General features: G+C 62.6%; 57 protein-coding genes (2 of these 57 running past the window's edge). 33 read left to right on the top strand and 24 right to left on the bottom strand.

Translation table 11 applies throughout. From position 1 onward, the window contains the following. Positions 1-230 carry the end of a gamma carbonic anhydrase family protein gene (locus RYH74_RS02760; RefSeq protein ID WP_003261048.1) on the top strand. The gene continues 319 nt to the left of window position 1, outside the view, so the window shows 230 of its 549 coding nt (coding positions 320-549); its start codon lies off the left edge, out of view; its stop codon occupies positions 228-230. 120 nt (positions 231-350) lie between these two features. Then, positions 351-1,001, top strand: a complete 651-nt coding sequence (locus tag RYH74_RS02755) for an HAD family hydrolase (RefSeq protein ID WP_075046850.1) — start codon at positions 351-353, stop codon at positions 999-1,001. 132 nt (positions 1,002-1,133) lie between these two features. On the opposite strand, the gene RYH74_RS02750 is transcribed toward RYH74_RS02755, so the two are convergent. Next, positions 1,134-2,207: an aminopeptidase gene (locus tag RYH74_RS02750; protein ID WP_317408927.1), complete on the bottom strand. Its 1,074-nt coding sequence runs from the start codon at positions 2,205-2,207 to the stop codon at positions 1,134-1,136. A gap of 85 nt (positions 2,208-2,292) precedes the next feature. On the opposite strand from RYH74_RS02750, the gene RYH74_RS02745 reads away from it, so the two are divergent. Beyond that, positions 2,293-2,706, top strand: a complete 414-nt coding sequence (locus tag RYH74_RS02745; RefSeq protein ID WP_015268455.1) for a hypothetical protein — start codon at positions 2,293-2,295, stop codon at positions 2,704-2,706. Positions 2,707-2,761: 55 nt separating this feature from the next. Further along, positions 2,762-3,175: a hypothetical protein gene (locus RYH74_RS02740; protein WP_013970286.1), complete on the top strand. Its 414-nt coding sequence runs from the start codon at positions 2,762-2,764 to the stop codon at positions 3,173-3,175. 96 nt (positions 3,176-3,271) lie between these two features. On the opposite strand, the gene RYH74_RS02735 is transcribed toward RYH74_RS02740, so the two are convergent. Together RYH74_RS02735 and RYH74_RS02730 are read right to left on the bottom strand one after the other, a co-directional pair. After that, on the bottom strand, positions 3,272-3,505 hold the full coding sequence (locus RYH74_RS02735) for a DUF1161 domain-containing protein (RefSeq protein WP_003261043.1): 234 nt from the start codon (positions 3,503-3,505) through the stop codon (positions 3,272-3,274). A gap of 73 nt (positions 3,506-3,578) precedes the next feature. After that, complete coding sequence (locus tag RYH74_RS02730) at positions 3,579-4,004, bottom strand: OsmC family protein (RefSeq protein WP_075046848.1); 426 nt, start codon at positions 4,002-4,004, stop codon at positions 3,579-3,581. Positions 4,005-4,156: 152 nt separating this feature from the next. On the opposite strand from RYH74_RS02730, the gene RYH74_RS02725 reads away from it, so the two are divergent. Next, positions 4,157-5,161: an LLM class flavin-dependent oxidoreductase gene (locus RYH74_RS02725; protein ID WP_075046847.1), complete on the top strand. Its 1,005-nt coding sequence runs from the start codon at positions 4,157-4,159 to the stop codon at positions 5,159-5,161. Between the two features lie 98 nt (positions 5,162-5,259). Here RYH74_RS02725 and RYH74_RS02720 read toward each other — a convergent pair whose 3' ends face one another. Both RYH74_RS02720 and RYH74_RS02715 read right to left on the bottom strand, forming a co-directional pair. After that, positions 5,260-5,481: a DUF1161 domain-containing protein gene (locus tag RYH74_RS02720; RefSeq protein ID WP_075046846.1), complete on the bottom strand. Its 222-nt coding sequence runs from the start codon at positions 5,479-5,481 to the stop codon at positions 5,260-5,262. Positions 5,482-5,582: 101 nt separating this feature from the next. After that, positions 5,583-5,798, bottom strand: a complete 216-nt coding sequence (locus tag RYH74_RS02715) for a dodecin (RefSeq protein ID WP_013970282.1) — start codon at positions 5,796-5,798, stop codon at positions 5,583-5,585. Positions 5,799-5,948: 150 nt separating this feature from the next. On the opposite strand from RYH74_RS02715, the gene RYH74_RS02710 reads away from it, so the two are divergent. Continuing rightward, complete coding sequence (locus tag RYH74_RS02710; protein ID WP_003261039.1) at positions 5,949-6,272, top strand: YqjD family protein; 324 nt, start codon at positions 5,949-5,951, stop codon at positions 6,270-6,272. On the opposite strand, the gene RYH74_RS02705 is transcribed toward RYH74_RS02710, so the two are convergent. After that, on the bottom strand, positions 6,269-7,165 hold the full coding sequence (locus tag RYH74_RS02705; protein ID WP_317408926.1) for a LysR family transcriptional regulator: 897 nt from the start codon (positions 7,163-7,165) through the stop codon (positions 6,269-6,271). The genes RYH74_RS02710 and RYH74_RS02705 overlap by 4 nt on opposite strands. Before the next feature lie 110 nt (positions 7,166-7,275). Here RYH74_RS02705 and trpB point away from each other — a divergent pair, with 110 nt between their 5' ends. Together trpB and trpA are read left to right on the top strand one after the other, a co-directional pair. Continuing rightward, complete coding sequence (trpB, locus tag RYH74_RS02700) at positions 7,276-8,493, top strand: tryptophan synthase subunit beta (protein WP_015268451.1); 1,218 nt, start codon at positions 7,276-7,278, stop codon at positions 8,491-8,493. After that, positions 8,490-9,299 (top strand): tryptophan synthase subunit alpha, encoded by an 810-nt coding sequence (gene trpA / locus RYH74_RS02695; RefSeq protein WP_015268450.1) that lies wholly within the window; start codon positions 8,490-8,492, stop codon positions 9,297-9,299. Before trpB ends, trpA begins: the two co-directional genes overlap by 4 nt. Positions 9,300-9,419: 120 nt before the next feature. On the opposite strand, the gene RYH74_RS02690 is transcribed toward trpA, so the two are convergent. Next, on the bottom strand, positions 9,420-9,752 hold the full coding sequence (locus tag RYH74_RS02690; RefSeq protein ID WP_084785313.1) for a DOPA 4,5-dioxygenase family protein: 333 nt from the start codon (positions 9,750-9,752) through the stop codon (positions 9,420-9,422). A gap of 52 nt (positions 9,753-9,804) precedes the next feature. Between RYH74_RS02690 and RYH74_RS02685 the strand changes: the two genes are divergently transcribed. Then, positions 9,805-10,422 (top strand): NAD(P)-dependent oxidoreductase, encoded by a 618-nt coding sequence (locus RYH74_RS02685; RefSeq protein ID WP_317408925.1) that lies wholly within the window; start codon positions 9,805-9,807, stop codon positions 10,420-10,422. A gap of 132 nt (positions 10,423-10,554) precedes the next feature. Here the strand turns inward: RYH74_RS02685 and RYH74_RS02680 are convergent, their stop codons facing one another. Beyond that, a complete protein-coding gene (locus RYH74_RS02680; RefSeq protein ID WP_085664219.1) occupies positions 10,555-11,454 on the bottom strand; it encodes a choline sulfate utilization transcriptional regulator in 900 nt (299 codons plus the stop codon). 108 nt (positions 11,455-11,562) lie between these two features. On the opposite strand from RYH74_RS02680, the gene betC reads away from it, so the two are divergent. From betC to RYH74_RS02665, 3 genes are all read left to right on the top strand, one after another. Next, positions 11,563-13,080 (top strand): choline-sulfatase, encoded by a 1,518-nt coding sequence (betC, locus tag RYH74_RS02675; RefSeq protein ID WP_075046841.1) that lies wholly within the window; start codon positions 11,563-11,565, stop codon positions 13,078-13,080. 14 nt (positions 13,081-13,094) lie between these two features. Then, entirely contained in the window at positions 13,095-14,024 is a 930-nt protein-coding gene (choX, locus tag RYH74_RS02670) for a choline ABC transporter substrate-binding protein (protein ID WP_075046840.1), read from the top strand. Between the two features lie 129 nt (positions 14,025-14,153). Continuing rightward, positions 14,154-15,719 carry a SulP family inorganic anion transporter gene (locus tag RYH74_RS02665; RefSeq protein ID WP_317408924.1) on the top strand — a complete coding sequence of 522 codons (1,566 nt, stop codon included), beginning with the start codon at positions 14,154-14,156 and terminating at the stop codon, positions 15,717-15,719. Positions 15,720-15,857: 138 nt separating this feature from the next. Here RYH74_RS02665 and aroE read toward each other — a convergent pair whose 3' ends face one another. Together aroE and hemF are read right to left on the bottom strand one after the other, a co-directional pair. After that, positions 15,858-16,682, bottom strand: coding sequence for a shikimate dehydrogenase (gene aroE / locus RYH74_RS02660; protein ID WP_085616047.1), 825 nt, complete (start codon positions 16,680-16,682; stop codon positions 15,858-15,860). Positions 16,683-16,707: 25 nt separating this feature from the next. Then, positions 16,708-17,619 carry an oxygen-dependent coproporphyrinogen oxidase gene (gene hemF / locus RYH74_RS02655; RefSeq protein ID WP_019098072.1) on the bottom strand — a complete coding sequence of 304 codons (912 nt, stop codon included), beginning with the start codon at positions 17,617-17,619 and terminating at the stop codon, positions 16,708-16,710. Between the two features lie 133 nt (positions 17,620-17,752). Between hemF and RYH74_RS02650 the strand changes: the two genes are divergently transcribed. Then, positions 17,753-18,730, top strand: coding sequence for an NADPH:quinone reductase (locus RYH74_RS02650; protein ID WP_274078979.1), 978 nt, complete (start codon positions 17,753-17,755; stop codon positions 18,728-18,730). Between the two features lie 395 nt (positions 18,731-19,125). Here RYH74_RS02650 and RYH74_RS02645 read toward each other — a convergent pair whose 3' ends face one another. From RYH74_RS02645 to dprA, 3 genes are all read right to left on the bottom strand, one after another. After that, positions 19,126-19,437 (bottom strand): hypothetical protein, encoded by a 312-nt coding sequence (locus RYH74_RS02645; protein WP_317408923.1) that lies wholly within the window; start codon positions 19,435-19,437, stop codon positions 19,126-19,128. 448 nt (positions 19,438-19,885) lie between these two features. After that, positions 19,886-20,443, bottom strand: a complete 558-nt coding sequence (locus RYH74_RS02640; RefSeq protein WP_025337188.1) for an L-threonylcarbamoyladenylate synthase — start codon at positions 20,441-20,443, stop codon at positions 19,886-19,888. Positions 20,444-20,485: 42 nt separating this feature from the next. Then, positions 20,486-21,583, bottom strand: coding sequence for a DNA-processing protein DprA (gene dprA / locus RYH74_RS02635; protein WP_317408922.1), 1,098 nt, complete (start codon positions 21,581-21,583; stop codon positions 20,486-20,488). Between the two features lie 207 nt (positions 21,584-21,790). Here dprA and def point away from each other — a divergent pair, with 207 nt between their 5' ends. The 5 genes from def to RYH74_RS02610 are packed head-to-tail and all read left to right on the top strand — an operon-like array spanning position 21,791 to position 26,320. Beyond that, entirely contained in the window at positions 21,791-22,297 is a 507-nt protein-coding gene (def, locus tag RYH74_RS02630) for a peptide deformylase (protein ID WP_003260000.1), read from the top strand. A 60-nt stretch (positions 22,298-22,357) separates the two neighbouring features. Continuing rightward, on the top strand, positions 22,358-23,290 hold the full coding sequence (gene fmt, locus RYH74_RS02625) for a methionyl-tRNA formyltransferase (RefSeq protein ID WP_317408921.1): 933 nt from the start codon (positions 22,358-22,360) through the stop codon (positions 23,288-23,290). After that, positions 23,287-24,597 (top strand): 16S rRNA (cytosine(967)-C(5))-methyltransferase RsmB, encoded by a 1,311-nt coding sequence (gene rsmB, locus RYH74_RS02620; RefSeq protein ID WP_317408920.1) that lies wholly within the window; start codon positions 23,287-23,289, stop codon positions 24,595-24,597. Before fmt ends, rsmB begins: the two co-directional genes overlap by 4 nt. 23 nt (positions 24,598-24,620) lie before the next feature. Then, entirely contained in the window at positions 24,621-25,994 is a 1,374-nt protein-coding gene (gene trkA, locus RYH74_RS02615; RefSeq protein WP_013970264.1) for a Trk system potassium transporter TrkA, read from the top strand. Positions 25,995-26,005: 11 nt separating this feature from the next. Continuing rightward, on the top strand, positions 26,006-26,320 hold the full coding sequence (locus RYH74_RS02610; protein WP_061550195.1) for a tetratricopeptide repeat protein: 315 nt from the start codon (positions 26,006-26,008) through the stop codon (positions 26,318-26,320). A gap of 97 nt (positions 26,321-26,417) precedes the next feature. Here the strand turns inward: RYH74_RS02610 and RYH74_RS02605 are convergent, their stop codons facing one another. Together RYH74_RS02605 and RYH74_RS02600 are read right to left on the bottom strand one after the other, a co-directional pair. Continuing rightward, positions 26,418-27,305 carry a lysophospholipid acyltransferase gene (locus RYH74_RS02605; RefSeq protein WP_003260003.1) on the bottom strand — a complete coding sequence of 296 codons (888 nt, stop codon included), beginning with the start codon at positions 27,303-27,305 and terminating at the stop codon, positions 26,418-26,420. Positions 27,306-27,346: 41 nt separating this feature from the next. Further along, positions 27,347-27,898, bottom strand: a complete 552-nt coding sequence (locus RYH74_RS02600; protein WP_003260004.1) for a DNA-3-methyladenine glycosylase I — start codon at positions 27,896-27,898, stop codon at positions 27,347-27,349. 83 nt (positions 27,899-27,981) lie between these two features. Between RYH74_RS02600 and glyQ the strand changes: the two genes are divergently transcribed. The 4 genes from glyQ to RYH74_RS02580 are packed head-to-tail and all read left to right on the top strand — an operon-like array spanning position 27,982 to position 32,340. Then, positions 27,982-28,929, top strand: a complete 948-nt coding sequence (gene glyQ / locus RYH74_RS02595; RefSeq protein WP_025337182.1) for a glycine--tRNA ligase subunit alpha — start codon at positions 27,982-27,984, stop codon at positions 28,927-28,929. Next, entirely contained in the window at positions 28,926-30,977 is a 2,052-nt protein-coding gene (gene glyS, locus RYH74_RS02590; RefSeq protein ID WP_085588885.1) for a glycine--tRNA ligase subunit beta, read from the top strand. Before glyQ ends, glyS begins: the two co-directional genes overlap by 4 nt. Before the next feature lie 3 nt (positions 30,978-30,980). Next, on the top strand, positions 30,981-31,508 hold the full coding sequence (gmhB, locus tag RYH74_RS02585) for a D-glycero-beta-D-manno-heptose 1,7-bisphosphate 7-phosphatase (RefSeq protein ID WP_025337180.1): 528 nt from the start codon (positions 30,981-30,983) through the stop codon (positions 31,506-31,508). A gap of 46 nt (positions 31,509-31,554) precedes the next feature. Next, entirely contained in the window at positions 31,555-32,340 is a 786-nt protein-coding gene (locus tag RYH74_RS02580) for a lysophospholipid acyltransferase family protein (RefSeq protein ID WP_025337179.1), read from the top strand. A 362-nt stretch (positions 32,341-32,702) separates the two neighbouring features. Here RYH74_RS02580 and RYH74_RS02575 read toward each other — a convergent pair whose 3' ends face one another. Both RYH74_RS02575 and RYH74_RS02570 read right to left on the bottom strand, forming a co-directional pair. After that, positions 32,703-34,322: an MFS transporter gene (locus RYH74_RS02575; protein ID WP_025337178.1), complete on the bottom strand. Its 1,620-nt coding sequence runs from the start codon at positions 34,320-34,322 to the stop codon at positions 32,703-32,705. A 98-nt stretch (positions 34,323-34,420) separates the two neighbouring features. Then, positions 34,421-36,067 (bottom strand): GMC family oxidoreductase, encoded by a 1,647-nt coding sequence (locus tag RYH74_RS02570; RefSeq protein WP_075046830.1) that lies wholly within the window; start codon positions 36,065-36,067, stop codon positions 34,421-34,423. Positions 36,068-36,288: 221 nt separating this feature from the next. Between RYH74_RS02570 and RYH74_RS02565 the strand changes: the two genes are divergently transcribed. Next, positions 36,289-37,176 carry a LysR family transcriptional regulator gene (locus tag RYH74_RS02565; RefSeq protein ID WP_013970255.1) on the top strand — a complete coding sequence of 296 codons (888 nt, stop codon included), beginning with the start codon at positions 36,289-36,291 and terminating at the stop codon, positions 37,174-37,176. Here RYH74_RS02565 and RYH74_RS02560 read toward each other — a convergent pair. Genes RYH74_RS02560 through RYH74_RS02550 form a run of 3 tightly spaced genes read right to left on the bottom strand, consistent with a single transcriptional unit; the run spans position 37,165 to position 40,175 of the window. Then, on the bottom strand, positions 37,165-37,983 hold the full coding sequence (locus RYH74_RS02560; protein WP_013970254.1) for a sulfite exporter TauE/SafE family protein: 819 nt from the start codon (positions 37,981-37,983) through the stop codon (positions 37,165-37,167). The genes RYH74_RS02565 and RYH74_RS02560 overlap by 12 nt on opposite strands. Next, positions 37,980-39,251 carry an FAD/NAD(P)-binding oxidoreductase gene (locus RYH74_RS02555; protein ID WP_317408919.1) on the bottom strand — a complete coding sequence of 424 codons (1,272 nt, stop codon included), beginning with the start codon at positions 39,249-39,251 and terminating at the stop codon, positions 37,980-37,982. The genes RYH74_RS02560 and RYH74_RS02555 overlap by 4 nt, the downstream gene beginning before the upstream one ends. Before the next feature lie 39 nt (positions 39,252-39,290). Next, positions 39,291-40,175, bottom strand: a complete 885-nt coding sequence (locus RYH74_RS02550; RefSeq protein ID WP_317408918.1) for an MBL fold metallo-hydrolase — start codon at positions 40,173-40,175, stop codon at positions 39,291-39,293. Between the two features lie 222 nt (positions 40,176-40,397). On the opposite strand from RYH74_RS02550, the gene RYH74_RS02545 reads away from it, so the two are divergent. Then, positions 40,398-41,690 carry a sigma-54 interaction domain-containing protein gene (locus tag RYH74_RS02545; protein ID WP_317408917.1) on the top strand — a complete coding sequence of 431 codons (1,293 nt, stop codon included), beginning with the start codon at positions 40,398-40,400 and terminating at the stop codon, positions 41,688-41,690. Between the two features lie 242 nt (positions 41,691-41,932). Then, the gene (locus RYH74_RS02540) at positions 41,933-42,340 is read left to right on the top strand and encodes an RcnB family protein (protein WP_015268427.1); all 408 of its coding nucleotides are present in this window, start codon (positions 41,933-41,935) and stop codon (positions 42,338-42,340) included. 63 nt (positions 42,341-42,403) lie between these two features. Here RYH74_RS02540 and gyrB read toward each other — a convergent pair whose 3' ends face one another. The 4 genes from gyrB to dnaA are packed head-to-tail and all read right to left on the bottom strand — an operon-like array spanning position 42,404 to position 48,628. Then, positions 42,404-44,824 carry a DNA topoisomerase (ATP-hydrolyzing) subunit B gene (gene gyrB, locus RYH74_RS02535; protein ID WP_013970249.1) on the bottom strand — a complete coding sequence of 807 codons (2,421 nt, stop codon included), beginning with the start codon at positions 44,822-44,824 and terminating at the stop codon, positions 42,404-42,406. Between the two features lie 4 nt (positions 44,825-44,828). Further along, the gene (gene recF / locus RYH74_RS02530; protein WP_003260018.1) at positions 44,829-45,932 is read right to left on the bottom strand and encodes a DNA replication/repair protein RecF; all 1,104 of its coding nucleotides are present in this window, start codon (positions 45,930-45,932) and stop codon (positions 44,829-44,831) included. A gap of 13 nt (positions 45,933-45,945) precedes the next feature. Beyond that, a complete protein-coding gene (gene dnaN, locus RYH74_RS02525) occupies positions 45,946-47,049 on the bottom strand; it encodes a DNA polymerase III subunit beta (protein WP_003260019.1) in 1,104 nt (367 codons plus the stop codon). A 40-nt stretch (positions 47,050-47,089) separates the two neighbouring features. Further along, positions 47,090-48,628: a chromosomal replication initiator protein DnaA gene (gene dnaA / locus RYH74_RS02520; RefSeq protein ID WP_317408915.1), complete on the bottom strand. Its 1,539-nt coding sequence runs from the start codon at positions 48,626-48,628 to the stop codon at positions 47,090-47,092. A gap of 168 nt (positions 48,629-48,796) precedes the next feature. On the opposite strand from dnaA, the gene RYH74_RS02515 reads away from it, so the two are divergent. The 8 genes from RYH74_RS02515 to rsmG form a co-directional block, all read left to right on the top strand. Then, positions 48,797-49,138, top strand: a complete 342-nt coding sequence (locus RYH74_RS02515; RefSeq protein ID WP_317408914.1) for a hypothetical protein — start codon at positions 48,797-48,799, stop codon at positions 49,136-49,138. A gap of 85 nt (positions 49,139-49,223) precedes the next feature. Continuing rightward, entirely contained in the window at positions 49,224-49,358 is a 135-nt protein-coding gene (gene rpmH / locus RYH74_RS02510; protein ID WP_003253163.1) for a 50S ribosomal protein L34, read from the top strand. A gap of 13 nt (positions 49,359-49,371) precedes the next feature. Next, a complete protein-coding gene (gene rnpA, locus RYH74_RS02505; RefSeq protein ID WP_075046824.1) occupies positions 49,372-49,776 on the top strand; it encodes a ribonuclease P protein component in 405 nt (134 codons plus the stop codon). After that, on the top strand, positions 49,769-50,014 hold the full coding sequence (yidD, locus tag RYH74_RS02500) for a membrane protein insertion efficiency factor YidD (RefSeq protein WP_075046823.1): 246 nt from the start codon (positions 49,769-49,771) through the stop codon (positions 50,012-50,014). Before rnpA ends, yidD begins: the two co-directional genes overlap by 8 nt. 2 nt (positions 50,015-50,016) lie before the next feature. Continuing rightward, positions 50,017-51,699 carry a membrane protein insertase YidC gene (yidC, locus tag RYH74_RS02495; RefSeq protein WP_025341164.1) on the top strand — a complete coding sequence of 561 codons (1,683 nt, stop codon included), beginning with the start codon at positions 50,017-50,019 and terminating at the stop codon, positions 51,697-51,699. An 88-nt stretch (positions 51,700-51,787) separates the two neighbouring features. Then, on the top strand, positions 51,788-53,158 hold the full coding sequence (gene mnmE / locus RYH74_RS02490; protein WP_317408912.1) for a tRNA uridine-5-carboxymethylaminomethyl(34) synthesis GTPase MnmE: 1,371 nt from the start codon (positions 51,788-51,790) through the stop codon (positions 53,156-53,158). 569 nt (positions 53,159-53,727) lie between these two features. Continuing rightward, a complete protein-coding gene (gene mnmG, locus RYH74_RS02485; protein ID WP_075047067.1) occupies positions 53,728-55,620 on the top strand; it encodes a tRNA uridine-5-carboxymethylaminomethyl(34) synthesis enzyme MnmG in 1,893 nt (630 codons plus the stop codon). Continuing rightward, positions 55,617-56,027: the 5' portion of a 16S rRNA (guanine(527)-N(7))-methyltransferase RsmG gene (rsmG, locus tag RYH74_RS02480; protein WP_013970242.1), read on the top strand. It continues 240 nt past the right edge of the window; only the first 411 of its 651 coding nucleotides appear in the window; it begins with the start codon at positions 55,617-55,619; its stop codon lies beyond the right edge, outside the window. The genes mnmG and rsmG overlap by 4 nt, the downstream gene beginning before the upstream one ends.

Below are 56,027 nucleotides of genomic sequence, written 5' to 3'. Positions count from 1 at the left end.
GCAGCACCATCATGGACGGCGCCATCGTCGAGGACGAAGTGATCATCGGCGCCGGCAGCCTGGTACCGCCGGGCAAGCGCCTGGTCAGTGGCTACCTGTACATGGGCAGCCCGGTGAAGCAGGCCAGACTGCTGAACGACCAAGAACACGCATTTTTCGCCTACAGCGCCAGTAACTACGTGAAGCTCAAGGACCAGCACTTGGCCGAAGGCTACGATCAACCTGAATGACCGCATTCGCGGGTAAACCCGCTCCCACAGGTACGGCGCCGGCCTCAGGCCCTGTGATATCCCTGTGGGAGCGGGTTTACCCGCGAAGAAGGCCACGCAGCACTCAAGTGGAACCCGCAAATGCACCAGCAAAACATCCTCTTCGACCTCGACGGCACCCTGACCGACCCGCGCCAGGGCATCACCCGCTCGATCCAGTATGCCCTGGCCAAACTGGGCATCGACGAGCCGGACCTCACCCGTCTCGAGCACTTCATCGGCCCACCCCTGCTGCAGGCCTTCATGCAGTTCTACAGCTTCGACGAAGCCAAGGCCTGGGATGCGGTGAACTTCTATCGGGAACGCTTCAGCGTCACCGGCCTTTACGAAAACCTGGTGTTCGAAGGTGTGCCGGAGCTGCTCGAAGCACTCAACGGCCAGGGTCGCACGCTGTACATCGCCACCTCCAAGCCGTGGAAGTTCGCCCGTGAAATCGCCCGGCACTTCGCCTTCGACCACCACTTCAAGGTGATCTATGGCAGTGAACTGGATGGCACACGCACCAACAAGGTCGAGCTGATTCGCCACCTGCTTGATGAGGAAGGGCTGGACCCGGCGCAGACGCTGATGATCGGCGACCGCAAGCATGACCTGATCGGTGCGCGCAGCAATGGCTTGCAGGCGGTGGCGGTGGGGTACGGGTTTGGTAGCCTGGAAGAACTGATGGCGGAAGAGCCGGCCTACCACTTTGCTACCTTGGCCGAGATGCATCAGGCATTTCTTAAGGCTTGATGGCCATTGGGGCTGCTTTGCAGCCCATCGCCGGCAAGCCAGCTCCCACAGGGGTAGCACATGGCTTGAGGTCAATGCGGTCGAGGTGGGAGCTGGCTTGCCGGCGATGGGCCGCAAGGCGGCCCCAAAATCTCACCGGCTAACCATCAACCGCCGTAAGGCTGCCTTCCTCTCATCGATCGGCAACCGCCCCAATTGCTCGACCCGGTGATAAAAACGCTGCCAATCCCCGTCAACCTCACCGAACACCGCCGCAAACGCCGGTACCCATTGGTCATACAGCCCGAACGGCAGCAACTTGGCATTGCTCATCGGCCCATACATCCAGGCGTCATAGCGCTTGTCACCACCCCACTGGGCATCACGCACCTGCCGGTATTCCCGCCTAAGCCGCTCGAACTCCGCCTGCTTGGCCGCCCGCTTCTGCGCATCATCCAGAGGCCCGGCATAAATCGCCTGCAACCGCTCGCGGCTGGCAAGCACCAACCGTACGAATTGCTCACGCTGCTGCCCCTGCTCCCCGCCAGAGGCAGCCAGGCCCCGCGCCACGCGCCATTGCCGCGTGCCTTCCTGCTCGACGAATGACGCAAACGACTCGTTGAACTCGGTGTCGTCCTGCACATAGAAGCGCTGGTGGGCCAGCTCATGGAAGATCAGCGTGGCCAGGCGCTCGTCGCTCCAACCCACCATCGACGACAGGATCGGGTCGTCGAACCAGCCCAGGGTCGAATAGGCCTCCACGCCGCCCACATACACATCCATGCCGTCCTGGCGCATCAACGCCGCCGCCCCACGCGCCGCGCCTTGCTGGTAATAGCCGCGATAGGCCACACACCCTGCGATCGGGAAGCAGTGCGTCACTGGCTGCAACGACAGCTCGGGGGTGGCGAACACATTCCATACCACGTAGGGCCGGCCAAGGTCGGCATACACCCGGTAGCTGCGGTTGTCCGGCAGCTTCAGCTGCTGGCTGGCAAATGCCCGCGCCTGCTTGGCGTGCTCCAGGCGCGCGCGCAATTGCGCTGAAGTGGCCGGGTTGGCCACTACCTGATCCACCGGCTGCCGTGCGCGTAGCAGTTGCCACTGGCCCTCGGCCAACTGCCCATAGTAGGCGGCGCTGCTGCAACCGTTCAGCAGGAGCACCGCCAGCAGGGGAACCAAACGGGTGAAAACAAGGTCGAGTGGCCCAGGGCCTGAGCGCTGCATAAGAATAAGTCGAAGCATCCGGGACTGTCTGACTCGCTCAAGGCCGATTCACTCCAAGACTATCTCGCCAAGGGGGAGTTTCGCCATGCGTGCACTGTTGGTCACCGGCTCACTGTTGCTGATATCCGCCTGTTCGACCTTGCCAGACCCGGACCCGAACCAGGCCTGGATCGACCTCACGCCCTACGACAACACCTCGCTGCACGCCGTGCAGGTAGATGAACGCGACTGGGCCGACAGCCGTTACTTCGAAGTACAGCCCGGCAGCCACGAGCTGACCGTGCGCTACCAGTTTCCGGTTACCCCCAGCAATATCGGCCCGGTCGAGGAGCCGTTGTGGCGGGATTGCCAGGTCAAGCTGACCTTCAAGGATTTCAGTGCCGGCCAGCGCTACCAGCTGCAGGCTGGCAGCATCGGTTTCCGCCCCTGGATCAAACTCTACGACCATCAGCAAAAACTGGTTGGCCAGGGCTTGCCTGCAGGCTGCCAGCGCACCTGAAACGCACAAACGGCGCTATGCTTGTAACCTATGAATCGCAAGTGGGAGTCTTGCCATGCGCCAGCCCATGATGCTGATCGCCCTCAGTGCACTGGGGGCTTGCGCCAGCCCCTTGCCGCCCGTCGACCCCAAGCAGGCCTGGGTCGACCTGTACACCATGACTCCCGGCAGGGTAATCATGGCCGACCGCCTCGACGGCAAGCGCCTGGAGGATGGCCGTTACTTCCAGGTGACGCCAGGCAAGCACGAACTGGTAGTGCGCTTCGATTACGAGATATATGGGGGCGGCCTCATGACCCAGCCCAGGGACCGTACCTGCTACCTGACCGTGCGCTTTGACAACTTCAAGGCCGGTGAACGCTATCGCCTGGAGGCACGGGCGCCGGTGATGGAACCGCAGGTGCTGCTGTATGACGGCAGCCGCAAGGTGGTGGTGAACGAGCCCAGCGAGGTGTTCTGCATTCCTTGACCTGGGGCTGCATTGCTCCTACAGGAGATACGCGATCCCTGTAGGAGCGGCCTTGTGTCGCGATGGGGCCGCAAAGCGGCCCCCAAAATCCTGAACCTACCGATCATTCTTCTGATAAATGATCTTCTTGGTCCCACCATCGCAGGTCCCGACGACCATGTTCTGGTCCTTGACCTCGCTGTTGGGCACGATCTCCAGGGTATAGGACGAAACACCCTGGGCCTGGATCTTGGCCTCGATCTCGGCTTTGAGCTCCTCGCACGGCTTGACCGCCGCCAGCGCAGATGTGGCGACCAGGGAAGCCAACACGGTGATTGCTACGCGAATCATGAAACGGCTCCTGAAAGGGCAGCGTGCTGCCGACGCTGTTTAGACTACAACAAACCGCCCTCATTGCACTGCTTCAACCCACCAGCGCCGCATCCAGGCTGATCTTCGCGTTCAGCACCTTGGACACCGGGCAACCGGCCTTGGCCTTGTCGGCGATCTGCAAGAACTGCGCTTCACTCGCCCCAGGCACCTTGGCCCTGAGCACCAGATGCACCGACGTAATGGCAAAGCCATCAGCTTGCTTGTCGAGTGTCACTTCGGCAGCGGTGTCGATCCTGTCCGGGGTGAACCCCGCTTCGCCCAGCATCATCGACAGTGCCATCGAGAAGCAGCCGGCGTGCGCCGCCCCGATCAGCTCCTCCGGGTTGGTCCCGGGCGAGCCCTCGAAACGGGTGTTGAAGCCGTAGGGGTTCTGCTTGAGCGCGCCGCTTTCGGTAGAAAGCAGGCCTTTGCCGTCCTTCAGGCCACCTTGCCAGATCGCCGATGCTGTCTTTTTCATGATGCCTCCTGGTCTCGGGTTACATGCTTATGGCTTCAGAGGTCAGCCGCCTACGGCAAGTTCAGAGCAATCGCACGGCAAGCATTGAATCCGTCGAATGTGCCCATACAGAGTTGAAAAGGCCTGTGGCCAAATACCTTTGCGGAGGCTCCATGACGCAGCTGCGTGACCTGAAGATTTCCACCCTCGACCTGGTGCCAGTACGCGCCGACGCCGGCCCGGCGCAGTCGCTGCGCAACTCGCTGGACCTGGCGCAGCACGTCGAGCGCTTTGGCTACAACCGCTTCTGGGTAGCCGAGCACCACAACATGGACGGCATCGCCAGTTCGGCGACTTCGGTGCTGATCGGCTATCTGGCGGGGGGTACCTCGAGCATTCGCGTGGGCTCTGGCGGGGTCATGCTGCCCAACCATGCGCCGCTGGTGATCGCCGAGCAGTTCGGCACCCTGGCCAGCCTGTACCCGGGGCGCATCGACCTGGGGTTGGGCCGCGCGCCGGGTTCCGACCAGATGACCGCCTACGCCCTGCGCCGCGACCGAGCCGGCGGCCCGGATGACTTCCCGGACGATGTCGAGGAACTGTCACGCTACCTCGGCCCGCGTACCGATGATCAAAAAGTGATCGCCGTACCAGGGCACGACACCGACGTACCGATGTGGCTGCTCGGCTCCAGCCTGTTCAGCGCTCAACTGGCCGGCATGCGCGGCATGCCCTACGCCTTCGCCTCGCACTTTGCGCCGCGCTACATGCACGAGGCGATCCGCGTGTACCGCAACCACTTCAAGCCCTCGACCACATTGGACAAGCCGTATGTGATGCTGGGCATCCCCATGGTGGTGGCGGAAACCGACGAAAAGGCCGAGTACCTGGCCACGTCGGTGTACCAGCGCATCCTCGCGCTGATTCGCGGGCAGAGCCTGATGCAGAAGCCGCCGGTGGAAAGCATGGACGGGCTGTGGCTACCCCATGAGCAGGATGCGGTGGGCAGCTTCCTCGGCCTGGCGATGATCGGCAGCCCGCAGAAGGTGCGTGCCAAGGTGGAAGTGCTGCTGGAGCAGACCGGGGCGGATGAGCTGATCTTCACCTGTGATTTGTATGAGCATGCGGACCGGATTCGGTCCTATGAACTGATGGCGCAGGCTCTCAAGACCGCGTGATCTTCTTCGCGGGCTTGCCCGCCCCCACAGGTACAGCGTCGCTCTCAGGCCTGTGATATCCCTGTGGGAGCGGGCGAGCCCGCGAAGAAGCCAGCACATTAGCCGCGCCGGTACACAATCTCCTTGGTACCAGCCTCGCAGCTGCCAATCACCTTGCCGGCCGGGTCGCCCTTGCCGACGATCTCCAGCTTGTAGCCGGTAACACCCTTGGCATCCAGCTTGGCCGCAATCTCTGCCTTGAGCTCCTCGCACGGCTTGCCCGCCGCCAGCGCACCACCGGCCAGGGTCATCAGGCCCAGCGCCAGAATCAGTTTGTTCATCACTCGCTTTCCTTGTGCAGATGAAATCAGAAAGGGCGCGCGCCAAGGCGCCCCCTCCCTAAATACCCCATCATGCCGGGCTCATCCAGCCCGGCAGTGTTTCAGCTATTGGCGATACGGAAGCCGACCTTCAGCGTGACCTGGAAGTGCGCCGCCTTGTTGTCACGGATATGGCCACGGGTATCTATCACTTCGAACCACTCCAGGTGCTTGATGCTCTTGCCGGCTTCGGCCAGGGCATTGTTGATCGCCTCTTCGATGCTGGTGGTCGAAGACCCCACCAGTTCGATCTTCTTGTAGGTGTGATGATCGGTCATGAGCGCTCTCCTCGGATGATGGTGAGATTGAGCCTAGCAGCGCAGGCCTGGTTTACCTGCGAGCGGTCACCATTGGCGAAAGTTCGATCGCACTTTCCTGCGGGCCCAAGGTCGCAATCCTTACAGTCCATACTGCAAAGGAGAGTCAACATGCACCGCAATTCGCTGCGTAGAACGTCCCTGGAAAGCATGGAAGCGGAGATCGAGAGCCTTCTGAAAAGCCTGGAAAACCTCAAGCATGATGCGTCGGAGGAGTCCCAGAAATCGGTGAAGGCAATCCGCAGCAACGCCGAGAGTGCCCTGCGTCATTCGCGCCACCTGTTGAGCGATGCCTACGAGGAAGTGAAACACCGCACCCGCCAGACCGGCATCGCCACCCGCGACTATGCCCAGGAACACCCGTACACCACCGCCGGCGTCGCCATTGGCGCGCTAGGCCTGCTGGCGGCGTACCTGATGTGCAAACGCAACTAAGCGCCCTGTCGCGCCAGTTCTGCCCTTAGCCACTGCGCTAACTGCTCGGCGCGCCCGTCCGCGGCGCGCCTGGGCACCCACAGCGCCAATGCTGCAGGGGTAGGTGAAAAGCCCCACGGCGCATTCAAACGGCCCGCCCGCAGGTCATCAGCGACCAGCGGCTGCGGCGCAATCGCCACACCCAACCCGGCCACCGCAGCTTCCAGCAGGTAATACAGGTGCTCGAAAGCCTGGCCATAGTGCAGGGTCGCCGGCTCCAGCCCCTGTTCCAGCGCCCAGGTCGGCCAAGCCTGCGGGCGCGAGGTGGTGTGCAGCAAGGCTTCGCCCAGCAAAGCCTTGGCCGGCGCGCCCTGCAAGCGCTCGAAACCGGCGAAATGCGGGCTGAGCACCGGCCCGATGCGCTCCTCGGCCAGCACATGCACCTGCATGTCCGCCGGCCATGGCGGCTCGGCATACACCAGCAGCGCATCCAGCCCTGGCCGCCGCGGGTCCAGGTCGCCTTCACCGGCCGACAGGTGCAGGCGCAGCTGTGGCAAATCCGCCTGTAGCCGGCCCAACCGCGGGATGAACCAACGAGCCAGCAGGCTGCCCGAGCAGCCCAGCACGAACGGCGCCTCGCTGACATCGTGGCTGAGCTCGGCGCACACGCTGCGCAGGCGGTCGAAGGCTTCGCTACTGGCATCGCGCAGGCGTACGCCGGCATCTGTGAGTTTGATGCCACGCCCGTCCTTCACGAACAGCGCGACGCCCAGGTGCTCTTCAAGCACCTTGATCTGCCGGCTGACGGCGCCATGGGTGACGTGCAGCGCTTCGGCCGCCTGGCTGACGCTGTTGAGCCGTGCGGTAGCCTCGAAGGCCCGCAGGGCATTGAGGGGAGGGAGGTCGTGGGCCATTTTACCTGTGAGTTTTTCTGACAAGTTTGCGCAATCTTATCGGTTTTCAGCCGGGCCTGCCGTGGTTAGAGTAAAGCCCATCACTCATTCATTACGCCCTGGAGCGCCCCATGACCCAGTCCCAATACCGCCCCGGCCCCGACGCCAACGGCCTGTTCGGCTCGTTCGGCGGCCGCTACGTGGCCGAAACCCTGATGCCACTGGTGCTGGACCTGGCCCGCGAATACGAAGCGGCCAAGGCAGACCCCAAGTTCCTCGAAGAGCTGGCCTACTTCCAGCGCGACTACATCGGCCGCCCCAACCCGCTGTACTTCGCCGAGCGCCTGACCGAGCACTGCGGCGGCGCGAAGATCTTCTTCAAGCGTGAAGAACTCAACCACACCGGCGCGCACAAGGTGAACAACTGCATTGGCCAGGTGCTGCTGGCCAAGCGCATGGGCAAGAAGCGCCTGATCGCCGAAACCGGCGCCGGCATGCACGGCGTGGCCACCGCCACCGTCGCTGCCCGCTTCGGCCTGCCTTGCGTGATCTACATGGGCGCCACCGACATCGAACGCCAGCAGGCCAACGTGTTCCGCATGAAGCTGCTGGGCGCCGAGATCGTCCCGGTCACCGCCGGCACCGGCACCCTGAAGGACGCCATGAACGAGGCCCTGCGCGACTGGGTCACCAACGTCGAAGACACCTTCTACCTGATCGGCACCGTGGCCGGCCCGCACCCGTACCCGGCCATGGTCCGCGACTTCCAGTCGATCATCGGCAAGGAAACCCGCGCCCAGCTGCAAGAGAAGGAAGGCCGCCTGCCAGACAGCCTGGTTGCCTGCGTCGGTGGCGGCTCCAACGCCATGGGCCTGTTCCATGAGTTCCTCGAAGAGCCAAGCGTGCAGATCATCGGCGTCGAAGCCGGTGGCCATGGCGTGCACACCGACAAGCACGCCGCCAGCCTGAACGGCGGGGTACCGGGCGTGCTGCACGGCAACCGCACCTACCTGCTGCAGGACGAAGACGGCCAGATCACCGACGCCCACTCGATTTCCGCCGGCCTGGACTACCCGGGCATCGGCCCGGAGCACGCCTACCTTCACGAAGTGAAGCGTGTCGAGTACGTCAGCATCACCGACGACGAAGCGCTGGATGCGTTCCACGCCACCTGCCGCCTGGAAGGCATCATCCCGGCCCTGGAAAGCTCCCACGCCCTGGCCGAAGCGATCAAGCGCGCACCGAAGCTGCCCAAGGACCACCTGATGGTCGTGTGCCTGTCCGGCCGCGGCGACAAAGACATGCAAACCGTCATGAACCACATGGCCGCCCAGGAGAAACAGGCATGAGCCGTCTTGAACAACGCTTCGCCGAGCTGAAGGCCGAAGGCCGCTCGGCACTGGTCACCTTCGTCACCGCGGGCGACCCGGGCTATGACGCCTCGCTGCAGATCCTCAAGGGCCTGCCGGCAGCCGGTGCCGACGTGATCGAACTGGGCATGCCGTTCACCGACCCGATGGCCGACGGCGTGGCCATCCAGCTGGCCACCCTGCGTGCTCTGGAAGCCGGCCAGACCCTGGCCAAGACCCTGCAGATGGTTCGCGAATTCCGTGTGGATAACCAAGCCACACCGATCGTACTGATGGGTTACTACAACCCGATCCACCGCTTTGGCGTGGAAAAGTTCGTGGCCGAAGCCAAGCAAGCGGGTGTCGATGGCCTGATCATCGTCGACCTGCCGCCAGAGCACGACGCCGAACTGGCGACCCCGGCCCAGGCTGCGGGTATCGACTTCATCCGCCTGACGACCCCGACCACAGACGACGCGCGCCTGCCGCGCGTGCTGGAGCGCAGCTCCGGGTTCGTCTACTACGTGTCGGTGGCCGGTGTGACCGGCGCCGGCTCGGCGACCACCGAGCACGTGACCGAAGCCATTGCCCGCCTGCGTCGGCATACCGATCTGCCGATCAGCGTTGGTTTTGGCATTCGTACGCCGGAGCAGGCTGCGGCCATTGCCCGCCTGTCGGACGGCGTGGTGGTGGGCTCGGCACTGGTCGACAAGATTGCCCAGGCCAAGAGTGCCGAGCAGGCAGTCAACGATGTATTGAGCCTGTGCTCGGCATTGGCTGAAGGGGTGCGCGGCGCCCGCCGTTGAACCGCGTCGCCTTCATCGCCGGCAAGCCAGCTCCCACAGGTACAGCGCCGCCCTCAGGCCCTGTGATATCCCTGTGGGAGCTGGCTTGCCGGCGATGAGGCCAGTACAGACCATCAAGATCTAGCCCCCAAACATCGACAGATCCAGCGGCCGCACCGCCCCCATCCAGATCGCATGGTCACGGTGGTCCGCCAGTTCATCCCCGGTCAGCGGGTGCATGAACACCACCAACCCCTTCCGATACAGCGCCAACCACGGCAGCACCACCCCCACAAACTCCGGCTCGAAGGCCAGCTGGCAGCTCCAGTCCGGGTGCGGCCCCACCGGTTTCTGGTGCATGCGCCCCATGGTCACGGGAAACAGCCGCGCCGCCTCCTCGCACAGTTCACGGGCCTGTTCCATGGTCGCTGCGTCGTAGTAAACGTGGGCGTGGTAACCCTTGATCCTCTGCACGATAACTCCTGATTGCGGTCCAACCATCACCACCTGCAAAGGGAGTGATGCAGTGAAAAACGCCGAAACCCCAGTGTACAAACTGGTCCTGTTCGGACCTGAAAGCAGCCTGGGCAACGCCCTGATGGTAGAGCTGCTGTCGCGCCAGCACGAAGTCACCGCCGTGGTCGACGACCTCAACCGCCACGCGCCGCGCCCCGGCCTGCATTTCAAGATAGGCGGGCTGGGCGATGCCGACCAGGCGGAGCAGGGCGCGGCAGGCGGATCGGCAGTAATTGCCCTGTTGTCGACGCTGGCGCCGGGCGATCTGCCCGGGCAAGCCCGCATGAGCGAGGCGTTGGTGGCGGGGCTGAAGCGTACGACTATACGCCGGCTGTTGCTGGTGGGCGATTTCGATGTGCTGGATGAGCCGGGCAAGTACAGCGAGGCGGAGCGGGAGTGTGTGGACCAGGTGGTGGACGGGTTACAGCGCAGTGCGTTGCACTGGACGCTGATCAATGCCCCGCAGGAACTGGCCGGGTTGGGGATGGAGCATTTTCGCAGCACCGAAGGTACGCTGGAGCCGGGGTTGGCCGAGCCGTTGCGGCACCTGGCCAGGGTCGCGGCAGGGATGGTGGATATGCTGGAGCTGGATTTGCACCGGGGCGAGCATCTGAACTTCGTGGTCTAGATTTGCCGGGGCTGCTGTGCAGCCCATCGCCGGCAAGCCAGCTCCCACAGGGACGGCGCCATGCTCCAGGCTTGTACAGCACCTGTGGGAGCTGGCTTGCCGGCGATGGGCCGCAAAGCGGCCCCGGGGATGTCACAGGCTGCGCTCGCGCTCCAGCCAATCCACAAACCGCTCGATCAACGCCCCACGCCGCTTGCGTGGTGGCAGCACCGCGTAATACCCGCGCGCCGAGCGCAAACTCCCCTCCAACGGCCGGCATAACAACCCTTGCTCCACCAGCCCATCCACCAGGTGCCCCCAGCCAATCGCCACCCCTTGCCCGGCAATCGCCGCCTGGATCAGCAACGTATAGTTATCAAACCGCAACTGCCCGGCCGGCGGCGGGCTGGCCACACCAAACCCGCGAAACACCCCCGCCCAGTCAAACCAACGGCTAGCCTGCTCGCCCTTCAAGTGCAGCAAGGGCAATCGTTGCAAAGCCACGGCTGACAAGGGTTTGCCATGAATCAGCCGGGGGCTGCACACAGGGAAAACCTCCTCATCGAACAGCCAGCGGCTCTCGCCCTGGTGAAAACGCCCGTCGCCAAACAGCACCGCCACATCGATGTCCGGTCGCAACATGCCCTGGCTGCGCTCACCGGTCACCAGGCTCACGTCCACCTGTGGATAAGCCTCGTGAAAACGCTGCAGCCGTGGCATCAGCCAGAACGCCGCAAAGGCGAAGTCGGTAGCCACCTGCAGCACTTCGCGCTGGCCGCGCCCACTGGCCTGGGCGATGCCGTCCTCCATGGCCTGCAGGCCCTGATGCACCTGTTCGAACAGCACCTGGCCAGCCTCGGTCAGCTCGATACCCCGGTAAATGCGGTCGAACAGGCGCGTGCCCAACTGTGCCTCCAGCCGTTTGACTTGCTGGCTCACCGCTGGCTGCGTGGTACCCAGCTCCAGCGCCGCGGCGGTAAAGCCGCGCAACCGTGCGGCGGCCTCGAACACGCGCAAGGTATCCAGCGACAGCTCGGCAAGGTGGTCAAACATAAGCGTGGCTAATCCCAGTCATTGCCCGCCATGGGCTTTACCCATGTTATCCACAGTAGCATCTTGATAGGCAAGCGGTTCGCATAACCCTCAACGATGGAAGCCACCATGACGCGCCCGAATATCCTGTTCATCATGGCCGACCAGATGGCCGCGCCCTTGCTGCCGATCTACGCCTCTTCGCCGATCCAGATGCCGCACCTGAGCCGCCTTGCCGAACAGGCGGTGGTGTTCGACTCGGCCTACTGCAACAGCCCGTTGTGCGCGCCGTCGCGCTTCACCCTGGTCAGCGGCCAGTTGCCCAGTCGCATCGGCGCCTACGACAACGCCGCCGACTTCCCCGCCGATGTGCCGACCTACGCCCACTATCTGCGCCGCCTTGGCTACCGCACCGCGCTGTCGGGCAAGATGCACTTCTGCGGCCCGGACCAACTGCATGGCTACGAAGAACGCCTGACCAGCGACATCTACCCGGCCGACTACGGCTGGGCGGTGAACTGGGATGAGCCGGACGTGCGCCCGAGCTGGTATCACAACATGTCCTCGGTACTGCAGGCCGGCCCGTGCGTGCGCACCAACCAGCTGGATTTCGACGAGGAGGTGGTGTTCAAGGCGCGCCAGTACCTGTACGACCATGTGCGCGAAAACGATGGCCGACCGTTCTGCCTGACCGTGTCGATGACCCACCCGCACGACCCCTACACCATCCCCCGGCGCTATTGGGATCGCTACGAAGGTGTGGATATCCCCATGCCCCGCGCCGAATTCGACCAGGCAGAACTCGACCCGCACTCGCAGCGCCTGCTGAAGGTCTACGACCTGTGGAACAAGCCGCTGCCTGTGGACAAGATCCGTGACGCCCGCCGTGCCTACTTCGGCGCCTGCAGCTACATCGATGACAACATCGGCCTGCTGCTGCAGACCCTGGAGGAATGCAACCTGGCCGACGACACCCTGATCGTGTTCTCCGGCGACCACGGCGACATGCTTGGCGAGCGTGGCCTCTGGTACAAGATGCACTGGTTCGAGATGTCGGCGCGGGTGCCGCTGCTGGTGCACGCGCCGAAGCGCTTCGCGCCAGCCCGGGTCGGCGCCTCGGTGTCTACCTGCGACCTGCTGCCGACCTTGGTCGAGCTGGCCGGAGGTGCTGTGGATAACCACCTGCACCTGGATGGCCGCTCGCTGGTCGGCCACCTGCAAGGGCAGGGCGGCCATGACGAAGTGATCGGCGAATACATGGCCGAAGGCACCGTCGGCCCGCTGATGATGATCCGCCGGGGGCCGTACAAGTTCGTGTACAGCGAAGACGACCCATGCCTACTCTATGACCTGAGCCGCGACCCGCACGAGCGGGAGAACCTCACCGGCAGCCCGGAACACCAGGCGCTGCTGCAGGCATTTGTCGATGAAGCACAGCAACGTTGGGATATCCCCAGCCTGCGCCAGCAGGTTCTTGCCAGCCAGCGGCGCCGCCGCCTGGTGGCCGAGGCGCTGGCCATCGGCAAGCTGAAAAGCTGGGACCACCAACCGCTGGTGGACGCCAGCCAACAGTACATGCGCAACCACATCGATCTCGACGACCTCGAGCGCAAGGCACGTTATCCACAGCCCGCCCCCCTGGATTGAGAAGAGAGGCCGCCATGCACAAGTTCTCCGCCGCCGTGTTCGCCCTGGCCCTGAGCCTGGGTACCGCCACGGCCCACGCCGCCGACAGCGACGCGCAATGCACCACCGTGAAGATGGCCGACCCCGGCTGGAGCGACATCGCCACGACCAACGCCTTGGCCCGCCTGCTTCTGGAAAGCCTGGGTTACCAGGTGAAAATCGACAGCCTGGCCGTGCCGATCATCTACGGCGGCCTCAAGGATGGCCGCGTCGACGCCTTCCTCGGCAACTGGATGCCGGCGCAGCAGGGCTTTCATGAGAAGTTCATCGCAAATGGCGATGTGCAGCAGCTTTCACGCAACCTGGAAGGAACCGAGTTCACCCTGGCAGTGCCCGACTATGTGTGGAACGCCGGGGTGAAGGATTTTGCCGACTTGCAGAAACACGCCGACCAGTTCGACAAGAAGCTGTACGGGATCGGTTCCGGGGCACCGGCCAACCTGTCGTTGAAGGAAATCATCGACAAGAATGAATTCAACCTCGGCCAGTGGAAGCTGGTGGAGTCCAGCGAGCAGGCGATGCTGGCGCAGGTCGACCGGGCGGTGAAGAAACAGCAGTTCATCACCTTCCTCGGCTGGACCCCGCACCCGATGAACGTGAAGCTGAAGATGCATTACCTGAGCGGCGGGGAAAAATGGTTTGGCAGCAAGGGCGAGGTGTATACCCTGACCCGCAAGGGTTATCCACAAGCCTGCCCGAATGCGGCCAAGCTGCTGGGTAACCTGAAGTTCACGCTGGACATGGAAAACACCATCATGGCCGAAGTTGTGGACAAGAAGATGAGCTTCGATGATGCGGCCAAGGCTTGGCTGAAGGCGCACCCCGAGTTGCTGGAAGGGTGGTTGGCCGGGGTGACGACCAAGGCCGATGGCAATGCGCTGGAGGCCGTCAAAGCCAAACTGTAACCTCACAAGCAAACCTCTATCCCTGTGGGAGCGGGTTCACCCGCGAATGCGACGGTAGATTCACTGCAGCATTCGCGGGTAAACCCGCTCCCACAGGGGACAGTGCAATTTCAGGATTGTGGATAACCCATGCATCGCCTCACTCACCTGCTGCCCTTCCTCTCCTGGCTCCCCCGCCAATCGGGCCGCAGCCTGCGCCAGGACCTGCTGGTGGGCCTGAGCGGTGCAATCCTCGCCCTGCCGCAATCCATCGCCTATGCCCTGATCGCCGGCCTGCCGGCCGAGTACGGGCTGTACGCCGCCATCGTGCCAGTGCTGATCGCCTGCCTGTGGGGCTCGTCCTGGCACCTGATCTGCGGCCCGACCGCTGCCATCTCCATCGTCCTCTACGCCAGCATCAGCCCGCTGGCCGTGGCCGGCAGCGCCGACTATGTCACCTTGGTGCTGCTGCTGACCTTCCTCGGCGGCATCTTCCAGTTGCTGCTGGGGCTTTTGCGCTTCGGCGCACTGGTCAATTTCGTCTCCCATTCCGTGGTGCTCGGCTTCACCCTGGGCGCCGCTGTCGTCATTGCCCTGGGCCAGCTGCCCAACCTGCTGGGCATGGACCTGCCAAGCCAGGCCACGGCGTTGAAGACCGTGCAGGACCTGGCCAGCCATGCCGGCGAGGTCGACCTGCCTTCCTTGATTCTGGGCCTGACCACAGTGGTGATCGGCGTGGCCTTCAAGCTCTGGCGCCCACGCTGGCCCAGCCTGTTGATAAGCCTGATTTTGGTAAGCCTGCTGGCCTGGCTGCTGCCTGGGTTCTTTGGCCATGTGCCGCGCGTGCCGGCATTCACCGGGCAGCTGCCACCCTTCAGCCCGCTGCCCTTGCTGGATGTGGAACTGATCCTGCGCCTGCTGCCCAGCACCGTGGCAGTGGGCATGCTCGGGCTGGTCACCAGCCTGTCGATCGCCCGCTCGTTGTCGGCACGTTCGGAGCAGTTGATCGACGCAGACCAGGAAATACGCGCACAGGGCCTGTCGAACATCGTCGGTGCGTTTTTCTCCGGTTACCTGTCTTCCGGCTCCTTCACCCGCTCCGGGCTGAGCTACGACGCCGGCGCCCGCTCGCCCATGGCCGGGGTATTCTCGGCGCTGTGGGTGGCGGTGTTCGCCGTTGCCGGGGCCGGGCTGATTGCGCACCTGCCGATTCCGGCCATGGCCGGCAGCATCCTGCTGATCTGCTGGGGGTTGGTGGACCACCGGGGGATTCGTGCGCTGTTCCGGGTCAGCCGCTCGGAGTTTCTGGTAATGGCGCTGACGGCGGCAGCGACCTTGTTGCTGGAGCTGCAGACGGCGATCTATGCCGGAGTGCTGGCGTCGCTGTTCTTCTATCTGAAGCGCACCTCGCGGCCACGGGTGCAACAAAGCCGTGAAGGGGAGGCGGACGTGCTGCGGGTGGGCGGGTCGATCTTCTTTGGTGCGGCGCATTACCTGCAGGTGCGCTTGCAGCGCTGCCAGGGGCCGCATGTGGTGATCGATGCGCGGCAGGTGAACTTCATCGATTACTCGGGTGTGGATATGTTGCACCGCGAGGCGCGGCGGTTGCGGCGGGCGGGGGGGAGTCTGACCCTGCACCGGGCCAGGCCGCAGGTGATCGAGGAATTGCAGAAGCTGGAAGGGGTGGAGTTGTGCCCGATCCGGTTTGAGGAGTGAGGCTGAGATATTGGGGCTGCTTTGCAGCCCATCGCAGGCAAGCCAGCTCCTACAGGGACAGCGCCGGCCTCAGGCCTTGTGATATCCCTGTGGGAGCTGGCTTGCCTGCGATGGGCCGCAAAGCGGCCCCCAACAATCTCAGCCCCGAGCCAGCTGCCGGCGCAACTCAGCCAACACTGGCGCCGTATCCGGCCGCACCCCACGCCAGATAAAGAAAGCCTCAGCCGCCTGCTCAGCCAGCATCCCCAGCCCATCCAGCACCTTGGCCGCCCCCAGCTTCTCTGCCCACTGGCAAAACGGCGTAGGCTCCTTGCCATACATCATGTCGTAGCAAACCGTGCGCCCCGCCTCGACCAGGCTGTCGGCAATCGGCGGCAACTCACCGGCCAGGCTCGCCGAGGTGGCATTGATGATCACATCCACCGGCTCCTGCAACCAGGCAAACCCGCTTGCTACCACCGGCCCCAGCTCATCGAACTCACGCGCCAGCTGCTCGGCCTTTTCCACGGTACGGTTGGCAATCACCAGCGACTGCGGCTTGTGCGCCAGGATCGGCTCCAGCACCCCACGCACCGCACCACCAGCACCCAGGATCAGAATGCGTTTGCCCGCCAGCTCGACCCCGGCATTCACCGTCAGGTCGCGCACCAGGCCAGCGCCATCGGTGTTGTCGCCCTGCAGGCTGCCATCGGCCAGCTTGCTCAGCGTGTTCACCGCGCCAGCGCGCTGGGCACGCGGGGTCAGGCTGTCACACAGGCGGAAGGCCTCTTCCTTGAACGGCACGGTGACGTTGCCACCGCAGCCTTGCTTGAAGAAGCCGCGTGCGCAGTCGCTGAACTCATCCAGCGGCGCCAGCAGGGTGGCGTATTCCAGGTCCTGGCCGGTCTGTTCGGCGAACAGGCGATGGATCAGCGGCGACTTGCTGTGGCCGATGGGGTTACCAAAAACGACGTACTGGTCCATGACGGCTCCTTGATTATCCACAGGCTTACTGGCCGAGCCAGTCGCGGTCCTGCAGGAAGTACTCGGTCAGGCGCGCTTCTTCACTGCCGGGCGCGGCCTTCCAGTCGTAGCCCCAGCGCACCTGCGGCGGCAACGACATAAGGATGGACTCGGTGCGGCCACCGGACTGCAGGCCGAACAGGGTGCCACGGTCGTAGACCAGGTTGAACTCCACGTAGCGGCCACGGCGGTATTCCTGGAACTCGCGCTGCTGCGGGGTGTAGGGGGTGTCCTTGCGGCGCTGGATGATCGGCAGGTAGGCGTTGACGTAGGCGTCGCCGATGGCGCGGATGAAGGCGAAGCAGGTGTCGAAGTCCCACTCGTTCAGGTCATCGAAGAACAGGCCACCGATGCCGCGTGGCTCGCCACGGTGCTTGAGGTGGAAGTAGCGGTCGCACCAGGCCTTGTAGCGCGGGTACACGTCGGCGCCGAACGGCGCGCAGGCCTGCTCGGCCACACGGTGCCAGTGAATGCAGTCTTCTTCATTGCCGTAGTACGGGGTCAGGTCGAAGCCGCCGCCGAACCACCAGACAGCCTCTTCACCTTCCTTTTCGGCGATGAAGAAGCGCACGTTGGCGTGGGAAGTGGGCACATGCGGGTTGTGCGGGTGGATCACCAGCGACACCCCCAGGGCCTCGAAGCCACGGCCCGCCAGCTCGGGGCGATGGGCACTGGCCGACGGCGGCAGACCGGCGCCAAACACGTGGGAAAAGTTGACCCCGCCTTTCTCGATCACCTTGCCATCGCCGATCACCCGCGTGCGGCCCCCGCCACCGGCTTCGCGCACCCAGGCGTCCTCGACGAAGCGGGCGCCGCCGTCTTCAGCTTCGAGGGCAGAGCAGATGCGGTCTTGCAGGTCGAGCAGGTAGGCTTTCACGGCCTCGGTGCGGCTAGTCATCGGGTCACCAGGAACGGGCAGGGAAGAATCGCCGCGTAGCATACCACCCCCAGCCCGCGCGCCGCAGTTGACGGCGATCAAGCAAAGGCGTCCGATAGAAGGCCTTTCCCGACCCATACGACAGGAGTGCGAGATGGCCAAGCGTATCCAGTTCAGCCAGCATGGCGGCCCGGAAGTGCTGCAGTTTGTGGAATTCGAACCTGCCCCGCCAGGGCCACAGCAGGTGCGTGTGCGTAACCATGCGATCGGCCTGAACTTCATCGATACCTACTTCCGCAGCGGGCTGTATGCGCCGCCATCCCTGCCTTCGGGGCTGGGCACTGAAGCGGCTGGCGTGGTCGAGGCCGTGGGCGAGGGCGTGTCCCGACTGAAAGTGGGTGACCGCGTGGCCCATGCCGGCGGCCCGCTGGGCGCGTATAGCGAGGTGCATACGCTGCCGGAAGCCAACCTGGTGAAGCTGCCCGACAACATCAGCTTCGAGCAGGCGGCAGCGGTGATGCTCAAGGGTTTGACCGTGCAGTACCTGCTGAAGCAGACCTATGAGGTGAAGGCGGGTGACGTGATCCTGTTCCACGCAGCAGCTGGCGGCGTGGGTTCGTTGGCGTGCCAGTGGGCCAAGGCCTTGGGCGCCAAGCTGATCGGGACAGTGAGCTCTGCCGAGAAGGCCGAGCGGGCCAAGGCTCTGGGGGCGTGGGCGACCATCGACTACAGCCGTGAAGACGTGGCCCAGCGGGTGCTGGAGCTGACCGACGGCAAGAAATGTCCGGTGGTGTATGACGGTGTGGGTGCCGACACCTGGCTGACCTCGCTGGACTGCCTGCAGCCGCGTGGGTTGATGGTGAGCTTTGGCAATGCCTCGGGGGCAGTGAGCGGAGTGAACCTGGGTATCCTGGCGCAGAAGGGCTCGCTGTATGTGACCCGGCCCACGTTGGCGACCTATGCCAACAATGCCGAGAATACCCAGGCCATGGCCGATGAGCTGTTTGCGATGATTGGCAGCGGCAAGCTGGTTGTGGATATCCAGCAGCGGTATCCGCTGAGTGAGGCGGCCAAGGCACAGGCAGAGCTGTCGGCGCGCAGGACTGTGGGGTCGACTGTACTGATCCCCTGATCCCACTCCCACAGGTTCCCAAGAACTGGGGCCAATCACTTTACCTGTGGGAGCGGGTTTACCCGCGAAGAAGACACCGCGGTGCATGGCACCGGCTTTGCCGGTGTTCGCGGGTGAACCCGCTCCCACAGGTACTGCGTCGGCCTTGAATACGGCGCTATCCCTGTGGGAGCGGGCATGCCCGCGAAGCAAGCACCGCAGTGCATGGCACCGGCTGCGCCGGTGTTCGCGGGCACGCCCGCTCCCACAGGTACTGCACCAGCCTTGAATACAGCGCCATCCCTGTGGGAGCGGGTTTACCCGCGAAGAGGGCACTGCGGTGCATGGCACCGGCTACGCCGGTGTTCGCGGGCGCGCCCGCTCCCACAGGTACTGCGTCAGCCTTGAATATGGCGCTATGCCTGTGGGGGACGGGTGGTTGGTATCGACTCGATACCATCGAGAATCGCCTCCACCAATCCCTCCGCAAGTTCAATGGAATGCAGGCTCGACCAATACATGCCACGGCCTTCTTCGCGCAGGTACTCAAGGGCTTTCGAGCCCGTTTCGTAGGCGCCTCGCAGATACAGAGCTACATGAACCAAGGCGTCCTCGGCGGAAATGTTCGGGTTTACGGTGAACAGCGGTTCGTGGCCGGCATCGCAGCGGCCGAAGGGGCGAGTAGAGGTGCAGGGAAGCGGTGGATCGGGGACGATTTTCTTGCTCATGGGATTTCACCTGATCAGGGCGGCCATTCAATCCGTTACCACACGAATTGGGTGGCAGCTGTACGCAGGGTGGTAAACCGGACGAATCCCAAACCCGGCAGGCTCGAAAGCCTCCCGCGCACAGCTGCCATAGGCTGCCATAAGGAGTCGAATCTCCGGGTTACCACACCCGATCGCCAAGTTATTCGGCGACGGCTGAAGCCTAAGGGCAGAGGTTCCCACTGAGAAGGTGATGGCAGAGGACGCGGATCGTAGGATATTTCCCAAGCCGCAAGCTGGACAGCCATTCGAGACAAAATCAGAAAAATCTGCGGGGTTCTGGGGCCGCTTTGCGGCCCAATCGCCGGCAAGCCAGCTCCCACAAGGTCCAGCACTGCCTTCAAGCCTTGTGAAATCCCTGTGGGAGCTGGCTTGCCGGCGATCGAGGGCAAAGCCCTCTCCAGCGATATCAGCCTGGACGAACGACTTCGCCAGTCACCAGGTCACGAATCACACTCGGGTTCTTCCTTCCACCCAAAGCCCCACCCAGCACCAGATCCAGCTGCCCATGGAAGTACTGCTCCACCCGCAACCGGGTCTTCGCCGCCGGGCGCCCGCCCGGGTTGCACGAAGTGGAAATCAACGGCCCCACCAATGCACACAGCTCGCGCACCAACGGGTGGTCGCTGACCCGCAGCGCCACGGTGTCATGCTCCCCGGTCACCCACTCGGGCAACAGGTTCTGGTGCGGTACCAGCCAGGTGTTCGGCCCCGGCCAGGTGCTGCCCATGCGGTCGATCCAGTCTTCGGGGAAATCCTCGAACAAGAAGTCGAACTGGCGGATGTTGTCGGCTACCAGGATCAGGCCTTTATCCACAGGCCGCGACTTCAGCGCCAGCAGGCGATACACCGCGTCCTCGTTCCACGGGTCGCAGCCCAGGCCCCAGACCGCTTCCGTCGGGTAGGCGATCACTGCGCCCGCCCGGATCTCACGTGCGGCTTGTTGCACACGAAAACTGCTCACCATTTCTGTCACTCCGCCTATATACCTTGCTTGTGAGCAGTGTACTTAGCCCGCGCGGGCAAACCAACGCCCGGCTTCATTACTGACCCGGCCTTCCAGCTCCAGTTCGGTCAGCTGCGCCAGCACGTCGGCCAACGGCTGCTCGCTGCAGTGGGCCAGGCTTTCGCTGGTTTGTGGCGCAGCATGCAGCAGGGCGAGCAGGGGATGGTCGAATTTATCCACAACCGCAGGCGGCAGGTTCTGCCAGCCCTGCAGGCTTTCCAGTATCTGCTCTACGCTCTCCACCAGCAGCGCGCCGTCACGGATCAACTGGTGGCAGCCCTTGGCTCCGGGGTGGTGAATGGAGCCCGGTATGGCATACACCTCGCGGCCTTGCTCGGCAGCCAGGCGTGCGGTGATCAGCGAACCACTGGCCAGGCTGGCCTCGACCACCAGCACGCCCAGCGACAGGCCACTGATGATGCGATTGCGCCGCGGGAAGTTGCCGGGCAGCGGCCCGGCATCCAGCGGGTACTCGGAAACCAGCGCGCTACCGTTGTCGATCATCGCTTGCGCAAGCGACTTGTGGCGCTGTGGATAAAGTTTTTGCAACCCCGTACCGAGCACGCCAATCGTGCCCCCACCAGCCTGCAATGCGGCCCGATGAGCGGCACCGTCGATGCCCACGGCCAAGCCGCTGGTAATGGTGAAACCGGCCTGAGCCAGGTAGCGGGAAAATGCCGCAGCAGTATCGAGCGCCGGGGGTGAAGCACGCCTGCTGCCCACAATTGCCAGCTGTGGGCGCTCGAGCAAGGCCGGGTTGCCAGCGACGAAAAGCAGCGGAGGGGCATCGTCGATTTCCGCCAATAGTGGCGGGTAGCCAGGGCCGTCCCACATCAGTAAATGCTGGCCCGGGCGCTCTAACCAGGCCATTGCGGCCAGTGCGCCCTCACGTACTTCGGCACTGCGCCGGGCATCGATGGTGGCCTGTGGTATGCCCAATGCGCGCCACGCGCCGGCCGGTGCGCACAGCGCCGAAGAGGCACTGCCAAAGGCCTCCAATAAGGTGTTAAAACGACGCAATCCCGTTTCCGGCAGCCGGTGCAGGCGTAATCGCGCCTCCAGTTCGGCAGGCGGAAGAGGCGACGAATGGTAGGTCTGCATGGGGATCATCCTTGATCGAATGGGGGCCATCGACGTGGCACAAACTGTGGATAACTTTGTTGATAACGCTTTGACAACCTGTCCATCGAATGGGCTATAAGCGGCCCTTGAAAACCCTAGCCGAGCTTTGCCAGGTGCTGAAATCCCCGTTTCCCTTTATTATGTGTGCTCAGTTTTCAACCGAACGCACAGTGACTGCCTGACCTTATGGCCATCTTGAACATTCTCGAATTCCCGGACCCGCGCCTGCGCACCATCGCCAAGCCGGTGACGGTGTTCGACGACGCCCTGCGTCAGCTGATCGACGACATGTTTGAAACCATGTACGAAGCCCCTGGCATCGGCCTGGCCGCCACCCAGGTCAACGTGCACCAGCAGGTCGTGGTCATGGACCTCAGTGAAGACCGCAGCGAGCCGCGCGTCTTTATCAACCCCACGGTCGAAGAGCTGACCCATGACATGGGCCAGTACCAGGAAGGCTGCCTGTCGGTACCTGGTTTCTACGAGAACGTCGACCGCCCGCTGCGTGTGCGGGTCAAGGCCCAGGACCGCGACGGCAAGCCGTACGAACTGGAGTGCGAAGGCCTGCTGGCGGTGTGCGTGCAGCACGAATTCGATCACCTCAACGGCAAGCTGTTCGTCGACTACCTGTCGCAGCTCAAGCGCGACCGGATCAAGAAAAAGCTGGAAAAGCAGCACCGCCAGCAAGCCTGATCCCCACCTTCCAGAAGGCTTGCTCCGGCAAGCCTTTTTCTTTTTTGAAGCGAGAACTCCATGCGCATCGTCTTTGCAGGCACTCCAGAGTTTGCCGCCGAACACCTCAAGGCCTTGCTCGACAGCCCCTACGAGATCGTGGCCGTCTACACCCAGCCCGACCGCCCGGCCGGCCGCGGCCAGAAGCTGATGCCGAGCGCGGTCAAGCAACTGGCTGTGGCCCATGACATCCCGGTGTTCCAGCCGCCGACCCTGCGCAACGCCGAAGCCCAGGCCGAACTGGCCGCACTGAAGCCGGACCTGATGGTGGTGGTCGCCTATGGCCTGATCCTGCCGCAGGTGGTGCTGGATATCCCGCGCCTGGGCTGCATCAACAGCCATGCCTCCCTGCTGCCACGCTGGCGCGGTGCCGCACCGATCCAGCGCGCCGTGGAAGCCGGCGACGCCGAGAGCGGTGTGACCGTGATGCGTATGGAAGCGGGCCTGGACACCGGCCCCATGCTGCTCAAGGTGGTCACCCCGATCAGCGCCGAAGACACCGGCGGCAGCCTGCACGACCGCTTGGCCGAGATGGGCCCGCCCGCAGTCGTCCAGGCCATTGCCGGCCTGGCCGACGGTTCGCTGCAAGACGAAGTTCAGGACGATGCCCTGGCCACCTACGCGCACAAGCTGAACAAGGACGAAGCGCGCATCGACTGGAGCCGTCCGGCCGTCGAGCTGGAGCGCCTGATCCGTGCCTTCAACCCGTGGCCGGTTTGCCACAGCACCCTCGATGGCGAAAGCGTGAAAGTGCTGGCCGCCAACTTGTCCACAGCGACAGGCACCCCCGGCGAGATCCTCTCCGCCAGCAAGGACGGCCTGGTGGTCGCCTGCGGTGACCAGGCGCTGAGCCTGACCCGCCTGCAACTGCCCGGCGGCAAGCCGCTGAACTTCAGCGACCTGTTCAACAGCCGTCGCGAGAAATTCGCCAGCGGCAAGGTGCTGGGCCAATGAATCCACGCCTCGCCGCCGCCCGTGCCCTTGCCGCTGTGCTCAGTGGCAAGGCCTCGCTGAACAGCTCGCTGCCGGCGCAACTGGACAAGGTCGATGAACGCGACCGCGGCCTGACCCAGGACCTGGCGTTCGGCACCGCGCGCTGGCAGCCACGCCTCGACCTGCTGGCCGCGCAGCTGCTGCAGAAGCCGTTCAAGGCCGCCGATGCCGATGTGCAGGCGCTGCTGCTGGTCGGCCTGTACCAGCTGTTCTACAGCCGTATCCCGGCCCACGCGGCCATTGGCGAGACCGTCGGCTGTGCCGACAAGCTGAAGAAGCCGTGGGCCAAGGGCCTGCTCAATGCAGTGCTGCGCCGCGCCCAACGCGAAGGCGAAGAATTGCTGGCCAGCATGGAGCGCGACCCGGTGGTACGCACTGCCCACCCGCGCTGGCTGCAGAAGTCGCTCAAGGCCTTCTGGCCGGAGCAGTGGGAGGCCATTTGCGCCGCCAACAACGCCCACCCGCCGATGATCCTGCGGGTCAACCGCCGCCACCACAGCCGCGATGCCTACCTGGCACTGCTGGCCGAGGCAGGTGTTGGCGCCAGCGCCTGCCAGTACAGCCGTGACGGTATCGTGCTGGCCGAAGCCTGCGACGTGCGCGGCCTGCCAGGCTTTGCCGAAGGCTGGGTGAGCGTGCAGGACGAAGCCGCGCAGCTGTCCGCCGATCTGCTGGAACTGGCCCCCGGCCAGCGCGTGCTCGACGCCTGCTGTGCACCAGGCGGCAAGACTTGCCACCTGCTGGAAGCCGAAGCCGGCCTGGCCCACGTGGTGGCCATCGACCTCGAAGCCAAGCGCCTGACCCGCGTGCGCGAGAACCTTGACCGCCTGCAACTGGACGCCGAGCTGATCGCCTGCGATGCCCGCGACACCGCCAGCTGGTGGGACGGCAAGCCATTCCAGCGCATCCTCCTCGACGCACCGTGCTCGGCCACCGGCGTGATCCGCCGTCACCCGGACATCAAGCTGACCCGTCAGGCCGACGACATCCCGGCCCTGGCCACGCTGCAAGGCGAGCTGCTCGATGCCCTGTGGCCGACCCTGGAAGTGGGCGGAATGCTGCTGTACGCCACCTGCTCCAGCCTGCCGACCGAGAACACCGAAGTGATCGATGCCTTCCTTGCCCGCACCCCGGGCGCCCGTGAGCTGGACCTGGCCACCGAAGCCGGCCTGCGCCAGCCCCACGGCCGCCAGTTGCTGGCCCAGGAAGGCGGCCACGACGGTTTCTACTATGCCAAGCTGATCAAGATCGCCGCTTCGCGCGGATAAGAACAAAAGGTAGGGAGTAGCGGATGAAGATCATCATCCTCGGCGCAGGGCAGGTAGGCGGTACGCTGGCGGAGCACCTGGCCAGCGAAGCCAACGACATCACCGTGGTCGACACTGACGGCGACCGCCTGCGCGACCTGGGCGACCGCCTGGACATCCGCACCGTGCAAGGCCGCGGCTCGCTGCCTACGGTGCTGCGCCAGGCCGGTGCCGACGACGCCGACATGCTGGTGGCGGTAACCAACAGTGACGAGACCAACATGGTCGCCTGCCAGGTGGCCTATTCGCTGTTCCACACCCCGACCAAGATCGCCCGGGTGCGCGAGTCGGCCTACCTGACCCGCGAAGAGCTGTTCGACAACGACCATATCCCGGTCGACGTGCTGATCAGCCCCGAGCAGGTAGTGACCAACTACATCAAGCGCCTGATCGAGCACCCGGGCTCGCTGCAGGTAATCGACTTCGCCGAAGGCAAGGCCCAGCTGGTGGCAGTGAAGGCGTACTACGGTGGCCCGCTGGTAGGCCAGCAACTGCGCCAGATCCGCGCGCACATGCCCAACGTCGACACCCGCGTGGCGGCCATCTTCCGCCGCGACCGCCCGATCACCCCGCGGGGCGACACGGTGATCGAAGCAGACGACGAAGTGTTCTTCATCGCCGCGAAGAAGGACATCCGCGCGGTGATGGGTGAGCTGCGCCGTATCGACGAAACCAACAAGCGTGTGGTCATCGCCGGTGGCGGGCAGATCGGCGAACGCCTGGCCGAGGCCATCGAAAGCCGCTACCAGGTGAAGATCATCGAGATGAGCCCGGCCCGTTGCCGACACCTCTCCGACACCCTGGAAAGCACCGTGGTGCTGCAGGGCAGCGCCTCGGACAAGGACCTGATGCTGGAGGAGAACATCGCCGACGCCGACATCTTCCTGGCCCTGACCAACGACGACGAGGCCAACATCATGTCGTCGCTGCTGGCCAAGCGCCTGGGTGCGCGCAAGGTGATGACCATCATCAACAACCCGGCCTATGTCGACCTGGTGCAGGGTGGCGACATCGACATCGCCATCAGCCCGCAGCTGGCCACCATCGGCACCTTGCTGGCGCACGTGCGCCGGGGCGACATTGTCAGCGTGCACTCGCTGCGCCGTGGCGCGGCCGAGGCGATCGAAGCGGTGGCGCACGGGGATTCGAAGTCGAGCAAGGTGGTCGGCAAGGCGATCGAAGACATTGCCCTGCCGCCAGGCACTACCATCGGCGCGATCATTCGTGACGAAGAGGTGATGATTGCCCACGACGACACCATGATCGAATCGGGCGACCATGTGATCCTGTTCGTTGTGGATAAAAAGCATATTCGGGATGTGGAGAAGCTGTTCCACGTCGGCTTGAGTTTCTTCTAGGAGCACAGGGCATGCGTGAATCGCTGGAGAAGATGCTGGCCAAGGGTGTGGATAACCCGCTGCTGAGGTTTGGCTTGGGCAAGGCCTGGCTGGATGAAGGCAATGGTGCTGAAGCGGCGGTGCATCTGGCACGGTGCGTGGAACAGGACCCGAAGTACTCGGCGGCGTGGAAGCTGCTGGGCAAGGCGCATCAGCTGCAGGGTGACCTGGCGGCGGCGCGCAAGGCCTGGGAGGAGGGGATCGTGGCGGCGCAGGCCCATGGGGACAAGCAGGCCGAGAAAGAGATGACCGTGTTTCTGAAGAAGCTCAACAAGACATCAGGTTAACGCGGTCCCTGTGGGAGCGGGTTCACCCGCGAATGCGATGTTGGATTCACCGACGCATTCGCGGGTAAACCCGCTCCCACAGGGGACAGTGAAAATCTCAGTACCAGCGCGGCTCGCCAGCCGGGCGCTTCTTGAAGCGCTTCATGCTCCACATGTACTGGCTCGGGTACTCGCGCACATAGCGCTCGACCACCTTGCTCATCGCCGCTGCCGACACGGTCACATCGGTGCTGTACATCTCTTCTGGCGCCGCCTCCAGGAACACCTTGAAGCCCGAGCCATCCGGCAGCCGCAGGGCATGCAGGAAGACCCCCACCGCCTTGCCCCCGGCCAGCATGTTCGGCACGAACTTGCTGGTCAGCGCCTGGGTACCCAGGAACGGCACGAACACCCCCGCCGACTCTGCCGGCTCCGGGTCGGCAGGAATACCTACCTGGCCACCACGGCGCACTTCCTTGATCACGCTGAGGATGCCTTCCTTGGTCGAAGGCGCCACGCGGTTGCCCATCTGCACCCGCTGCTCGCGCAGCAGGTCATCCACCGCCTTCAGCTTTGGCGGGCGGTAGAAGATGATCGGTTTGCACTGGTTGCAGTAGAAGTGGTTCAGCACTTCCCAGTTGCCCAGATGGCTGGTGATGCCGACCACGCCCTTGCCCGAGGCCAGGGCCTGCTCCAGCACTTCCAGGCCGTGCACTTCCTTGACCAGCTCCAGCGAGCGCTGCGGCGGCCAGATCCAGGCACAGGCACTTTCGACGAAGGATTTACCGATATCCTTCAACGCGCGGCCAACAAGCTGCTCGCGCTCGGCCGGGTCCATCTCCGGGAAGCACTTGGCCAGGTTGATGCGCACGACATTGCGCGAGCCGTTGGGGATCTTCCACATCAGCCAGCCGATACCGGCGCCGACGCGCTGCACAGCGCCCCAGGGCAGCTTGGCAAACAGACGCAGCACCCCGACCATCAGGGCGCCCTTGAACTTTTCCACAGGCGAATTCCTTATTTCAGCAAGGCGCGCATTGTAACCCCTCAGCGCAACAAGGCGGCGTAGCGATCGCAATCGGTGGTGTGGTCCATGACCATGCCGGTGGCCTGCATGAAGGCATAGCAGATGGTCGGGCCAACGAACGTGAAGCCGGCTTTCTGCAGGGCTTTGCTCATCGCCTTGGCTTCATCGGTAACCGCTGGCACCTCGCTGCGGCCCGTGAAGTGGTTGATCTTCGGCGCACCACCAACGAATGACCAGAGCCAGTCGGCAGGGTTGTCCACAGCCAGCCAGGCCTGGGCATTGCGCCTGGCAGCCTTGAGCTTGAGGCGGTTGCGGATGATGCCGGCATCCTGCATCAGCTCCTCGATGCGTTCGTCGCTCATGACGGCGAGTTTCACCGGATCGAAGCCGTGCATCACCTCGCGATAACGCTCGCGTTTGCGCAAAACGGTGATCCACGAAAGCCCTGCCTGGAACCCTTCGAGCAAAAGCATCTCGAACAGCAACGCCGGGTCACGCTGGGGCGTTCCCCATTCCTGGTCATGGTAGGCCTGGTACAACGGATCGTCGGTACACCAAAAGCAGCGTGGCATAAGGCTCCAATGAGTAGAGGGCGAGGCGAATCAGGTTATACTCCCGCTCTTTACATCCGCATCCCCAGATACAGGTGAATTTCGTGAGCCAGCCTACGCCAGCCGTGCGTACCTTCCAAGACCTGATCCTCGCCCTGCAGAACTACTGGGCCGAGCAAGGTTGTGTGGTGCTTCAGCCCTACGATATGGAAGTAGGCGCCGGCACTTTCCACACCGCTACATTCCTGCGCGCCGTGGGTCCAGAAACCTGGAACGCCGCCTATGTGCAGCCTAGCCGTCGCCCTGCCGACGGGCGGTATGGCGAAAACCCCAACCGCCTGCAGCACTACTACCAGTTCCAGGTGGTACTGAAGCCCAACCCGGCCAACTTCCAGGAGCTGTACCTCGGCTCGCTGAAAGCCATCGGCCTGGACCCGCTGGTCCACGACATTCGCTTCGTCGAAGACAACTGGGAATCGCCGACCCTCGGCGCCTGGGGCCTGGGCTGGGAAATCTGGCTCAACGGCATGGAAGTCACCCAGTTCACCTACTTCCAGCAGGTAGGCGGTATCGAGTGCTACCCGGTCACCGGTGAAATCACCTACGGCCTGGAGCGCCTGGCCATGTACATCCAGGGCGTCGACTCGGTGTACGACCTGGTGTGGGCCGACGGCCCGTTCGGCAAGGTCACCTACGGCGACGTGTTCCACCAGAACGAGGTGGAGCAGTCGACCTACAACTTCGAGCACGCCAACGTCGAGAAGCTGTTCGAACTGTTCGACTTCTACGAAAGCGAAGCCAACCGCCTGATCAAGCTGGACCTGCCGCTGCCGACCTATGAAATGGTGCTGAAGGCCTCGCACACCTTCAACCTGCTGGACGCCCGCCGTGCCATCTCGGTAACCGAGCGCCAGCGCTACATCCTGCGTGTACGTACCCTGGCCCGGGACGTGGCGCAAAGCTATCTGCAAGCCCGCGCACGCCTGGGCTTCCCGATGGCCACCCCTGAACTGCGTGACGAAGTGTTGGCTAAGCTGGAGGCTGCACAATGAGTGCTCAAGATTTCCTGGTAGAACTGGGCACCGAAGAGCTGCCACCGAAGGCCCTCGCCAGCCTCGGCGAAGCCTTCCTGGCTGGTATCGAGAAAGGCCTGCAGGCCGCTGGCCTGAACTACACCGGCAAGCAGGTTTACGCCGCGCCGCGTCGCCTGGCCGTGCTGATCCGCCAGCTGGACGTGCAGCAGCCTGACCGCAGCATCAATATCGACGGCCCGCCCCTGCAGGCTGCTTTCAAAGACGGCGAGCCGACCCAGGCTGCCTTGGGCTTTGCCAAGAAATGCGGTGTGGATCTGTCGGAAATCGACCAGACCGGCGCCAAGCTGCGTTTCTCCCAGCACATCCCGGGCAAGGCCACCGCTGGCCTGCTGCCGACCATCGTCGAAGATTCGCTCAACGACCTGCCGATCCCCAAGCGCATGCGCTGGGCGGCCAGCCGTGAAGAGTTCGTGCGCCCGACCCAATGGCTGGTGATGCTGCTGGGCGACCAGGTGGTCGACTGCACCATCCTGTCGCAGAAGGCCGGCCGTGAATCCCGTGGCCACCGCTTCCACCACCCGGAAAACGTGGTCATCACCACCCCGGCCAACTACGTCGAAGACCTGCGCAAAGCCTACGTGCTGGCCGACTTCGCCGAGCGCCGCGAGCTGATCAGCAAGCGTACCGCCGAACTGGCCATGCAGCAGGAAGGCAGCGCCATCGTGCCGCCGGCACTGCTGGACGAAGTGACCGCCCTGGTCGAGTGGCCGGTGCCGCTGGTGTGCTCGTTCGAGGAGCGTTTCCTCGAAGTGCCACAGGAAGCCCTGATCACCACCATGCAGGACAACCAGAAGTACTTCTGCCTGCTGGACAGCGAAGGCAAGCTGCTGCCGCGCTTCATCACCGTGGCCAACGTCGAAAGCCGCGACCCGAAGCAGATCGTGCAAGGCAACGAGAAGGTCGTGCGCCCACGCCTGACCGATGCCGAGTTCTTCTTCAAGCAGGACAAGAAGCAGCCGCTGGAAACCTTCAACGAGCGCCTGAAGAACGTGGTGTTCCAGGCTCAGCTGGGTACCGTGTACGACAAGGCCGAGCGCGTTTCCAGGCTGGCCGCCTTCATCGCCCCGCTGATCGGCGGCGACGCCCAGCGCGCCGGCCGTGCCGGCCTGCTGTCGAAGTGCGACCTGGCCACCGAGATGGTCGGCGAGTTCCCTGAAATGCAGGGCGTGGCCGGTTACTACTACGCGCTCAACGACGGTGAGCCGGAAGACGTGGCCCTGGCCCTGAACGAGCAGTACATGCCGCGCGGTGCTGGCGCCGAGCTGCCGCAGACCCTCACCGGTGCTGCCGTGGCCATCGCCGACAAGCTCGATACCCTGGTCGGCATCTTCGGCATCGGCATGCTGCCTACCGGCAGCAAGGACCCGTACGCCCTGCGCCGTGCCGCCCTGGGCGTGCTGCGTATCCTGATCGAGAAGCAGCTGGACCTGGACCTGACCGGTGCGGTCGAGTTCGCGGTCAAGCAGTTCGGCACCAAGGTCAAGGCCGCCGGCCTGGCCGAACAGGTGCTGGAGTTCATCTTCGACCGCCTGCGTGCGCGTTACGAAGACGAAGGCATCGACGTGGCCACCTACCTGTCGGTACGTGCCCTGCAGCCAGGTTCTGCCCTGGACTTCGACCAGCGCGTGCAAGCCGTACAAGCCTTCCGCAAGCTGCCGGAAGCCGAGGCCCTGGCCGCGGTGAACAAGCGCGTGTCGAACCTGCTGAGCAAGGCCGAAGGCGCCATCGCCGATCACGTCGAGCCGAAGTACTTCGACAACGCCAACGAGTTCTCCCTGTACTCGGCCATCCAGCAGGCCGACCAGGCCGTGCAACCGATGGCTGCTGCACGCCAGTACAGCGAATCGCTGGCCCGCCTGGCGGCCCTGCGTGACCCGGTCGACGCCTTCTTCGAGGCGGTGATGGTCAACGCCGAGGATGCCAAGGTACGCGCCAACCGTTATGCCCTGCTCAGCCGCCTGCGCGGCCTGTTCCTGGGCGTGGCCGACATTTCGCTGCTGGGGTAAGCCTTGAAACTGCTGATTCTCGACCGTGACGGAGTCATCAACTACGACTCCGACGCCTACATCAAGACGCTGGACGAGTGGGTGCCGATCCCTGGCTCGGTCGAAGCGATCGCGCAGTTGAGCAAGGCGGGCTGGACGGTGGCCGTGGCCACCAACCAGTCCGGCATTGCCCGTGGCTACTATGCGCTGGCAACCCTCGAGGCCATGCACGCGCGCCTGCGCGCGCTGGTGGCCGAGCAGGGTGGCGAGGTGGGTCATATTGTGTATTGCCCGCACGGGCCGGACGAAGGCTGCGATTGCCGCAAGCCCAAGCCTGGCATGCTGCGGGCGATCGCCGAGCATTATCAGGTCGGCCTGGAAGGCGTCTGGTTCGTTGGCGACAGCAAAGGTGACCTGGAGGCCGCCCTGGCCGTCGGTGCACAACCCGTGCTGGTGAAAACCGGCAAGGGCGAGCGGACCCTGGAAAAAGGCGTCCCGGAAACTACACTGATTTTCGACGATCTGGCAGCTATCGCCAGAGAACTAATTTAAACAGTGCGCCTTCGGGCGCATTTTTCTCAGGCGGGCATGCCCCGCAATGGTACAAGCCACTATGTCGATCCTGCAGGCGATCAGAATCTTTCTTTTTTACCTGCTGCTGGGCACCAGTTCGCTGCTGTGGTGCTCGCTGAGCTTCTTCGTCGCGCCGTTCCTGTCGTTCCCCAAGCGCTACAAGTTCATCAACGTGTACTGGTGCCGTTGCGCGTTGTTCCTGGTGCGCACCATCCTGGGTATCGACTACAAGATCACTGGCGCCGAGAACGTGCCTGATGAGCCTTGCGTGATCCTGTCCAACCACCAGAGCACCTGGGAAACCTTCTTCCTTTCCCAGTATTTCTCGCCGCTGAGCCAGGTGCTCAAGCGCGAGTTGCTGTATGTGCCGTTCTTCGGTTGGGCAATGGCCATGCTGCGGCCGATCGCGATCAACCGCGATAACCCCAAGGAAGCCCTGCGCCAGGTAGCCAGCAAGGGTGACGAGTTGCTCAAGCAGAAGACCTGGGTGCTGATCTTCCCGGAAGGCACCCGCGTGCCATTCGGCACCATGGGCAAGTTCTCCCGTGGCGGTACCGCGCTGGCAGTGAATGCCGGGCTGCCGGTGCTGCCGATTGCCCATAACGCCGGCAAGTTCTGGCCGAAGACCGGTTGGGGCAAGCGCGCTGGCACCATCGAGGTGGTGATTGGCGAACCGATGTACGCCAACGGCACCGGGCCACGGGCCATCGCCGAGCTCAACGACCGCGCCGCGGCGTGGAACGAAGCGACCCAGCGGGCCATGGGTTCGCTGCCGCCAGCAGAGGAAAAACCCCAGGAACAGATGGCCTGACCATCTGTGGATAACTTGTGAACTGTTTTTGGATTAAAAGCCTGAAGTGATCGCTAAGTGTTTGAATTAGCTGTTTATTTCTGTGTATGACATTTTTCTGAAAATCGTGCATAAGTTTTTTTGGGGCATAAGAAAACCGGCTTTTACAGCCGGTTTTTTTATGGGCTCGGTAGCAGGATTGCACCATCTGTGGGAGAAGACTGTGGGAGCGGCCTTGCGTCGCGAAAGGGCCGCAAGGCGGCCCCAGCAATTCATGCATCACAGCTGAAATCCTGGGGCCGCTGCGCAGCCCAATCGCGACACAAGGCCGCTCCCACAACAAGCGCGTCAGCGCCTGAGCATTTGGTGCAGGCCTTGAGCTGTCAGATCTTGTCGATATCCACGTCCTTGGTTTCCTTCAGGCAGAAGATCCCCACCACCAGGCTGACCCCGGTCACCAGCACCGGGTACCACAGCCCGTAGAAGATATCCCCGGTATACACCACCAGCGCGAACGACACCGTTGGCAGGAAGCCACCGAACCAGCCGTTGCCGATATGGTAGGGCAGCGACATGGAGGTGTAGCGGATGCGGGTCGGGAACAGCTCGACCATCACCGCCGCCAGCGGGCCATAGGTCATGGTCGCGATCAGGATCATCGCCACGATCAGCACCACCACCATCACCTGGTTGACCTGCCCAGGGTCGGCCTTGGCCGGGTAGCCGGCCTGTTCCACCGCCGCACGCATGGCTGCTTCGTCGAAGCCGTTGATGGTCTTGTCACCGATGTTGACCACCACATCGCTGCCGGCCACATCCACCGAGCTGTACGGCAGGCCCTGCTTGACCAGGAAGGTCTTGACCTTGTCGCACGGGCTGTCGAAACGCGCCTTGCCCACCGGGTCGAACTGGAAGGTGCAGCCTTGCGGGTCGGCAGTGACAACGATCGGCGCCTGGCGGCTGGCCGCGTCGATCTGTGGGTTGGCGTAGTGGCTCAGCGCCTTGAACAGCGGGAAGTACAGCACCGTGGCCAGGAGCAGGCCGAGCATCAGGATCGGCTTGCGGCCAATACGGTCGGACAACCAGCCGAAGAACACGAAGAATGGCGCACCAATGACCACGCTGATGATCAGCAGGGTGTTGGCCTGGGCCGGGTCCATCTTCAGCATCTGGGTCATGAAGAACAGCACGTAGAACTGCGCCGTGTAGAAGGTCACGGCCTGCCCGGCGTTGATGCTGAACAGGGCGGTGAGCACCACTTTCAGGTTCGGCCAGGAGGTGAACGACTCACGGATCGGCGACTTGCTGACCTTGCCCTGAGCCTTCATTTTCACGAAGGCCGGCGACTCGTGCATGCTCATACGTATCCAGGTGGAAATCGCCAGCAGCACGATCGACAGCAGGAACGGCAGGCGCCAACCCCAGGTTTCGAACTGGTCGCCACTGATATAGCGGCTGCCCAGCACCACCACCAGCGACAACAACAGGCCAAGGGTGGCGGTGGACTGGATGAAACCCGTGTGGAAACCGCGCTTGCCGGGCGGTGCATGCTCGGCCACATAGGTGGCCGCGCCGCCGTATTCACCACCCAGCGCCAGTCCCTGCAGCATGCGCAGGACTACCAGGATGATCGGTGCCGCGATGCCGATGCTGGCGTAGGTGGGCAACAACCCCACCGCGAAGGTGGACAGGCCCATCAGCACGATGGTGACCAGGAAGGTGTACTTGCGCCCGATCATGTCGCCCAGCCGGCCGAACACAAGCGCACCGAATGGCCGCACCAGGAAGCCGGCGGCAAAGGCCATGAGGGCGAAGATGAAGGCGGTGGTGTCGTTCACGCCAGCGAAGAACTGCTTGCTGATGACCGCTGCCAGCGCACCATAGAGAAAAAAGTCATACCACTCGAAAACAGTCCCGAGGGATGACGCGAAAATGATCTTGCGTTCTTCACGACGGCTGGAGCTGCTGGCCGCCGCACCCTGCTCTTGGATGTAATCCGACATCGTTGCTGTCCTCGGCCCGCAGGCCACAGTGATTATTCTTGTTGTTCCACTGTCGGCAGCTTCTGACCGCCAGCTGCCGGTACTGCACGCACCCGGGGTCAGGGCGTCGGTATCGCGTCTTCGTTCAGATAGGTCTGGGTGGCAGCTCCTTTGAGGATCAGTTGCGCCGCCTTCTCGGCGATCATCAGGGTGGGTGAACAAGTATTGCCGGAGGTGATCTGCGGCATGATCGAGGCGTCCGCCACGCGCAGGCCAGGGATGCCGTGTACGCGCAACTGGTTATCCACAACGTCCAGTTCGCCATTGCCCATGCGGCAGGTGCCTACCGGGTGGAAGATGGTGGTGCCGATCTTGCCGGCGGCTTCGAACAGCTCTTCTTCGGTTTGCAGGGCTAAGCCCGGCAGGTATTCCTTTGGGTCGAACGCAGCAAGGGCTGGGGCCTGGACGATCCGCCGGGTAAGGCGAATGGAGTCGGCGGCGACGCGCAGGTCCTGGGGGTCGCTGAGGTAGTTGGGGTCGATCAGCGGTGTGCTGTTCATGTCGCTGCTGCGGATATCGATACGCCCGCGGCTGGCCGGGCGCAGGTTGCACACCGAGGCGGTAAAGGCCGGGAACCTGTGCAGTGGCTCGCCGAAGCGCTCAAGTGACAACGGCTGCACGTGGTACTGCAGGTTGGCGGTGGCCTGCTCCGGGCTCGAACGCACGAACGCGCCCAGTTGGCTCGGCGCCATGGCCAGCGGGCCACTGCGGTCATAGAGGTAGCGCAGGCCCATGCCCATCTTGCCCCACAGGCTGTTGGCCATCTGGTTCAATGTACGGGTATTGCGGATCTGGTAGATCAGGCGCAGTTGCAGGTGATCCTGCAGGTTGCCGCCAACACCGGGCATGTCGTGACGCACGCCAATGCCCAGGCTTTCCAGTAACTGCCGCGGGCCGATGCCGGAGCGCTGCAGGATACCGGGAGAGCCTACAGCGCCCGCACAGAGGATGATCTCGCGACGTGCCGCAAACTCGTGCCAGGCATCCTGCCAGAACGCCTTCACCGCCCGTGCACGGGTGTTGTTGAGCAGCACCTGGTCAACCTGAACGCCGGTCAGCACGGTGAGGTTGGGGCGGTCCTTGATCGGTCGCAGGAAAGCCTTGGAAGCGTTCCAGCGCACACCGCTGCGCTGGTTGACCTGGAAATATCCACAGCCCTGGTTGTCGCCGGTATTGAAGTCATCGACCTTGCCGATGCCGCTTTGCTCGGCGGCATCACGGAAGGCATCGAGGATCGGCCAGCTATAGCGCTGGCGCTCGACCCGCCATTCGCCATCACCACCGTGGTGCTCGCTGGCGCCGGCAAAATGGCTTTCGCTGGCCTTGAACAGCGGCAGTACGTCCTTCCAGGCCCAGCCGTCGTTGCCTTGCTCGGCCCAACGGTCGTAGTCGGCGGCCTGGCCGCGCATGTAGATCATGCCATTGATCGAGGAGCAGCCACCCAGCACCTTGCCGCGTGGATAACCCAGCGCACGACCGCCCAGGCCGGGCTGCGCCTCGGTCTTGAAGCACCAATCGGTGCGCGGGTTGCCGATGCAATAGAGATAACCGACGGGGATATGGATCCAGGGATAGTTGTCGCGCCCACCCGCTTCCAGCAGCAGCACTCGGCAGGAAGGGTCGGCGGACAAACGATTGGCCAACAGGCAACCGGCGGGACCGGCCCCTACGACCACGTAGTCGAAGACAGAATCGGCTGATGGCATGTGCAACCTCGGGCCTGATTATTATTCTTGTCCCGATCCATCTTAGTGAGTAATTTCGTGGAGGAAACACGAGATTTCGCGCAGCCGCTGTGCGTTTTAGCACAGTGGTAAGTCTGTACTGGCCTCTTCGCGGGCACGCCCGCTCCCTCAAGGTAACGCGATCCCTGTGGGAGCGGGCGTGCCCGCGAAGAGACCGGAACGAACTGCCAAAAAGGATCAGCATGTTCGACTGGAACGATCTGCGGTTTTTCCTCGAGTTGCAGCGCAGCGGCCGCCTGCTTACCGCCGCCAAGCGCCTCAACACCACCCACAGCACCGTGGCCCGGCACATCGAGAGCATCGAGCAAAGCCTGGGTACTGCGCTGTTCGTTCAGCATGCCCAGGGCTATGAACTGACCCCCTCGGGCCAGGCCCTGCTCAAGCACGCCGAAGCCATGGAAAACGTCGCCCTGCTGGCGCAGGAAGAAATCACCCAGGCCATCACGCCGCTGGGCAAGATTCGCCTGGGGGTGACCGAAGGCATCGGCATCATGTTCTTCACCCCGCGCATGAATGCGCTGTTCGACCGCTACCCCGGCCTGGAAGTGGAGTTGGTGGCGGTACCGCGCTTCGTCAGCATCCTCAACCGCGAGGCGGAGATCAGCATCCACCTGGAACGGCCCAACGCCGACCTGCTGATCACCCGCAAGCTCACCGACTATCGCCTGGCCCTGTACGCCAGCCAGGACTACCTGGATCGCGCGCCCCCGCTGCGCAACCGCGAGGACCTGGCCCGGCATAGCTGGATCGGCTACGTCGACGACTTGCTGTTCAGCCAGGAACTGCTGTTTCTCAACAGCTTCTGCCGAGCCCCCAACGTGGTGTTTCGCAGCACCAGCGTGATCGCCCAGCAAACCGCCGCCCGCGCCGGGCTGGGCATCGCCGTACTGCCCAACTACATGGCCCGCCACGACCCGACGCTGGTGCGCGTGCTGCCTGGCGAAACCATCCAGCGCAGCTACTGGATCTGCACCCGCCGCGAACTGCACAAGTCGGTGCGCCTGCGGGTAGTGTGGGACTACCTGCTGGCGCTGTGCGCGGCAGAACAGAGCGAGCTGCTAGCCCAGTAGCGCCTTGCCGGCCAGCAGCAGGGCCGCAGCCCAACCGGCCACGGCAAACATCTGCTGCAAGCGCGGCCCGGCCAGCCTGGCCGCCAATGGCCGCGCCAGCAGCAGGCCGAGCACCGCGCCAACGGCGAACGGGGCGCCAACCTGCCAGTGCATGACCCCTGCGAGGCTGGCGCTGACCACACTTCCGGTGGACACCAGCGCGATCACCGCCAGCGAAGTGGAGACGATGCTGGCCATGCGCAGGTTGGTGTAGCGGTTAAGGGCCGGGATGATGACAAAGCCACCGCCCACGCCGAGCAGGCCGGATAGCAGCCCGGACAATGCGCCGGTGAAGGCCAAGGCGCGCGCGCAGGGCAGGGTCCAGCGCAAACGGCCCTGCAGCGGGTTCAGCACGCAGGGTTCGATGTAGCGATGGGCATCATTGGCTTCGCCGCGCAGCTCCTTGGCCGCCTTGCGCCAGATGCGCAGGCAGGCATACACCAACACCCCGGCGAAAACCAACTGCAGCGGCGTGTTCGGCAGGCGGTGCGCCAGCATCAGCCCGAACGGCGCCGCTGCCACACCGATCAATGCGATGAACAGCGCCGCCCGATAGCGCACCAGGCCCTGCCGCAAGCCCAGCACAGCACCCACCGCTGCCGCCATGCCTACGGCCAGCAGGCCGACCGGTGCCGCCTCGACCATCGACAGCCCCAGGCCGAACACCAGCAAAGGCACTGCGAGAATGCCACCGCCGGCACCGGTCAACGCCAGCACGGCACCGATGATCGCGCCCAGGCCCGCTCCCAGTATTTGATGTTCGATCACTGCCGACCCTCGGCTACCAACGGCTGTGGCCGTGCCAGCCACTCGCGGCCCTTGAGCATGCCTTTCCAGTACAAGGGTGGCAGCACCTGCGCCTTGAGCAACCAGGCCAGACGTGTCGGCTTGCGGCCATCCTGCAACCAGTTGGGGAAGCTTGGAGCCAGCTTGCCGCCATAGGTGAACTCGGCAAGGACGATCTTGCCGCGCTCGACGGTGAGCGGGCACGAGCCATAACCATCGTACTGGGCCAGGGTAGGCAACCTGCCCAGGGCCACCAGCACGTTGTTGGCCACGACCGGAGCCTGCTTGCGTGCAGCGGCGGCGGTCTTGGCATTGCTGGTGTTGGTCACGTCCCCAAGGGCATGGACATTGGTGAAGTGGCGATGGCGCAGGGTGTGCGGGTCGACATCGACCCAGCCGGCGCTGTCGGCCAACGGGCTTTCACGAATGAAGTCCGGTGCCACCTGCGGCGGTACCACGTGCAGCATGTCGAAGGCCTCGATACGGGTTTCGCTGCTGCCATCGGCCAAGGTGCGCACGAAGGTGGCGCGCTTGTTCGGGCCGTCCACGGCGACCAGGCGGTGGGAAAAATTGAGGTCCACGGCGTACTTGTCGATGTACTTCATAAGTGCAGGCACATAGTCCGCCACTCCGAACAACACTGCGCCGGCATTGAAGAAGCTGGCTTTCACAGCCCCCAGGTGACCATGCCGCAGCCAGTGGTCGCAAGACAGGTACAGCGCCTTCTGCGGCGCGCCTGCGCACTTGATCGGCATGGGCGGCTGGCAAAACAGGGCTCGGCCTTGCTTGAGCTTCTGTACCAGTTCCCAGGTGTAGGGCGCCAGGTCGTAGCGGTAGTTGGAGGTGACGCCGTTGCGGCCCAAGGTCTCGCTGAGGCCATCAATGGCCGCCCAATCCAGCTTGAGGCCGGGGCAGACCACCAACTGTTCATAACTGATGGCGCGGCCGCCTTCGAGGAGGACCAGTTGGCCCAGCGGGTCGAACCCCTGCACACGTGCCTTTATCCAGCGCACACCACGCGGAATGGTCGAGGCCATGGTGCGGGCAGTGCTTGGCGCCTTGAACACACCGGCACCGACCATGGTCCAGCCGGGCTGGTAGTAATGCACTTCGGCGGGGTCGATCAAGGTCACATCCAGCGACGGGTCACGGCTGATCAGGCTGGAAGCGGTGGCGATTCCGGCGGCGCCGGCACCGACGATGACCACTTTGTGGTGGTCGGTATTGGCAGGGGACAACAAGGCAGGCATGGCGGTAAATCCTGTAAATCTGGTTATGGGGCAGGGCGGTCACAGCTTGTTCAGCGGAATCTTCAGGTAGCTCACACCGTTATCTTCCGGCGCGGGGAACTGGCCGCTGCGCATGTTCACCTGCACCGAAGGCAGGATCAGCACGGGCATGTCGAGGGTCTTGTCGCGGGCTTCACGCATGGCGACGAAGCTGTCCTCATCGATGCCCTGGTGGATATGAATATTGTTGGCGCGCTGCTCGGCCACGGTGGTGACGTACTGCATGTCACGGCCACCTGGCATGTAGTCGTGGCACATGAACAGCCGGGTCTGGTCGGGGAAGGCCAGCAGGCGACGGATCGAGCGGTACAGGGTGCGGGCATCGGCCCCAGGGAAGTCGCAACGGGCGGTACCGTAGTCGGGCATGAACAGGGTGTCGCCGACGAACACCGCTGTCTCGCCGGCGTCCTCGATCATGAAGCTCATGCACGCAGGCGTGTGCCCCGGGGTGTGCAACGCGCGGGCATGCAGGTTGCCAATGCGGAAACCTTCCTCGTCCTCGAACAGCACATCGAACTGGCTGCCATCGCGGGCGAAGCCAGGCTCGGCGTTGAACAGAGCACCGAACACTTTCTGTACCTGGGTGATGTGCGCGCCGATGGCGGTATGGCCGCCGAGCTTTTCCTTCAAATAGGCCGCTGCCGAAAGGTGGTCGGCATGCACATGGGTTTCCAGCACCCACTGCACCTCAGCTCGCAGCTCCTTCACCCGGTCAATCAACTGGTCCGCAGAAGCAGTGCAGATACGCCCCGACTTGGGGTCATAGTCCAGGACACTGTCGATCAACGCACACTTGCGCGTTTCGCCGTCCATGACCAGGTAGCTGATGGTCGAGGTCGCCTTGTCGTAAAAGGCGTCCACGTGCAGGTTGTTGCCGATGATCATCGCGTTCTCCAATTTATCCGCCCAGCCTTGTACAGGCGTAGGCAGTGCCAGGAGGTTTATCAAGATGCATGCCAGGCATTTTCCTGCGCTTGGGCCAATGAAACCGGCCCGTTGCTGACAATCGCCGACGACAGTGGCAGCGCAGATGGCAGTCGACTGTCAGCCAATGGCAGTGTTTGGCAGTCCTTGTTACCCTGCGCCGGTCATCCAATCGGTGCCGTCATGCCTGAAGCCCATCCCCTCATCCTAGCTTTGGTTTCCTATCTTGAGCACGATGCCCTGCCAACCATCGTGCTGGATACCGACTACAACATCCTGGCGGCCAACGCTGCCTATCGCCGCCAGTTCGGTCGCCATGAGCAGGCGCCGCTGGGTGAGAAATGCCACAAGGTCTCGCACCACTACGCCGTGCCTTGCGACCAGGCCGGCGAGCATTGCCCGATGCGCAAGGCGTGGCACAGCAAGGTTCCGGAGCGGGTGTTGCACATTCATCACACACCACGCGGCCCGGAGCATGTGGATGTCGAGCTGCGGCCGATCCTGGATGAACAGGGCAGGGTGGTGGCCTTTGTCGAACGCCTGACCAGCATCACCCTCGCGTCGGCGCAGCCTCAGGAACAAGGCCTGGTCGGCCGGGCGCCAGCGTTCAAGGCGGCCCTGGCCAGCCTGCAACGTGCGGCGCCGGCGCAGATCCCGGTGTTGCTGCAGGGTGAGTCGGGTACCGGCAAGGAACTGTTCGCCCGTGCGGTGCACATGGGCAGCCCCAGGGCCAACGGCCCGTTGGTGGTGGTCGACTGTACCGGCCTGACCGAGTCGTTGTTCGAGAGCGAGTTGTTCGGCTACGAGAAGGGCGCGTTCACTGGCGCCAACCAGCGCAAGATCGGCCTGGCTGAAGCGGCGCACGGCGGCACCCTGTTCCTCGATGAAATTGGTGAGGTACCGCTGGCGATGCAGGTGAAGCTGCTGCGCCTGATCGAGTCCGGCAGCTTCCGCCCGGTGGGTAGCCTGCGCACAGTGCATTCGGATTTTCGCCTGGTGTCGGCAACCCATAAACCGCTCAGGCAAATGGTCGCGGACGGCAGCTTCCGCGAAGACCTGTACTACCGCATCAGCGGCTTCCCGATCCGTCTGCCGGCGTTGCGCGAACGGGTAGAAGACCTGCCCTTGCTCGCCCAGAGCCTGCTGCAGCGCATGGCTGGCAAGCCGACGCCCAGGCTGAGCGACGAAGCTTTGCAGCAGCTTGGGCTGCATCCATTCCCGGGCAACATTCGCGAACTGCGCAACATTCTGGAAAGGGCGCGCTTGTTTGCCGATGACGGGCTGATCCGGCCCGAGCATTTGCCGGAGGATATCGGCCCGGCGGGGGCGATCAAGACAGGTGGCCGGCGCAATCACCTGGGTGAGCTGGCGCAGGCACTGGAACAGTTCAAGGGCTCGCGCAGTGAACTGGCCCGTCACCTTGGCCTGAGCGAGCGCACGCTGTATCGCCGGTTGAAGGAGCTTGGCCTGAATTGACGCGTTCGGTTAACGCGGTCTGCAAGGGCCCGCGTATCCCCGAGGGCAACACATATCCTGTGGGAGCGGGTTCACCCGCGAACACCGGCGAAGCCGGTGGCCATCCACCGCGCCTCCTCAGACCTTTACCGGACCTTTACCTCTGTCCTGACATTAAGCGGGAATGATTGTGGTCTGATCAGTTAACCGAACCTGGCAGCCAGTCAGCCCCCGCCAGGCGTCAACATGCAGAGGACCGCAAAATGAAGAAAACCCTGACCGTGATCTGCGCCGCGCTCATGCTAAGCGCCCCCTTGGCCAGTTTCGCGCAGCCAGGCCCACCTGACCGGCATGATGGCGGCCCATCGCACCAGGGCAACCCACCGCATGGGCAGCCACAGTACCAAGGCCGACATGATAATGGTCGCGGTCCTGCCTACCGCGACCCGAACTTCCGCCCACAACAGGGCATGCCGGTTCCGCATCAACAGTGGCAACGTGGCCATGTGGTTGACCCGCACTACCGTGGCGACCGGTACTGGGTGACCGACTGGAAAGCACGCCACCTGTATGCGCCACCGCGTGATCACCGTTGGTTGTATGTGAACGGGGACTATGTGCTGGTGGCTATTGCCAGCGGTGTGATCGTCAACGTCCTCAGCGGTTACTGATTTCTGCAGGCACTAAAAAGCCCGCTTCCGCGGGCTTTTTAGTGCCTGACGATCTACACCGGATCAGAAGTCCAGGTTCGATACCGACAGCGCGTTGCTTTCGATGAAGTCACGACGTGGCTCGACCGCATCACCCATCAGGGTGTTGAAGATCTGGTCGGCTGCGATCGCATCCTCGATGGTGACCTTGAGCATACGGCGGACGGTTGGGTCCATGGTGGTTTCCCACAGCTGCTCAGGGTTCATCTCGCCCAGCCCTTTGTATCGCTGGATGGTGTGGCGCTTGGTGGTTTCGTTCATCAGCCAATCCAGGCCTTCCTTGAACTCGACAATTGCCTTGCGGCGCTCACCGCGCTGTACGTAAGCACCTTCGCCCAACAAGCTGGACAGCTTGGCACCAATGTTGACTACGGTACGGTAGTCATTGCTGCCGAAGAAGTCCCGGTTGAAGGTGACGTAGCTGGCCAGGCCGTGGGAGGTAACTTCCACTTCTGGCAACCATACGTTGCGCTCTTTGTCTTCGCGCAGGCTGGCTTTGTAAACCAGGCCGGACTTCTGGCTGTTGTTCAGACGTTCCTGGAACTGGGCCAGCCAGGCTTGCATCACAGCGTGGTCACCCAGCTGTTCCAGGCTCACCTCCGGCAGGTAGATGAAGTGCTCGGTCAGCTCTTCCGGGTACAAGCGCGACAGACGCTTGAGTGTCTTCATGACACTACGGAATTCATTCACCAATGCTTCCAGCTGTACACCGGAAACCGCTGGTGCCGACTCGTCCAAGTGCAGGCTGGCATCTTCCAGGGCCGACTGGGTCATGTACTCTTCCATGGCCTCGTCGTCCTTGATGTACTGCTCCTGCTTGCCTTTCTTCACCTTGTACAGCGGTGGCTGGGCAATGTAGATGTAGCCGCGCTCGACCAGCTCCGGCAGCTGACGGAAGAAGAAGGTCAGCAGCAGGGTACGGATGTGCGAACCGTCAACGTCAGCATCGGTCATGATGATGATGTTGTGATAACGCAGCTTGTCGATGTTGTACTCTTCGCGGCCGATACCGCAGCCCAGTGCAGTGATCAGCGTGCCCACTTCCTGGGACGAGATCATCTTGTCGAAGCGCGCTTTCTCGACGTTGAGGATTTTACCCTTCAACGGCAGGATTGCCTGGGTACGACGGTTGCGGCCTTGCTTCGCCGAGCCACCCGCGGAGTCACCCTCCACCAGGTACAGTTCGGAAAGAGCAGGGTCCTTTTCCTGGCAGTCCGCCAGTTTGCCTGGCAGGCCGGCAATATCCAGCGCGCCTTTACGGCGAGTCATTTCACGGGCTTTACGTGCCGCTTCACGGGCACGGGCAGCATCGATCATCTTGCCAACGACGGCCTTGGCCTCGTTCGGGTTTTCCAGCAGGAAGTCGGCGAAGTACTTGTTCATCTCCTGTTCCACGGCGGTTTTCACCTCCGAGGAGACCAGCTTGTCCTTGGTCTGCGAGCTGAACTTAGGGTCCGGCACCTTCACCGAGATGATCGCGGTCAGGCCTTCACGGGCGTCGTCGCCAGTGGTCGCCACCTTGTTCTTCTTGGCCAGGCCTTCCTGTTCGATATAGCTGTTCAGGCTACGGGTCAGCGAGGAACGGAAGCCCACCAGGTGAGTACCGCCATCACGCTGCGGAATGTTGTTGGTGAAGCACAACAGGTTTTCGTTGAAGCTGTCGTTCCACTGCAGGGCGACTTCAACACCCACGCCATCGTCACGCTGGACGTTGAAGTGGAATACCTGGGAGTTGACCGGGGTCTTGTTGGTGTTCAGGTATTCGACGAACGCACGCAGGCCGCCTTCGTACTTGAAGAACTCTTCCTTCCCGCTACGTTCATCCTTCAGCAGGATGCCAACGCCCGAGTTGAGGAAGGAAAGTTCGCGGATACGCTTGGCCAGGATGTCCCAGCTGAAGTGAATGTTCTTGAAGGTTTCAGCCGAAGGCTTGAAGTGGATGTGGGTACCGGTGGTTTCGCTGTCACCGACAACCGCCATCGGCGCCTGTGGCACACCGTGAACGTAAGTCTGTTCCCAGATTTTGCCGCTACGGCGAACGGTCAGTACCAGTTTCTCGGACAGGGCGTTCACTACAGAAACACCTACGCCGTGCAGACCGCCGGATACCTTGTAGGAGTTGTCGTCGAACTTACCGCCAGCGTGCAGCACGGTCATGATGACCTCGGCTGCGGAAACGCCTTCTTCTTTATGCACGTCGACCGGAATGCCGCGACCGTTGTCGCGCACACTGATGGATTCGTCCGGGTGGATGATGACGGTGATGTCATCGCAGTGACCGGCGAGGGCTTCGTCGATCGAGTTGTCGACCACCTCGAAGACCATGTGGTGCAGGCCGCTACCATCATCGGTGTCGCCAATGTACATGCCGGGGCGCTTGCGCACGGCATCCAAACCTTTCAGCACTTTGATGCTGGAGGAGTCGTACGTTTGATTTTCGCTCATGCATTCACTCCCGATGGTCGTGGGTCTGGGTGATACGGCCTTGTTCCACGTGGAACAAAGCAACTGGCGTTTCCGTCTGCCAGCCTTCCCTCAGTAATTCGTGATCTACACAGGTGATGAACACCTGGCAGCGTAATTCTTCAAGCAAGCGACACAGCGCGCGGCGATGCTGGTCGTCCAGTTCGGACGGCAAGTCATCCACGAGATAAATACAGTGACCGCGGCGAGCCTGACTAACGAGGTGGCCTTGGGCAATGCGCAATGCGCACACCACCAGCTTTTGCTGACCACGCGACAGGATGTCGGCTGCATTGTTGGCAGCCAGACGAAGACGCAGATCAGCACGCTGCGGACCGGCCTGGGTGTGGCCCATCTGCTGATCGCGAAGGAGAGAGGAAGCGAGTACTTCTTGCAGTTCCCGGTCCTTGTCCCAGCCTCGGTAGTAGCTAAGGGTCAACCCGTCCAGCTCGACCAGTTCGCTCAGGGTTCGCTCGAAGACGGGCTTCAAGGCCTTGATGTAGTTGCGACGGTATTCATCTATTTCCGCACTGGCCAGGCACAATTCCCGGTCCCAGGCGGCTTGCGAAGCTGGGTCAAGTGTACCATGCCGCAACCATGAGTTCCGCTGCCGCAGTGCCTTCTGCAGCCGTTGCCAGGCTGGCAGAAAACGAGGTTCCACGTGGAACACCCCCCAATCCAGGAACTGGCGGCGTATTTTCGGAGCGCCTTCCAATAAGCGGAAACTGTCCGGATTGATGAGCTGAAGCGGTAGCAATTCAGCCAGTTGCGCCGCACTCCGCGCATTCTGCCCATCGATGCGAATAGTGAACTCCCCCTGCCGCTCCCGGGATACACCCAGGTTACTGCTGCCACCCTCGGCCAATTGCACTTCGCCGAACACGGTACAGGCCGGTTGTTCGTACTGGATAACCGGGTTCAGGCGGGTGCTGCGGAACGAGCGCGCCAGCCCGAGCAGATGCACGGCCTCAAGCACGCTCGTTTTGCCGCTGCCGTTGGCGCCGTAAAGGATGTTGATGCGGGGGGACGGTGAGAGTGTCACCGGGTGCAAGTTGCGCACCGCGGTGACCATGATACGTCGAAGAGACATTTCGCCTGCTACGTTACAGACGCATCGGCATGACAACGTAGGAAGAATCGTCATTGCCAGCTTCCTGCAGCAGGGCACTGCTGTTGGAATCGGACAGGATCAGACGAACTTGCTCGGTAGTCATTACGCCCAGCACGTCCAGCAGGTAGCTGACGTTGAAGCCGATTTCCAGCGAGCTACCTTCGTAGTCCACGCTGATTTCTTCTTCAGCTTCTTCCTGCTCGGGGTTGTTGGCCTGGATCTTCAGTTGGCCAGCAGCCAGTTGCAGGCGGATACCGCGGTACTTTTCGTTGGAAAGAATCGCAGTACGGCTAAAGGCTTCACGCAGCGCCTGACGGTCGCCGACCACCAGCTTGTCACCGCCCTTGGGCAGTACGCGCTCGTAGTCCGGGAACTTGCCGTCCACCAGCTTGGAAGTGAAGGTGAATTCACCGGTGGTGGCGCGAATGTGGTGCTGGCCCAGGACGATGCTGACCATGCCTTCCGGATCGGTCAGCAGGCGTGCCAGTTCGAGGATACCTTTGCGTGGCACGATGACTTGGTGGCGATCATCCTGCTCGATCGGTGCGCTCATGGAGCACAGCGCCAGGCGGTGACCGTCTGTGGACACAGCTCGCAGGGTGTTGCGGGAAACCTCCAGCAGCATACCGTTGAGGTAGTAGCGCACATCCTGCTGGGCCATGGCGAAACTGGTGCGCTCGATCAGTCGGCGCAGCTTGCTCTGTTCCAGGTTGCAGGTCAGCGAGCCCGGGCCTTCTTCCACGGTCGGGAAGTCATTGGCTGGCAGGGTCGACAGGGTAAAGCGGCTGCGGCCGGCCTTGACCAACAGTTTCTGCTCGTCGACCTTGATATCGATCAGGGCGTCGTTTGGCAGGCTTTTGCAAATGTCCATCAGCTTGCGTGCCGGGACAGTGATTTCGCCAGGCTCGGCCGGCTCTTCCAGTTGCACGCGGCCTACCAGTTCGACTTCCAGGTCGGTACCAGTCAACGACAGTTGCTGGCCTTGCACGACCAGCAATACGTTGGACAGGACCGGCAAGGTCTGGCGGCGCTCGACGACACCGGCGACCAGTTGCAGGGGTTTCAACAGGGCTTCGCGTTGAATGGTGAAATGCATGGTCTAGTCCCTTGCCTTCAATTAGCTGCGCAGACGGCCATCAGGTCGTCAGCGTCCGCAGCAGGTTCTTGTAGTCCTCGCGGATGTCCGCGTCGGATTCCTTCAGTTCGTTGATCTTGCGGCAGGCATGCAGCACGGTCGTATGGTCGCGACCACCGAACATGTCGCCGATTTCCGGCAGACTGTGGTTGGTCAGTTCCTTGGACAGGGCCATGGCCACCTGGCGTGGACGCGCCACGGAACGCGAACGACGCTTGGACAACAGATCGGAGATCTTGATCTTGTAGTACTCGGCGACGGTGCGCTGAATGTTATCCACACTGACCAGTTTGTCCTGGAGCGCCAGCAGGTCCTTGAGCGACTCACGAATCAATTCGATGGTGATGTCGCGGCCCATGAAGTGCGAGTGAGCGATAACCCGCTTCAATGCGCCTTCCAGTTCGCGGACGTTGGAACGGATGCGCTGGGCAATGAAGAAGGCCGCGTCATGCGGTAGTTCGACCTTGGCCTGGTCGGCCTTCTTCATCAGGATCGCCACGCGGGTTTCCAGCTCTGGTGGCTCGACGGCAACCGTCAGGCCCCAACCAAAGCGCGACTTCAGGCGCTCTTCCAGGCCTTCGATTTCCTTGGGGTAGCGGTCAGAGGTAAGGATTACCTGCTGACCACCCTCGAGCAGGGCGTTGAAGGTGTGGAAAAACTCTTCCTGCGAGCGCTCTTTACGGGCAAAGAACTGGATATCGTCGATAAGCAACGCATCCACCGAGCGGTAGAAACGCTTGAATTCGTTGATGGCGTTGAGCTGCAGCGCCTTGACCATGTCCGCGACGAAGCGCTCCGAATGCAGGTACACGACCTTGGCGTTCGGGTTCTTCTTCAGCAGGTGGTTACCCACAGCATGCATGAGGTGGGTTTTACCCAGGCCCACACCACCATAAAGGAAGAGCGGGTTGTAACCATGCTTGGGGTTGTCTGCCACCTGCCAGGCAGCCGCGCGCGCCAGTTGGTTCGACTTACCTTCGACGAAGGTGTCGAACGTGAAGGTGCGGTTCAGGTAACTGGTGTGTTTGAGCGCTCCTTCAACCTGCACGGTGCGCTGTTCAGTCCGGGCACTGCCGGCCGACGCAGAAGCCGGCTCGGCCATGGCATCGAAGCTGTCACGCGAGGATGGCTCGGCCAGTTCATCGACCAGCACAGGCTCGGCAGCCGCCACGGCGACGGGTTCGACCGCTGCCGGCACTGCCTTCTGTGTCTGGCTCTGGACCTGGGTCTGGGCCAGCGAGGCGGCCACCGCAGCACTCACTGGCGCGTTGGGTGCGGCACGTGGCGCGGAGCTGCGACGGCTGCCGATCAACAAGGAAAGGGCAGGCGCAATGCCGCTGCCGTTTTCGCCCAACAGCTCGAGCAAACGACCCAGGTACTTTTCATTGACCCAATCGAGAACGAAACGGTTAGGCGCATAGACGCGCAACTCGTCGCCTTCGGCTTCGACCTGTAGCGGACGGATCCAGGTGTTGAATTGCTGGGCAGGCAGTTCATCGCGCAGAAGCTCCACGCACTGCTGCCAAAGTTCCACTGACACGGATATCCCCTGAGTTTGAAAGCCGGATGAGGCAAAAACAAACCGCCATTGTACCGGTCGAGCGTTCAGTTATCCACATGTGGACACGTTAGGAACCATGACAAAACAGCCATTTATCGACCAAAACGGCTTCTTCGCACTGTGAATAAGCCCTGTGGATAAGCAGCCATGAGCGCTATGCACAACCCTGAGGTCAAGCCTGTTGATAACTCTGCTGTGGATAAACAGCTATTTAATCCACAGCTTTTGACCACGAAGAAAACAAGCGCAGCACCGGTTGAGAACACAGTTGTAAAACTCTGTACAGCCCGGATTTTCTGGCCTCAAGGAGGTTATCCACAGAAGGTTATCCACTTAAGATTTATAGATTCTTCAGAAAAGCTTTTTATATGTCTCTTCTTTTTTTTCATGTTGTCCCCAATTCGTGTGTCCGATCAAGCACCCTTGGGGAATGGACAAGCACGCACCGTCCATCACGTGCTCTATATGGAAAGACTGGTTGGAAATTGACCTACGGGCTTGCTTTCTCTAGAATCGCCGGTCTCTTAAAAAGGGGGCCATCCCGGCCCGTCGTCGACAAACCAGGTAACACGCCATGAAACGTACTTTCCAACCAAGCACCATCAAGCGCGCGCGCACCCACGGCTTCCGTGCCCGTATGGCTACCAAGAACGGCCGCGCTGTTCTGTCGCGTCGTCGTGCCAAAGGCCGTAAGCGTCTGGCCATTTGATTTTTCGGCACAGGTGGTGAGTCAGGACTTCAGTCGGGAAAAGCGACTGCTTACACCCCGACATTTCAAAGCGGTCTTCGACTCCCCAACCGGCAAGGTTCCAGGGAAAAACCTGCTGATCCTTGCTCGCGAGAACGGCCTCGATCACCCACGCCTTGGCCTGGTGATCGGCAAGAAGAGCGTCAAGCTCGCCGTTCAACGCAACCGCCTCAAGCGCTTGATGCGCGATTCCTTTCGCCTGAACCAGCAATTGCTTGCCGGGTTGGACATTGTGATCGTCGCGCGCAAGGGATTGGGTGAGATAGAAAACCCGGAATTGCACCAACACTTTGGCAAACTCTGGAAACGCCTGGCGCGCAGCCGGCCCGCTCCAGCAGTGACCGCCAATTCCGCAGGGGTAGACAGACAAGATGCGTAAACTGGCGCTCGTTCCGATCCAGTTTTACCGTTACGCCATTAGTCCTCTGATGGCCAGCCACTGTCGTTTCTTCCCCAGTTGCTCCTGTTACGCTTATGAAGCCATCGAAAACCACGGCCTCTGGCGTGGTGGGTGGCTAGCCGTTCGTCGCCTGGGGCGTTGTCATCCGTGGAACGACGGCGGTTTCGATCCCGTTCCTCCCGCTCCTTCCTCCCGAACTTCTTCGATAGCCGAGTAATCATGGATATTAAACGCACGATCCTGATCGTCGCCCTGGCAATCGTGTCCTACGTCATGGTCCTCAAGTGGAACCAGGACTACGGCCAGGCTGCCCTGCCGACTCAGAATACTGCTGCCAGCACCGTTGCCCCGGGCTTGCCGGATGGCGTACCGGCCGGTAATGCCGGCGCCAGCGCCGATGTGCCAAGCGCCAACGCCGAAACCAGCGCAGCCGAACTGGCGCCGGTTGCGGTCAGCAAGGACCTGATCCGGGTCAAGACCGATGTCCTGGAGCTGGCTATCGATCCGGTCGGTGGTGACATCGTCCAGCTGAACCTGCCGCAGTACCCACGTCGCCAGGACCACCCGGACATTCCGTTCCAGCTGTTCGACAACGGTGGCGAGCGTGTCTACCTGGCACAAAGCGGCCTGACCGGCGTCAACGGTCCGGATGCCCGTCCTGCCGGTCGCCCTCTGTACGCTACCGACAAGAAGGGTTACCAGCTGGCCGATGGCCAGGAACAACTGGTAGTCGACCTGAAGTTCAGCGACAACGGTGTCAACTACATCAAGCGCTTCAGCTTCAAGCGCGGCGAGTACGACCTGACCGTCAGCTACCTGATCGACAACCAGAGCGGTCAGGCCTGGAGCGGCAACATGTTTGCCCAGCTCAAGCGTGACGCCAGCTCCGATCCGTCGTCGAGCACTGCCACCGGCACCGCCACCTACCTGGGCGCTGCCCTGTGGACTGCTTCCGAGCCTTACAAAAAGGTCTCGATGAAGGACATCGACAAAGGTAGTTTGAAAGAAAATGTGTCCGGCGGCTGGGTTGCCTGGCTGCAGCACTACTTCGTGACCGCCTGGATTCCGGCCAAGTCGGACAACAACGTTGTTCAGACCCGCAAGGACAGCCAGGGCAACTACATCATCGGCTATACCGGCCCGGCCATCAGCGTGCCTGCTGGCGGCAAGGTCGAAACCAGCGCCATGCTGTACGCCGGCCCGAAAATCCAGTCCAAGCTGAAAGAGTTGTCCCCAGGCCTGGAACTGACTGTCGACTACGGCTTCCTGTGGTTCATCGCCCAGCCGATCTTCTGGCTGCTGCAACATATCCACAGCCTGCTGGGTAACTGGGGCTGGTCGATCATCGTGCTGACCATGCTGATCAAAGGCCTGTTCTTCCCGCTGTCGGCTGCCAGCTACCGTTCGATGGCGCGCATGCGTGCCGTTGCGCCGAAGCTCGCTGCACTGAAGGAGCGCTTCGGTGACGATCGCCAGAAGATGTCCCAGGCGATGATGGAGCTGTACAAGAAAGAGAAGATCAACCCGCTGGGCGGCTGCCTGCCGATCCTGGTGCAGATGCCAGTGTTCCTGGCCCTGTACTGGGTACTGCTGGAAAGCGTGGAAATGCGCCAGGCTCCATGGATGCTGTGGATTACCGACCTGTCGATCAAGGATCCGTTCTTCATCCTGCCGATCATCATGGGCGCCACCATGTTCATCCAGCAGCGCCTGAACCCGACGCCGCCGGATCCGATGCAGGCCAAGGTGATGAAAATGATGCCGATCATCTTCACCTTCTTCTTCCTGTGGTTCCCGGCTGGTCTGGTGCTGTACTGGGTTGTGAACAACTGCCTGTCGATCGCACAGCAGTGGTACATCACCCGCAGCATCGAAGCAGCCAGCAAAAAAGCTGCTGCTTGACAGGCTACTGCGCTAGCCTGTGAATAAAAAACGCCCCCTAGTGGGGCGTTTTTGCTATCTGTCGTTTTTGTCGTAGAGGCTTTCGAGCATGAACACTGTGCGTGAAACCATCGCCGCCATCGCCACCGCCCAAGGCCGCGGCGGTGTGGGTATTGTCAGGTTGTCCGGCCCTCTGGCTGCCAAGGCCGGCCAGTTGATCACCGGCCGTACGCTTACCCCGCGCCACGCCCATTACGGCCCGTTCCGCGACGAGGAAGGCCTGGTGCTTGACGAAGGGATCGCGCTGTTCTTCCCTGGGCCGAATTCGTTCACCGGCGAGGACGTGCTGGAACTGCAGGGCCATGGTGGCCCGGTGGTGCTGGATATGCTGCTGCAGCGCTGTGTACAGGTTGGTTGCCGGCTGGCTCGCCCAGGTGAGTTCAGCGAACGTGCATTCCTCAATGACAAGCTCGACCTGGCCCAGGCCGAAGCCATTGCCGACCTGATCGAAGCCAGTTCCAGCCAGGCTGCGCGCAACGCACTGCGTTCGCTGCAGGGCGAGTTCTCCAAGCGCGTGCACAGCCTGACCGAAGCACTGATAGCCCTGCGCATCTACGTCGAGGCGGCGATCGACTTCCCCGAGGAAGAAATCGACTTCCTCGCTGATGGCCATGTACTTTCGATGCTCGATAACGTTCGCGGCGAGTTGTCCACAGTGCAGCAGGAAGCCGGGCAGGGCGCCTTGCTGCGTGACGGCATGACCGTGGTCATCGCCGGTCGGCCGAATGCCGGCAAGTCGAGCCTGCTGAACCAGCTGGCCGGGCGGGAAGCGGCCATCGTCACCGATATTGCCGGCACCACGCGGGACATCCTGCGCGAACATATCCACATCGACGGCATGCCGCTGCACGTGGTCGATACTGCGGGCCTGCGCGACACCGATGACCATGTGGAAAAGATCGGCGTGGAACGTGCGCTGAAGGCCATTGGCGAGGCAGACCGTGTGTTGTTGGTGGTGGATTCCACCGCGCCCGAGGCCAGCGACCCGTTCGCCCTGTGGCCAGAATTTCTCGACCAGCGGCCAGACCCGGCCAAGGTGACGCTGATTCGAAACAAGGCCGATCTTAGTGGTGAGCGGGTAGCGCTGGAACAGTGCGATGACGGCCATGTAACGATCACCCTCAGTGCCAAAGGGGACGATGCAGGGCTGCAGTTGCTGCGTGACCACCTGAAGGCCTGCATGGGTTATGAACAGACGGCCGAGAGTGGTTTCAGCGCTCGCCGGCGCCATCTGGATGCCCTGCGCCAGGCCAGTGAGCACCTGGAACATGGCCGTGCACAACTGACCCTGGCTGGCGCGGGTGAGCTGTTGGCGGAAGACCTGCGGCAGGCGCAGCAGGCCCTGGGGGAGATTACCGGGGCATTCAGCTCTGATGACCTGCTGGGGCGGATTTTCTCCAGCTTCTGCATCGGCAAGTAACTCACAGCCAGGCAAAACCAAGAGCCGCTCCTTCGGGAGCGGCTTTTTTTTGCCTCAAATTTCGCAGCTTCTACGGAAATCGCGCCGCACCTGAAGGCTGTGCAGAACCCTGTGGGAGCGGGTTCACCCGCGAAGAGGCCGGTGCAGGTTCACATTTTTTCATTCACCTACCCCAATCTGCTCTCAGGAGCCCTGTGGAAAACTCGCCTTCAGCTCCGTTGATAAGCAGGCTTTTTTTCTGAGGACAAACCCGCTTGTGGGTAAACAGCCATTTAATCCACAGGCTAAATCGTGTTATCCATAGCCCTCATGGTACTCCAGCCACAGGGTTTAATTTTTCTCTACACGGTATGAATAAAGGCCTGCATAACCTTATCCACAGCAAAGCTTGTGCATAAGAATAAACATAAAAACAAAGCTTTTTTAAATTCTTCCTCTTTGATTTCTGTTGGCTGCCACTCATCCACAGACTGGTCAAAATTTGCTCAGACGGTTTCTTTAAAGGGGGTGAAGTCCCTATACTTGTCCGCTTACCTTCTCTATTCGCAAAAACAGGCACGAGGTGCGTGGTGGATTTCCCTTCCCGTTTTGAAGTGATCGTCATCGGCGGCGGCCATGCCGGTACCGAGGCTGCGCTTGCGTCTGCACGCATGGGTGTAAAAACCCTGCTGCTGACCCATAACGTGGAAACCCTCGGTCACATGAGCTGCAACCCCGCCATTGGCGGTATTGGCAAAAGCCATCTGGTCAAAGAGATCGATGCCCTCGGCGGCGCCATGGCGCTGGCCACCGACAAGAGCGGCATCCAGTTCCGCGTTCTGAACAACCGCAAGGGCCCGGCCGTACGCGCCACCCGTGCACAGGCCGACCGCGCCATCTACAAGGCAGTGGTGCGTGAAATCCTGGAAAACCAGCCGAACCTGTGGATATTCCAGCAGTCCTGCGACGACCTGATCGTCGAGCAGGATCAGGTCAAAGGCGTGGTGACCCAGATGGGCCTGCGTTTCTTCGCCGAATCGGTGGTACTGACGACCGGTACCTTCCTCGGCGGGCTTATCCACATTGGTTTGCAAAACCATTCCGGTGGTCGCGCCGGCGATCCACCTTCGATCGCCCTGGCCCACCGCATGCGTGAACTGCCGCTGCGCGTCGGCCGCCTGAAAACCGGTACCCCGCCACGCATCGACGGCCGCTCGGTGGACTTCTCGGTGATGACCGAGCAGCCAGGCGATACGCCGATTCCGGTGATGTCGTTCATGGGCAATGCCCAGATGCACCCGCGCCAGGTGAGCTGCTGGATTACCCACACCAATGCGCGCACCCACGAGATCATCGCCTCGAACCTCGACCGTTCGCCGATGTACTCGGGTGTCATCGAAGGTGTCGGCCCGCGCTACTGCCCGTCGATCGAAGACAAGATCCACCGCTTCGCCGACAAGGAAAGCCACCAGGTGTTCATCGAGCCGGAAGGCCTGACCACCCATGAGCTGTACCCCAACGGTATTTCCACTTCGCTGCCGTTCGACGTGCAGCTGGAGCTGGTGCGGTCGATCCGCGGCATGGAGAACGCCCACATCGTTCGCCCGGGCTATGCCATCGAATACGACTACTTCGACCCGCGCGACCTCAAGTACAGCCTCGAGACCAAAGTCATCGGCGGCCTGTTTTTCGCCGGCCAGATCAACGGCACTACCGGTTACGAAGAAGCCGGCGCCCAGGGTTTGCTGGCCGGGACCAACGCGGCCCTGCGGGCGCAGGGCCGCGACAGCTGGTGCCCGCGCCGCGACGAGGCATACATCGGCGTACTGGTCGACGACCTGATTACCCTGGGTACCCAGGAGCCGTACCGCATGTTCACTTCGCGTGCCGAGTACCGCCTGATCCTGCGCGAAGACAACGCCGACCTGCGCCTGACCGAAAAGGGCCGCGAACTCGGCCTGATCGACGACCTGCGCTGGGCCGCCTTCTGCGCCAAGCGCGACGGCATCGAACGCGAGGAGCAGCGCCTGAAGTCGACCTGGGTACGCCCGAACACCGAGCAAGGCCAGGCCATTGTGGATAAGTTCGGTACCCCGCTCAGCCACGAGTACAGCCTGCTCAACCTGCTGGCGCGCCCGGAAATCGACTACGCCGGGCTGATCGAGGCAACCGGCGGCGAAGCGATCGATCCACAGGTCGCCGAGCAGGTCGAAATCCGCACCAAGTACGCCGGCTACATCGACCGCCAGCAGGATGAAATCGCACGTCTGCGCGCCAGCGAAGACACCCGCCTGCCTGTGGATATCGATTACTCGACGATTTCCGGCCTGTCCAAGGAAATCCAGGGCAAGCTGGGCCAGACCCGACCGGAAACCCTGGGTCAGGCTTCGCGTATCCCGGGCGTGACCCCGGCGGCGATTTCCCTGTTGCTGATTCACTTGAAAAAACGCGGCGCTAGCCGCGAATTGGAGCAAAGCGCTTGAGTTCCCTGGTCACCCCGCAACACGCTGAAGAGTTGTCCACAGGTGCGCGCCAGCTCGGTGTCGAGCTGAGCGCCGAGCATCACGAAAAGCTGCTCGGCTACCTGGCCCTGTTGATCAAATGGAACAAAGCCTACAACCTCACCGCCGTGCGCGACCCCGACGAGATGGTGTCGCGTCACCTGCTCGACAGCCTCAGTGTCATGCCGTTTATCCACAGCGAGCGTGACAACTGGCTGGATGTCGGCAGTGGCGGTGGCATGCCCGGTATCCCATTGGCTATCCTGCATCCGCACAAGCGCGTGACAGTGCTGGACGCCAATGGCAAGAAGACCCGCTTCCTGACCCAGGTGAAAATGGAGCTCAAGTTGGACAACCTCACGGTTATCCACAGTCGGGTCGAAGCCTTC

Source organism: Pseudomonas sp. LSJ-87 (assembly GCF_032971465.1).
Lineage (GTDB): Bacteria > Pseudomonadota > Gammaproteobacteria > Pseudomonadales > Pseudomonadaceae > Aquipseudomonas > Aquipseudomonas putida_Z.
This window is presented reverse-complemented; position numbering and strand designations above follow the sequence as displayed.

Coding starts and splice junctions, on each gene's coding strand:
- RYH74_RS02515 (WP_317408914.1), top strand. CDS start 48,797: ATGAGCGCTATGCACAACCCTGAGGTCAAGCCTGTTGATAACTCTGCT.
- RYH74_RS02575 (WP_025337178.1), bottom strand. CDS start 34,322: ATGTCGGATTACATCCAAGAGCAGGGTGCGGCGGCCAGCAGCTCCAGC.
- yidC (WP_025341164.1), top strand. CDS start 50,017: ATGGATATTAAACGCACGATCCTGATCGTCGCCCTGGCAATCGTGTCC.
- RYH74_RS02735 (WP_003261043.1), bottom strand. CDS start 3,505: ATGATTCGCGTAGCAATCACCGTGTTGGCTTCCCTGGTCGCCACATCT.
- recF (WP_003260018.1), bottom strand. CDS start 45,932: ATGTCTCTTCGACGTATCATGGTCACCGCGGTGCGCAACTTGCACCCG.
- RYH74_RS02580 (WP_025337179.1), top strand. CDS start 31,555: ATGGTACAAGCCACTATGTCGATCCTGCAGGCGATCAGAATCTTTCTT.
- trkA (WP_013970264.1), top strand. CDS start 24,621: ATGAAGATCATCATCCTCGGCGCAGGGCAGGTAGGCGGTACGCTGGCG.
- mnmE (WP_317408912.1), top strand. CDS start 51,788: ATGAACACTGTGCGTGAAACCATCGCCGCCATCGCCACCGCCCAAGGC.
- RYH74_RS02680 (WP_085664219.1), bottom strand. CDS start 11,454: ATGTTTGACCACCTTGCCGAGCTGTCGCTGGATACCTTGCGCGTGTTC.
- RYH74_RS02540 (WP_015268427.1), top strand. CDS start 41,933: ATGAAGAAAACCCTGACCGTGATCTGCGCCGCGCTCATGCTAAGCGCC.
- dnaN (WP_003260019.1), bottom strand. CDS start 47,049: ATGCATTTCACCATTCAACGCGAAGCCCTGTTGAAACCCCTGCAACTG.
- trpB (WP_015268451.1), top strand. CDS start 7,276: ATGACCCAGTCCCAATACCGCCCCGGCCCCGACGCCAACGGCCTGTTC.
- RYH74_RS02600 (WP_003260004.1), bottom strand. CDS start 27,898: ATGCCACGCTGCTTTTGGTGTACCGACGATCCGTTGTACCAGGCCTAC.
- rpmH (WP_003253163.1), top strand. CDS start 49,224: ATGAAACGTACTTTCCAACCAAGCACCATCAAGCGCGCGCGCACCCAC.
- trpA (WP_015268450.1), top strand. CDS start 8,490: ATGAGCCGTCTTGAACAACGCTTCGCCGAGCTGAAGGCCGAAGGCCGC.
- RYH74_RS02715 (WP_013970282.1), bottom strand. CDS start 5,798: ATGACCGATCATCACACCTACAAGAAGATCGAACTGGTGGGGTCTTCG.
- RYH74_RS02740 (WP_013970286.1), top strand. CDS start 2,762: ATGCGCCAGCCCATGATGCTGATCGCCCTCAGTGCACTGGGGGCTTGC.
- RYH74_RS02710 (WP_003261039.1), top strand. CDS start 5,949: ATGCACCGCAATTCGCTGCGTAGAACGTCCCTGGAAAGCATGGAAGCG.
- hemF (WP_019098072.1), bottom strand. CDS start 17,619: ATGACTAGCCGCACCGAGGCCGTGAAAGCCTACCTGCTCGACCTGCAA.
- RYH74_RS02555 (WP_317408919.1), bottom strand. CDS start 39,251: ATGCCTGCCTTGTTGTCCCCTGCCAATACCGACCACCACAAAGTGGTC.
- choX (WP_075046840.1), top strand. CDS start 13,095: ATGCACAAGTTCTCCGCCGCCGTGTTCGCCCTGGCCCTGAGCCTGGGT.
- RYH74_RS02645 (WP_317408923.1), bottom strand. CDS start 19,437: ATGAGCAAGAAAATCGTCCCCGATCCACCGCTTCCCTGCACCTCTACT.
- fmt (WP_317408921.1), top strand. CDS start 22,358: ATGCGCATCGTCTTTGCAGGCACTCCAGAGTTTGCCGCCGAACACCTC.
- RYH74_RS02610 (WP_061550195.1), top strand. CDS start 26,006: ATGCGTGAATCGCTGGAGAAGATGCTGGCCAAGGGTGTGGATAACCCG.
- RYH74_RS02720 (WP_075046846.1), bottom strand. CDS start 5,481: ATGAACAAACTGATTCTGGCGCTGGGCCTGATGACCCTGGCCGGTGGT.
- RYH74_RS02570 (WP_075046830.1), bottom strand. CDS start 36,067: ATGCCATCAGCCGATTCTGTCTTCGACTACGTGGTCGTAGGGGCCGGT.
- RYH74_RS02650 (WP_274078979.1), top strand. CDS start 17,753: ATGGCCAAGCGTATCCAGTTCAGCCAGCATGGCGGCCCGGAAGTGCTG.
- RYH74_RS02725 (WP_075046847.1), top strand. CDS start 4,157: ATGACGCAGCTGCGTGACCTGAAGATTTCCACCCTCGACCTGGTGCCA.
- def (WP_003260000.1), top strand. CDS start 21,791: ATGGCCATCTTGAACATTCTCGAATTCCCGGACCCGCGCCTGCGCACC.
- dprA (WP_317408922.1), bottom strand. CDS start 21,583: ATGCAGACCTACCATTCGTCGCCTCTTCCGCCTGCCGAACTGGAGGCG.
- rsmB (WP_317408920.1), top strand. CDS start 23,287: ATGAATCCACGCCTCGCCGCCGCCCGTGCCCTTGCCGCTGTGCTCAGT.
- RYH74_RS02640 (WP_025337188.1), bottom strand. CDS start 20,443: ATGGTGAGCAGTTTTCGTGTGCAACAAGCCGCACGTGAGATCCGGGCG.
- RYH74_RS02665 (WP_317408924.1), top strand. CDS start 14,154: ATGCATCGCCTCACTCACCTGCTGCCCTTCCTCTCCTGGCTCCCCCGC.
- glyS (WP_085588885.1), top strand. CDS start 28,926: ATGAGTGCTCAAGATTTCCTGGTAGAACTGGGCACCGAAGAGCTGCCA.
- RYH74_RS02565 (WP_013970255.1), top strand. CDS start 36,289: ATGTTCGACTGGAACGATCTGCGGTTTTTCCTCGAGTTGCAGCGCAGC.
- RYH74_RS02730 (WP_075046848.1), bottom strand. CDS start 4,004: ATGAAAAAGACAGCATCGGCGATCTGGCAAGGTGGCCTGAAGGACGGC.
- RYH74_RS02745 (WP_015268455.1), top strand. CDS start 2,293: ATGCGTGCACTGTTGGTCACCGGCTCACTGTTGCTGATATCCGCCTGT.
- yidD (WP_075046823.1), top strand. CDS start 49,769: ATGCGTAAACTGGCGCTCGTTCCGATCCAGTTTTACCGTTACGCCATT.
- RYH74_RS02755 (WP_075046850.1), top strand. CDS start 351: ATGCACCAGCAAAACATCCTCTTCGACCTCGACGGCACCCTGACCGAC.
- betC (WP_075046841.1), top strand. CDS start 11,563: ATGACGCGCCCGAATATCCTGTTCATCATGGCCGACCAGATGGCCGCG.
- RYH74_RS02550 (WP_317408918.1), bottom strand. CDS start 40,175: ATGATCATCGGCAACAACCTGCACGTGGACGCCTTTTACGACAAGGCG.
- RYH74_RS02545 (WP_317408917.1), top strand. CDS start 40,398: ATGCCTGAAGCCCATCCCCTCATCCTAGCTTTGGTTTCCTATCTTGAG.
- RYH74_RS02750 (WP_317408927.1), bottom strand. CDS start 2,207: ATGCAGCGCTCAGGCCCTGGGCCACTCGACCTTGTTTTCACCCGTTTG.
- gyrB (WP_013970249.1), bottom strand. CDS start 44,824: ATGAGCGAAAATCAAACGTACGACTCCTCCAGCATCAAAGTGCTGAAA.
- aroE (WP_085616047.1), bottom strand. CDS start 16,682: ATGGACCAGTACGTCGTTTTTGGTAACCCCATCGGCCACAGCAAGTCG.
- RYH74_RS02705 (WP_317408926.1), bottom strand. CDS start 7,165: ATGGCCCACGACCTCCCTCCCCTCAATGCCCTGCGGGCCTTCGAGGCT.